The sequence below is a fragment of the Rhodococcus jostii RHA1 genome (assembly GCF_000014565.1).
Taxonomy (GTDB): domain Bacteria; phylum Actinomycetota; class Actinomycetes; order Mycobacteriales; family Mycobacteriaceae; genus Rhodococcus_F; species Rhodococcus_F jostii_A.
Genome location: NC_008268.1, coordinates 1,291,190 through 1,348,166 on the forward strand (window position 1 = coordinate 1,291,190; position 56,977 = coordinate 1,348,166).

At 68.8% G+C, this 56,977-nt stretch carries 56 protein-coding genes and 2 pseudogenes (2 of these 58 cut by a window edge); 17 read left to right on the top strand and 41 right to left on the bottom strand.

What is annotated here, in order from left to right; translation table 11 throughout:
- Positions 1-768: the 5' portion of a glycine--tRNA ligase gene (locus tag RHA1_RS05910; RefSeq protein WP_005571613.1), read on the bottom strand. It extends 624 nt beyond the left edge of the window; the window shows 768 of its 1,392 coding nt (coding positions 1-768); its start codon is at positions 766-768; its stop codon lies beyond the left edge, outside the window.
- A 221-nt stretch (positions 769-989) separates the two neighbouring features.
- On the opposite strand from RHA1_RS05910, the gene RHA1_RS44470 reads away from it, so the two are divergent.
- Together RHA1_RS44470 and RHA1_RS05920 are read left to right on the top strand one after the other, a co-directional pair.
- Positions 990-1,334 carry an ArsR/SmtB family transcription factor gene (locus RHA1_RS44470; protein WP_016879990.1) on the top strand — a complete coding sequence of 115 codons (345 nt, stop codon included), beginning with the start codon at positions 990-992 and terminating at the stop codon, positions 1,332-1,334.
- A gap of 5 nt (positions 1,335-1,339) precedes the next feature.
- Complete coding sequence (locus RHA1_RS05920) at positions 1,340-1,765, top strand: Fur family transcriptional regulator (RefSeq protein ID WP_011594307.1); 426 nt, start codon at positions 1,340-1,342, stop codon at positions 1,763-1,765.
- 3 nt (positions 1,766-1,768) lie between these two features.
- On the opposite strand, the gene RHA1_RS05925 is transcribed toward RHA1_RS05920, so the two are convergent.
- The 12 genes from RHA1_RS05925 to RHA1_RS05980 form a co-directional block, all read right to left on the bottom strand.
- Entirely contained in the window at positions 1,769-2,170 is a 402-nt protein-coding gene (locus tag RHA1_RS05925) for a hypothetical protein (protein WP_011594308.1), read from the bottom strand.
- Complete coding sequence (locus RHA1_RS05930; protein ID WP_041812323.1) at positions 2,167-2,976, bottom strand: isoprenyl transferase; 810 nt, start codon at positions 2,974-2,976, stop codon at positions 2,167-2,169. The genes RHA1_RS05925 and RHA1_RS05930 overlap by 4 nt, the downstream gene beginning before the upstream one ends.
- Complete coding sequence (gene recO, locus RHA1_RS05935) at positions 2,942-3,757, bottom strand: DNA repair protein RecO (protein ID WP_011594310.1); 816 nt, start codon at positions 3,755-3,757, stop codon at positions 2,942-2,944. The genes RHA1_RS05930 and recO overlap by 35 nt, the downstream gene beginning before the upstream one ends.
- A gap of 58 nt (positions 3,758-3,815) precedes the next feature.
- Complete coding sequence (locus RHA1_RS05940) at positions 3,816-4,778, bottom strand: alpha/beta fold hydrolase (protein WP_011594311.1); 963 nt, start codon at positions 4,776-4,778, stop codon at positions 3,816-3,818.
- Positions 4,779-4,867: 89 nt separating this feature from the next.
- Complete coding sequence (locus RHA1_RS05945; RefSeq protein ID WP_011594312.1) at positions 4,868-5,158, bottom strand: DUF1905 domain-containing protein; 291 nt, start codon at positions 5,156-5,158, stop codon at positions 4,868-4,870.
- A gap of 90 nt (positions 5,159-5,248) precedes the next feature.
- Entirely contained in the window at positions 5,249-5,929 is a 681-nt protein-coding gene (locus RHA1_RS05950) for a response regulator (protein ID WP_005247902.1), read from the bottom strand.
- On the bottom strand, positions 5,926-8,463 hold the full coding sequence (locus RHA1_RS05955; protein ID WP_011594313.1) for a DUF4118 domain-containing protein: 2,538 nt from the start codon (positions 8,461-8,463) through the stop codon (positions 5,926-5,928). The genes RHA1_RS05950 and RHA1_RS05955 overlap by 4 nt, the downstream gene beginning before the upstream one ends.
- Positions 8,464-8,470: 7 nt before the next feature.
- Entirely contained in the window at positions 8,471-9,121 is a 651-nt protein-coding gene (locus tag RHA1_RS05960; protein WP_011594314.1) for a potassium-transporting ATPase subunit C, read from the bottom strand.
- Between the two features lie 6 nt (positions 9,122-9,127).
- Positions 9,128-11,233 (bottom strand): potassium-transporting ATPase subunit KdpB, encoded by a 2,106-nt coding sequence (gene kdpB, locus RHA1_RS05965; RefSeq protein ID WP_011594315.1) that lies wholly within the window; start codon positions 11,231-11,233, stop codon positions 9,128-9,130.
- On the bottom strand, positions 11,230-12,945 hold the full coding sequence (gene kdpA, locus RHA1_RS05970; protein ID WP_011594316.1) for a potassium-transporting ATPase subunit KdpA: 1,716 nt from the start codon (positions 12,943-12,945) through the stop codon (positions 11,230-11,232). The genes kdpB and kdpA overlap by 4 nt, the downstream gene beginning before the upstream one ends.
- On the bottom strand, positions 12,945-13,043 hold the full coding sequence (locus RHA1_RS05975) for a potassium-transporting ATPase subunit F (RefSeq protein ID WP_041811152.1): 99 nt from the start codon (positions 13,041-13,043) through the stop codon (positions 12,945-12,947). The genes kdpA and RHA1_RS05975 overlap by 1 nt, the downstream gene beginning before the upstream one ends.
- Before the next feature lie 241 nt (positions 13,044-13,284).
- Positions 13,285-13,914 carry a pyridoxamine 5'-phosphate oxidase family protein gene (locus RHA1_RS05980; RefSeq protein WP_011594318.1) on the bottom strand — a complete coding sequence of 210 codons (630 nt, stop codon included), beginning with the start codon at positions 13,912-13,914 and terminating at the stop codon, positions 13,285-13,287.
- An 18-nt stretch (positions 13,915-13,932) separates the two neighbouring features.
- On the opposite strand from RHA1_RS05980, the gene pdxR reads away from it, so the two are divergent.
- Genes pdxR through RHA1_RS05995 form a run of 3 tightly spaced genes read left to right on the top strand, consistent with a single transcriptional unit; the run spans position 13,933 to position 17,493 of the window.
- Positions 13,933-15,441, top strand: coding sequence for a MocR-like pyridoxine biosynthesis transcription factor PdxR (gene pdxR / locus RHA1_RS05985; RefSeq protein WP_041811154.1), 1,509 nt, complete (start codon positions 13,933-13,935; stop codon positions 15,439-15,441).
- A 39-nt stretch (positions 15,442-15,480) separates the two neighbouring features.
- Complete coding sequence (locus RHA1_RS05990) at positions 15,481-16,926, top strand: amidase (protein ID WP_011594320.1); 1,446 nt, start codon at positions 15,481-15,483, stop codon at positions 16,924-16,926.
- Positions 16,927-16,929: 3 nt separating this feature from the next.
- The gene (locus RHA1_RS05995; RefSeq protein ID WP_011594321.1) at positions 16,930-17,493 is read left to right on the top strand and encodes a TetR/AcrR family transcriptional regulator; all 564 of its coding nucleotides are present in this window, start codon (positions 16,930-16,932) and stop codon (positions 17,491-17,493) included.
- 51 nt (positions 17,494-17,544) lie between these two features.
- Here the strand turns inward: RHA1_RS05995 and era are convergent, their stop codons facing one another.
- The 10 genes and pseudogenes from era to hrcA form a co-directional block, all read right to left on the bottom strand.
- On the bottom strand, positions 17,545-18,462 hold the full coding sequence (gene era / locus RHA1_RS06000; RefSeq protein ID WP_011594322.1) for a GTPase Era: 918 nt from the start codon (positions 18,460-18,462) through the stop codon (positions 17,545-17,547).
- Positions 18,455-18,787, bottom strand: coding sequence for a cytidine deaminase-like protein (locus RHA1_RS06005; protein ID WP_011594323.1), 333 nt, complete (start codon positions 18,785-18,787; stop codon positions 18,455-18,457). Before RHA1_RS06005 ends, era begins: the two co-directional genes overlap by 8 nt.
- A pseudogene (locus RHA1_RS06010) lies at positions 18,780-20,100 on the bottom strand (hemolysin family protein). The gene RHA1_RS06005 and the pseudogene RHA1_RS06010 overlap by 8 nt, the downstream one beginning before the upstream one ends.
- 21 nt (positions 20,101-20,121) lie before the next feature.
- Positions 20,122-20,664 (bottom strand): rRNA maturation RNase YbeY, encoded by a 543-nt coding sequence (ybeY, locus tag RHA1_RS06015; protein ID WP_009473949.1) that lies wholly within the window; start codon positions 20,662-20,664, stop codon positions 20,122-20,124.
- 36 nt (positions 20,665-20,700) lie between these two features.
- Positions 20,701-21,774 carry a PhoH family protein gene (locus tag RHA1_RS06020; protein ID WP_009473950.1) on the bottom strand — a complete coding sequence of 358 codons (1,074 nt, stop codon included), beginning with the start codon at positions 21,772-21,774 and terminating at the stop codon, positions 20,701-20,703.
- Positions 21,775-21,882: 108 nt separating this feature from the next.
- A complete protein-coding gene (locus RHA1_RS06025) occupies positions 21,883-22,206 on the bottom strand; it encodes a hypothetical protein (RefSeq protein ID WP_011594325.1) in 324 nt (107 codons plus the stop codon).
- A gap of 122 nt (positions 22,207-22,328) precedes the next feature.
- The gene (locus RHA1_RS06030) at positions 22,329-23,090 is read right to left on the bottom strand and encodes an alpha/beta hydrolase family protein (RefSeq protein WP_011594326.1); all 762 of its coding nucleotides are present in this window, start codon (positions 23,088-23,090) and stop codon (positions 22,329-22,331) included.
- A gap of 6 nt (positions 23,091-23,096) precedes the next feature.
- Positions 23,097-23,858, bottom strand: coding sequence for a 16S rRNA (uracil(1498)-N(3))-methyltransferase (locus RHA1_RS06035; RefSeq protein ID WP_009473954.1), 762 nt, complete (start codon positions 23,856-23,858; stop codon positions 23,097-23,099).
- Between the two features lie 2 nt (positions 23,859-23,860).
- Positions 23,861-25,009, bottom strand: a complete 1,149-nt coding sequence (gene dnaJ, locus RHA1_RS06040; RefSeq protein WP_011594327.1) for a molecular chaperone DnaJ — start codon at positions 25,007-25,009, stop codon at positions 23,861-23,863.
- Between the two features lie 87 nt (positions 25,010-25,096).
- On the bottom strand, positions 25,097-26,140 hold the full coding sequence (gene hrcA, locus RHA1_RS06045) for a heat-inducible transcriptional repressor HrcA (protein ID WP_011594328.1): 1,044 nt from the start codon (positions 26,138-26,140) through the stop codon (positions 25,097-25,099).
- 209 nt (positions 26,141-26,349) lie between these two features.
- Between hrcA and RHA1_RS06050 the strand changes: the two genes are divergently transcribed.
- Positions 26,350-26,667, top strand: coding sequence for a type II toxin-antitoxin system VapB family antitoxin (locus RHA1_RS06050; RefSeq protein ID WP_005261240.1), 318 nt, complete (start codon positions 26,350-26,352; stop codon positions 26,665-26,667).
- Positions 26,668-26,670: 3 nt separating this feature from the next.
- On the opposite strand, the gene hemW is transcribed toward RHA1_RS06050, so the two are convergent.
- On the bottom strand, positions 26,671-27,933 hold the full coding sequence (hemW, locus tag RHA1_RS06055; protein WP_011594330.1) for a radical SAM family heme chaperone HemW: 1,263 nt from the start codon (positions 27,931-27,933) through the stop codon (positions 26,671-26,673).
- A 146-nt stretch (positions 27,934-28,079) separates the two neighbouring features.
- Here hemW and RHA1_RS53515 point away from each other — a divergent pair, with 146 nt between their 5' ends.
- The 6 genes from RHA1_RS53515 (at position 28,080) to RHA1_RS06080 (ending at position 33,744) form a co-directional block, all read left to right on the top strand.
- Positions 28,080-28,172 carry an Ms4527A family Cys-rich leader peptide gene (locus RHA1_RS53515; protein ID WP_368681498.1) on the top strand — a complete coding sequence of 31 codons (93 nt, stop codon included), beginning with the start codon at positions 28,080-28,082 and terminating at the stop codon, positions 28,170-28,172.
- A gap of 117 nt (positions 28,173-28,289) precedes the next feature.
- Positions 28,290-30,011: a nitrite/sulfite reductase gene (locus RHA1_RS06060; RefSeq protein ID WP_011594332.1), complete on the top strand. Its 1,722-nt coding sequence runs from the start codon at positions 28,290-28,292 to the stop codon at positions 30,009-30,011.
- Positions 29,975-30,715 (top strand): phosphoadenylyl-sulfate reductase, encoded by a 741-nt coding sequence (locus RHA1_RS06065; RefSeq protein ID WP_050787250.1) that lies wholly within the window; start codon positions 29,975-29,977, stop codon positions 30,713-30,715. Before RHA1_RS06060 ends, RHA1_RS06065 begins: the two co-directional genes overlap by 37 nt.
- Positions 30,712-31,665, top strand: coding sequence for a sulfate adenylyltransferase subunit CysD (cysD, locus tag RHA1_RS06070; protein ID WP_009473959.1), 954 nt, complete (start codon positions 30,712-30,714; stop codon positions 31,663-31,665). The genes RHA1_RS06065 and cysD (RHA1_RS06070) overlap by 4 nt, the downstream gene beginning before the upstream one ends.
- A 2-nt stretch (positions 31,666-31,667) precedes the next feature.
- Positions 31,668-32,984: a sulfate adenylyltransferase subunit CysN gene (locus RHA1_RS06075; protein WP_011594333.1), complete on the top strand. Its 1,317-nt coding sequence runs from the start codon at positions 31,668-31,670 to the stop codon at positions 32,982-32,984.
- A 4-nt stretch (positions 32,985-32,988) separates the two neighbouring features.
- A complete protein-coding gene (locus RHA1_RS06080; protein ID WP_011594334.1) occupies positions 32,989-33,744 on the top strand; it encodes a sirohydrochlorin chelatase in 756 nt (251 codons plus the stop codon).
- Here the strand turns inward: RHA1_RS06080 and RHA1_RS06085 are convergent.
- From RHA1_RS06085 to RHA1_RS06115, 7 genes are all read right to left on the bottom strand, one after another.
- Positions 33,680-34,729, bottom strand: coding sequence for an aminotransferase class I/II-fold pyridoxal phosphate-dependent enzyme (locus RHA1_RS06085; RefSeq protein WP_011594335.1), 1,050 nt, complete (start codon positions 34,727-34,729; stop codon positions 33,680-33,682). The genes RHA1_RS06080 and RHA1_RS06085 overlap by 65 nt on opposite strands.
- 1 nt (position 34,730) lies before the next feature.
- Entirely contained in the window at positions 34,731-35,753 is a 1,023-nt protein-coding gene (locus RHA1_RS06090; RefSeq protein WP_009473962.1) for a 3-oxoacyl-ACP synthase III family protein, read from the bottom strand.
- Between the two features lie 3 nt (positions 35,754-35,756).
- Complete coding sequence (locus tag RHA1_RS06095; protein WP_009473963.1) at positions 35,757-36,416, bottom strand: hypothetical protein; 660 nt, start codon at positions 36,414-36,416, stop codon at positions 35,757-35,759.
- On the bottom strand, positions 36,413-38,125 hold the full coding sequence (locus RHA1_RS06100; RefSeq protein WP_011594336.1) for a thiamine pyrophosphate-binding protein: 1,713 nt from the start codon (positions 38,123-38,125) through the stop codon (positions 36,413-36,415). The genes RHA1_RS06095 and RHA1_RS06100 overlap by 4 nt, the downstream gene beginning before the upstream one ends.
- Before the next feature lie 187 nt (positions 38,126-38,312).
- On the bottom strand, positions 38,313-39,071 hold the full coding sequence (locus tag RHA1_RS06105) for an anti-sigma factor family protein (protein ID WP_011594337.1): 759 nt from the start codon (positions 39,069-39,071) through the stop codon (positions 38,313-38,315).
- A complete protein-coding gene (locus RHA1_RS06110) occupies positions 39,068-39,574 on the bottom strand; it encodes a sigma-70 family RNA polymerase sigma factor (protein WP_009473967.1) in 507 nt (168 codons plus the stop codon). Before RHA1_RS06110 ends, RHA1_RS06105 begins: the two co-directional genes overlap by 4 nt.
- A 121-nt stretch (positions 39,575-39,695) precedes the next feature.
- A complete protein-coding gene (locus RHA1_RS06115; protein ID WP_050787251.1) occupies positions 39,696-40,097 on the bottom strand; it encodes a DUF1801 domain-containing protein in 402 nt (133 codons plus the stop codon).
- A gap of 170 nt (positions 40,098-40,267) precedes the next feature.
- Here RHA1_RS06115 and RHA1_RS06120 point away from each other — a divergent pair, with 170 nt between their 5' ends.
- The 4 genes from RHA1_RS06120 to cysC all read left to right on the top strand — a co-directional run bounded on the left by RHA1_RS06120 (position 40,268) and on the right by cysC (position 44,991).
- A complete protein-coding gene (locus RHA1_RS06120) occupies positions 40,268-41,128 on the top strand; it encodes a universal stress protein (protein ID WP_009473969.1) in 861 nt (286 codons plus the stop codon).
- 247 nt (positions 41,129-41,375) lie between these two features.
- On the top strand, positions 41,376-42,179 hold the full coding sequence (gene stf0, locus RHA1_RS06125; RefSeq protein WP_011594340.1) for a trehalose 2-sulfotransferase: 804 nt from the start codon (positions 41,376-41,378) through the stop codon (positions 42,177-42,179).
- Positions 42,176-43,108, top strand: a complete 933-nt coding sequence (gene cysD, locus RHA1_RS06130) for a sulfate adenylyltransferase subunit CysD (protein WP_011594341.1) — start codon at positions 42,176-42,178, stop codon at positions 43,106-43,108. The genes stf0 and cysD (RHA1_RS06130) overlap by 4 nt, the downstream gene beginning before the upstream one ends.
- Positions 43,108-44,991 (top strand): sulfate adenylyltransferase subunit CysN, encoded by a 1,884-nt coding sequence (gene cysC / locus RHA1_RS06135; protein WP_011594342.1) that lies wholly within the window; start codon positions 43,108-43,110, stop codon positions 44,989-44,991. The genes cysD (RHA1_RS06130) and cysC overlap by 1 nt, the downstream gene beginning before the upstream one ends.
- Here the strand turns inward: cysC and RHA1_RS06140 are convergent.
- The 8 genes and pseudogenes from RHA1_RS06140 to RHA1_RS06170 form a co-directional block, all read right to left on the bottom strand.
- Positions 44,988-46,480: pseudogene (locus tag RHA1_RS06140) on the bottom strand (UDP-N-acetylmuramoyl-L-alanyl-D-glutamate--2,6-diaminopimelate ligase). The gene cysC and the pseudogene RHA1_RS06140 sit on opposite strands and share 4 nt — an antisense overlap.
- 114 nt (positions 46,481-46,594) lie before the next feature.
- Entirely contained in the window at positions 46,595-47,974 is a 1,380-nt protein-coding gene (locus RHA1_RS06145) for a sulfatase family protein (protein ID WP_011594344.1), read from the bottom strand.
- 25 nt (positions 47,975-47,999) lie between these two features.
- Positions 48,000-49,013 carry a sulfate/molybdate ABC transporter ATP-binding protein gene (locus tag RHA1_RS06150; RefSeq protein WP_009473975.1) on the bottom strand — a complete coding sequence of 338 codons (1,014 nt, stop codon included), beginning with the start codon at positions 49,011-49,013 and terminating at the stop codon, positions 48,000-48,002.
- Positions 49,010-49,816, bottom strand: coding sequence for a sulfate ABC transporter permease subunit CysW (gene cysW / locus RHA1_RS06155; protein WP_011594345.1), 807 nt, complete (start codon positions 49,814-49,816; stop codon positions 49,010-49,012). The genes RHA1_RS06150 and cysW overlap by 4 nt, the downstream gene beginning before the upstream one ends.
- A complete protein-coding gene (gene cysT / locus RHA1_RS06160) occupies positions 49,813-50,694 on the bottom strand; it encodes a sulfate ABC transporter permease subunit CysT (RefSeq protein ID WP_009473977.1) in 882 nt (293 codons plus the stop codon). The genes cysW and cysT overlap by 4 nt, the downstream gene beginning before the upstream one ends.
- Positions 50,695-50,701: 7 nt before the next feature.
- Entirely contained in the window at positions 50,702-51,733 is a 1,032-nt protein-coding gene (locus RHA1_RS06165; protein WP_009473978.1) for a sulfate ABC transporter substrate-binding protein, read from the bottom strand.
- Positions 51,734-51,914: 181 nt separating this feature from the next.
- Positions 51,915-52,043 (bottom strand): Ms4533A family Cys-rich leader peptide, encoded by a 129-nt coding sequence (locus RHA1_RS53520; protein ID WP_368681004.1) that lies wholly within the window; start codon positions 52,041-52,043, stop codon positions 51,915-51,917.
- An 87-nt stretch (positions 52,044-52,130) separates the two neighbouring features.
- Positions 52,131-52,313 carry a hypothetical protein gene (locus RHA1_RS06170; RefSeq protein ID WP_005247996.1) on the bottom strand — a complete coding sequence of 61 codons (183 nt, stop codon included), beginning with the start codon at positions 52,311-52,313 and terminating at the stop codon, positions 52,131-52,133.
- Positions 52,314-52,399: 86 nt separating this feature from the next.
- On the opposite strand from RHA1_RS06170, the gene RHA1_RS06175 reads away from it, so the two are divergent.
- A complete protein-coding gene (locus RHA1_RS06175) occupies positions 52,400-54,355 on the top strand; it encodes a glycoside hydrolase family 15 protein (RefSeq protein ID WP_011594347.1) in 1,956 nt (651 codons plus the stop codon).
- Between the two features lie 26 nt (positions 54,356-54,381).
- On the opposite strand, the gene RHA1_RS06180 is transcribed toward RHA1_RS06175, so the two are convergent.
- Positions 54,382-55,320 carry an NAD(P)H-dependent flavin oxidoreductase gene (locus tag RHA1_RS06180; RefSeq protein WP_011594348.1) on the bottom strand — a complete coding sequence of 313 codons (939 nt, stop codon included), beginning with the start codon at positions 55,318-55,320 and terminating at the stop codon, positions 54,382-54,384.
- A 58-nt stretch (positions 55,321-55,378) separates the two neighbouring features.
- Positions 55,379-56,977 carry the 3' portion of a translation elongation factor 4 gene (lepA, locus tag RHA1_RS06185; protein ID WP_011594349.1) on the bottom strand. The gene runs 294 nt beyond the window's last position, so 1,599 of the gene's 1,893 nt are visible here — the last part of the coding sequence; its start codon lies beyond the right edge, outside the window; it ends in the stop codon at positions 55,379-55,381.

Consider the following 56,977-nt stretch of genomic DNA (forward strand, 5'->3'; position numbering starts at 1 on the left):
GTGCTCGTACAGGCGCAGGTTGTCCTTGTTGATGCCGAGCCCGGTGTACCAGTCCATGCGGTAGTCGATCCAGTACTGGTGCCACTCTTCGTCCTCGCCGGGCTTGACGAAGAACTCCATCTCCATCTGCTCGAACTCGCGGGTGCGGAAGATGAAGTTTCCGGGCGTGATCTCGTTGCGGAAGCTCTTGCCGATCTGGCCGATGCCGAACGGGGGCTTCTTGCGCGACGTGGTGAGCACGTTCGCGAAGTTCACGAAGATGCCCTGCGCGGTCTCCGGGCGGAGGTAGTGCATGCCCTCTTCGCTCTCGACCGGGCCGAGGTACGTCTTCAGCATCATGTTGAAGTCGCGGGGCTCGGTCCACTGACCGACCGTGCCGCAGTCGGGGCAGGCCACGACGTCCATCGGGACGTCGTCCGGGTTGTCGAGGCCCTTCTTCTCCGCGTACGCCTCCTGCAGGTGGTCCTGACGGTGGCGCTTGTGACAGTTGAGGCACTCGACCAGCGGGTCGTTGAACACGCCGACGTGACCGGACGCCACCCACACCTCGCGGGGCAGGATGACCGAGGAGTCGAGGCCGACGACGTCCTCACGGCTGGTGACCATGTTGCGCCACCACTGCTTCTTGATGTTCTCCTTGAGCTCGACGCCCAAGGGGCCGTAGTCCCAGGCCGACTTCGTGCCTCCGTAGATCTCACCGCACGGGTAGACCAGGCCACGACGCTTGGCGAGATTGACGACGGTTTCGACTTTGGACTTCGGTGCCACTCGGGTGCTCTCCATCTGGGTAATAGATGCATGGTTCACGTGCGCTTTTCGGAGCCCAGCCTATCTGCCCGACCGCGGTCGGTTCACCCACCCGGTTGACATGCGTATTCGTGCATATCAAAATGGAATCGATTTGCAATAAGGTGAGGGTGATCCTCCCGGGCCGACGGCCTCGCGGCCACGGTCCCGTCCATTGTCCGGCACACCGAAGGAGATCACTGGTGAGCGTCATCGATCCCGGGGATCTGCATCCGTTCGAGGCGGCGGCGCCCGCTCCCGTGCCGTCGAAGGAGACCCTTGCGGCGGCCGGCGACATCCTGCGCGCCCTCGCCGCCCCCGTCCGGATCGCGATCGTCCTCCAGCTCCGCGAATCGGAACGGTGCGTGCACGAACTCGTCGGGGCACTCGGAGTCACCCAGCCACTGATCAGCCAGCATCTTCGCGTGCTCAAGGCCGCGGGCGTCGTCCGCGGCGAACGCACGGGACGTGAGGTCCTCTACCGCCTGGTGGACGACCACCTCGCCCACATCGTCGTGGACGCCGTCGCGCACGCCGAGGAAGGATAGAAGCCTTGACCCAGAACACCGGCCAGCGCAAGCCCGTCGTCGTGGGAGTACGCGCCACCAAGCAGCGCAGCGCCATCTCCGCGCTCCTCGACGACATCGAGGAGTTCCGGTCGGCGCAGGAACTGCACGACGAACTCCGCAAGCGCGGCGAGGGCATCGGGTTGACCACCGTCTACCGCACCCTGCAGACGCTCGCCGACGCCGGAACGGTCGACGTCCTGCGTACCGACACCGGTGAATCCGTGTACCGGCGCTGCTCGTCCGGACATCACCATCACCTCGTCTGCCGCACCTGCGGCTACACCGTCGAGGTCGAGGGGCCCACCGTCGAGCAGTGGTCGCAGTCGATCGCCGACGCCCACGGCTTCTCCGACGTCAGCCACACCATCGAGATCTTCGGCCTCTGCAAGGACTGCAGCGCGACGCAGTGAGCGTCAGGGGATCAGCCCCTGACGGGCGGTATCGGCCCCGCTCAACACGAGAAGCAGCATCGTGGTCAGCGCCTCGTCTTCGAGCCCGGCGGCCGGGAACGTGTAGCGCAGGATGACGTCCGCGAGCCGGCCGTGGCCGAACACCGCGATCGAACCGAACTGCAGTGCGCCGTTCCGCTCCGCGACCCTCTTGTGCAGCGACGCGCTGACCGGACGATCCCAGGCCAGCACGCACGTCATCGACAGCACATCGAGGCCCTCGGTGAGGGTCATCGCACTGATCGAGCACAGCGCTCCGGCGTACTCGAAACTCAGCGAGCCGTCCTCCGCCCGGGTGACGGTGGCGAAGTGTTCGAGCGCGTCCGCCGCCCGCTCGAGCAGTGCGGGCGCCCCGTCGACGGTCATTTCACCCCACCGAACCGACGGTCACGCGATGCGTACTCCACGCATGCCGCCCACAGGTCCCGGCGGTCGAAATCGGGAAACAACTTCTCCTGATACACCATCTCGGCGTAGGCCGACTGCCAGATCAGGAAGTTGGACGTGCGCTGCTCGCCGGACGGCCGGAGGAACAGGTCGACGTCCGGCATGTCCGGCTCGTCGAGATACCGGGCCACGGTCGCCTCGGTGATCTTCTCCGGGTCGAGTTGCCCCGCCGCGACCCGCCTGCCGATCTCCTTCGCCGCGTCGGCGATCTCCGCGCGCCCGCCGTAGTTGACGCACATGGTCAGGTTCATGACCGTGTTGTGCTTCGTCAGCTCCTCGGCGATCTCGAGTTCCTTGATGACGCTGCGCCACAGCTTGGGCCGGCGACCCGCCCACCGCACGCGCACCCCCATCTCGTGCATCTCGTCGCGGCGACGCCGGATCACGTCGCGGTTGAAGCCCATCAGGAAGCGGACTTCCTCGGGGCTGCGTTTCCAGTTCTCGGTGGAGAACGCGTAGGCCGACAACCATTCGACGCCCATCTCGATGCACCCGCAGACGGCGTCCATCAACACGGCCTCGCCGCGTTCGTGGCCCGCGGTCCGGGGCAGTCCCCGCTCCTGCGCCCAGCGGCCGTTGCCGTCCATCACCAGCGCGATGTGCCGGGGCACGAGTTCGGGTTGCAGGCCCGGCGGGCGGGCGCCCGAGGGGTGCTGGTCCGGCGGCCGGATCTGGCGCTCGGACCCGGAATTATGCGGGGCTCGAGGTTCGCGTCGTCGAATCACGGTCCCCATCCTGCCTGACCGAATCCTCCACCCTTACCGCCGCATGCGGTCGTGCGCGTTCGATCAGCGGGAGGGTGCGGAGTTGCCGTTCGAGGTGCCATTGCAGGTGCGCCGCGACGAGACCGCTGGCCTGCCCCCGCAACGACTCGGGCACGTCCTCCGTGCTCGCCCAGTCGCCGCGGATCAGCGCATCCATCAGGTCGAGGACACCCGGTGACGGCGTGGCGGCGCCCGGCGGCCGGCAATGGACGCACACCGCTCCCCCGGCGGCCACGTGGAATGCCCGGTGCGGTCCGGGGGCGCTGCACCGCGCGCAGTCGTCGAGGGCGGGAGCCCATCCCGCAAAACCCATGGCCCGCAACAGGAAGGCGTCGAGGATCAGCTCGCACGGGCGGTTGTGCTCGGCGACGGCCCGCAGCGCACCTACCGTCAGGCGATGCAGTTGCGGCGCCGGGGCCCGTTCCTCACCGGCGAGCCGCTCGGCGGTCTCGAGGATCGCGCACGCCGTGGTGTACCGGGAGTAGTCGTCGACGATGTCGGTCGCGAATGCGTCGACCGTCTGGACCTGGGTGACGATGTCGAGGTTGCGGCCGGGGTAGAGCTGCACGTCGATGTGCGCGAACGGCTCGAGCCGGGCGCCGAACTTGGACTTCGTGCGGCGCACCCCCTTGGCGACCGCGCGCACCAGACCGTGCTGCCGGGTGAGGAGTGTGACGATACGGTCGGCCTCGCCCAGCTTGTGCTGGCGCAGGACCACCGCATTGTCTCGATACAACCTCACCGGTCCAGTCTCCCACGTCGAGGCGACCACATTCCGCAGGCCGAGCCGCGTGCGACGGTCAGGGCTCGGTGCGCCCGTCGCGCACGGCGTCGACGACGTCGCGGACTCCGTCGACGACGAGTTGCGGCTGCTCGATGTTGATGTTGTGGCCGCTGTTCGTGTTCGTGACATGTTTGGCACCCGGGACGAGTTGTGCCAGATCCGCCTGCGCCTTCGGCTGCACGGCGTCGAGGGCCGGGCCGTAGCCGGGATCGATGTCGGCGGGGAGGCTTCCGTTCGCGACGCCCTCCGCGATCTGCGGCGCCACCGAGCGGTCGGCGGAGAGAACGACGAGCGGCTGGGGCCGGATCGGTTCGGCGGCGCGGATCTCGTCGAAGCTGCGGACGAAGTCGACGCGCTCGAGGTCCGGGTATTCGTCGAGACTGTCCTGCTGCGGGGTGTTGAGCCGCAGGAACTCCTGGAACTGCTCCGGGGGCAGGAGTGTCTGCAACTCCTCCGACTGCGCGTCGATCAGCACCATGCCCGCCACCTCGTCGGGATGGGTGCCGGCGAAGAGTCTCGCGATCTGACCGCCGTAGGAGTGGGCGGCCAGCACGTAGGGGCCGGGGCCGGCCTCGCCGGTGGCGCCCAGCAGCGACTGGAGGTCGGCGACCGCGTCCGTGGTGGTGATCGGCTGCGGAACCGGGTCGCTGCGGCTCAATGCGTCGTCGCCCAGCACGACTCCCGGCCGGTCGTACGAGCAGACTCGGGTGAACTCGGCGACACCGTCGAAGGCCGAAGTGGCGGCCGGATCGGCCGTCGTCGTCCACTGATCGGCGCCGAACCGGAGACCGGACGCAAACACGACGGTCGGTGCGCCTGTGCCCGCGCACTCCAGATAGATGTGGCGGTCCCCGCCGATGTCGACGGTGCCCGCGAAATCCTTGCTCGCGCCGTCGCCGTCATCGGCTCCACACGCGGCGACGAGCAACACGACGCCCACTGCCGGGAGCCACCTCGACAACCGTTGCCTGTTCGGCACGACACACCTCGGAACCGGTCCGGAAACGCACCGCGCTCCCGGTGGTTCCATACCCCGGTCAGCTGCGTTCAAACGGCGGCGCCCCCCGGTCAGCTCAGCCGCTGGTCGAGATGCACCGACACCTCGACGCCGGCCGCGTCCTTGCCGATCAGCCTGCACAGTGCGATCTTCAGGGGAAGCCAGTGCGGACCCTCGCCCGAGGGCATCAGGGTGGCATTGAACGGGTGGCCGTCGATGGTCCCGCCGACCTTCACCGGCCGCCTCGTTCCGAGGAGTTCGGCGGAGTCCGGCACGGTCACGTACGTCGCGAACGCCCCGTCCTTCTGGATCGGCGCCGTAAAGGTGTGCGCGAGCGATTGCGGGGTCTCCGGTGCGGGCATTCGTGGATCCTCCGGTCGAGTGTGATGCTGCGGTCGAAAGGTAGGACTCCCGGAGCCGGCCGGAATCATCGGTCGTGAGCGGGATTACCGTCACACCTGGAACCGGTAGCCCATCCCGGCCTCGGTGATGAGGTGACGCGGGTGGGACGGGTCGTCCTCGAGTTTGCGCCTCAGCTGCGCCAGATACACCCGCAGGTAGTGGGTCTCGGTGGCGTACGCCGGACCCCACACCTCCCGCAGCAGTTCCTTCTGCCCCACCAGCTTGCCCTTGTTGCGCACGAGCATCTCGAGCATCCCCCACTCGGTCGGCGTCAGGTGCACCTCGGCCCCCGCCCGGCGCACCGTCTTCGCCGCCAGATCGACCGTGAACGAATCCGTTTCCACCACAGGTTCACTCGTGTCGACGGCCGTCGTCGCCCGGCGGGCGGCCGCACGCACCCGCGCCAGGAACTCGTCCATCCCGAACGGCTTGGTGACGTAGTCGTCGGCGCCGGCGTCGAGGGCCTCCACCTTGTCCGCGGAGTCGGTCCGCGCAGACAACACGATCACCGGTGCGGGGCACCACCCGCGGAGGCCGGCGAGCACCTCGGTGCCGTCCATGTCGGGTAGCCCGAGGTCGAGCACGATCACGTCCGGTGGTCGCTCGGCCGCGGCGCGCAGGGCGGCGGCCCCGGACGCGGCCGTCACCACGTCGTATCCGCGCACGCTCAGATTGATCCGCAGCGCGCGGAGAATCTGAGGTTCGTCGTCGACGACGAGAACTCTCGTCATGGATGCGCCCCTCCCGCCCCGGCCAGTTCCACCACCATCGTCAGACCACCGCCGGGGGTGTCGGTGGCGCTGATGGTCCCGCCCATCGCGTCCACGAATCCGCGGACGACGGAGAGCCCGAGCCCGACTCCCGTGGTGGTGTCGCGGTCCCCCAGCCGCTGGAACGGGGCGAACATCTCGTCTGCCCGCCCACGCGGAATTCCCGGCCCCGTGTCGGCGACGGTGACGACGGCGCGGTCGCCGACCGCCGCGGCACCGACGCGGATCACGGAGTCCTCACCGTAGCGGAGTGCGTTGTCGATCAGATTCGCGAGCACCCGCTCGAGCAGGCCCGAATCCGCCATCGCCGCGACCGTTCCGACGTCGACCTCCACCCTTTCCCGGGCCCTGGTCCCGGTCCGGCCGCCGATTCCCAGACCCACCAGCGCCCGGTGCACCACCTCGTCGAGGTACACCGGCCGCAGCGTCGGGGTCACCACTCCCGCCGCGAGACGGGACGAGTCGAGCAGGTTGCCGACGAGGGAGGTCAGGACGTCGGCCGATTCCTCGATGGTCGCGAGCAGTTCGGCGGTGTCCTCGGGTGAGAAGTCGACGTCGTCGCTGCGCAGGCTGGACGCGGCGGCCTTGACCGCGGCCAGCGGGGTCCGGAGGTCGTGGCTGACGGCGGACAGCAGCGATCGCCGCAACCGGTCGGCCTCGGCCAGCGCCTGCGCCTGCCCCGCCTCCTGCGCGAGCTCGGTCTGACGGATCATGCCCACCGCCTGGTTGGCGACGGCGAGCAGCACGCGACGGTCCCGGGCGTGCAGTTCACTTCCGCGCAGGGCGAGCGCGTACTCCCCTTCCCCCACCTCGCAGACGGTGTCGGCGTCGTCGACGCTCACCGGTGGGTGCGGCCCGACGGACCCCACCGGACCGCGGTCGCGGTGCAGCACGCTGACCGAATCCTGGCCGTAGGTCTCGCGCACCTTCTCGAGCAGGGTGCCGAGGTCGGCGCCGCGCAGCACCGATCCGGCGAACAGTGCCAGCAGCTCGGCTTCCTGCGACGCCCGGCGGGCTTCCCGCGACCGCTTGGCGGCCGCGTCGACCAGGACCGCGACGGCGACGGCCACCACGAGCAGCACGACCGTGGTGATGAAGTTGTCCGGCTCGGCGATGGTGAAGCTCCGCACCGGCGGCGTGAAGAAGTAGTTGAGGAACAGACCCGAGATCAGCGCGGAGAACGCGGCGGGGGCGACACCCCCGAGCAGCGAGACGAGCAGCACCACGATGAAGAACAGGGCCCCCTCGCCGACCAATCCGAGCCACCGGTCGACGGCACTCATCACGAGCGTGGCCACCGACGGTACGAGGACGGCGGCGATCCAGGCGATCGCCGTGCGCGAACGGGAGCCCACCGGCGACAACCGCCGCGGGCGGTGGGATTCGCCGTGCGTCACCATGTGCACGTCGATCGACCCGGACTGGTGCAGCACGCTCGCGCCGATGCCCTCGTCGAAGATCCGTGCCCACCGTGAGCGTCTCGACGTGCCCAGCACCAGCTGCGTGGCGTTCGCGGTCCGGGCGAAGTCGAGCAGCGTGGTGGGAACGTCGTCGCCGACGACGCTGTGCAGGCTCGCCCCGATGCTCGCGGCGAGCGTGCGCACCTTGCCCATCTCCGGAGCCGAGACACCCGCGAGGCCGTCGCCGCGCACCACGTGCACGACGATCAGTTCGGCGCTGGATCTCGACGCGATCCGGCCGGCGCGCCGAACCAGCGTCTCCGATTCCAGCCCGCCCGTCACCGCGACCACCACCCGTTCCCGGGCCTCCCACGTGTCGGTGATCTTGTTCTCCGCACGGTATTTCGCGAGTGCGGCATCCACCTGGTCGGCCACCCACAGCAGGGCCAGTTCGCGGAGTGCGGTGAGGTTCCCTTTCCGGAAGTAGTTGCTCAGTGCCGCGTCGACCTTGTCCGCGGCATAGATGTTGCCGTGGGACAGCCTGCGGCGCAGAGCCTCCGGAGTGATGTCGACCAATTCGACCTGGGTGGCGGCGCGCACCACCTCGTCGGGAACCGTTTCCTGCTGCACCACTCCGGTGATCCGCTGGACCACGTCGTTGAGGCTTTCGAGGTGCTGGACGTTGAGCGTCGAGAGGACGTCGATCCCCGCGGCGAGGAGTATCTCCACGTCCTGCCAGCGTTTCTCGTGGACGCTGCCCGGTGTGTTCGTGTGCGCGAGCTCGTCGACGAGGACCAGCGCCGGCCTGCGGGCCAGCACCGCCTCGACGTCGAGTTCCCGGCCGAGCGTGCCCCGGTAGGCGATCAGCTTGGGCGGAACCAGTTCGAGGTCGCCGAGCTGCGCCGCCGTGCGGTCGCGGCCGTGGGTCTCCACCACGGCCGCGACCACGTCGCACCCCCGTTCCCGGCGGCGGTGCGCCTCACCGAGCATCGCGAACGTCTTGCCGACGCCCGGTGCGGCTCCGAGATAGATGCGCAGTTCGCCGCGTCGGTGTTCGGCGTCCCGGCGCTCGCCGTCGGTTCCGGTACCACTCACCTCGCCATCATCCACCAGCGGTCGGGGCCGTGCACTCAGGAGCGGTCAGGCCGAGGGCCAGGTTCAGTTCGAGGACGTTCACCCGTTCCTCACCGAGGAAGCCGAGTTGCCTTCCCTCGGTGTTCTCGTCGACGAGTTGCCGGACCCGGGTCTCGCTGAGACCGTTCTCCGCGGCCACCCTCGGCACCTGCAACGCCGCGTACGCGGGGCTGATGTGCGGGTCGATGCCCGAGCCGGATCCTGTGACCGCGTCGGGCGGTACCACGGCGGGGTCCACCCCTTCCCGGGTGGCGATCGCCGCCCGCCGGTCGGCGATGAACGTCGCCAGGATTTCACTGCTCGGCCCCTGGTTGGTGGGCAGGGCGGAGGCGGGGTCGCCCGTCGCGAACGGATCCTGTTCGGCCACCGACCCGGTGACCCGGTGGTGGAAGAACGGATCCGGCTCCCCCGCAGGCACCTGCGGGTCGACACCGACCCACCGGCTCCCGACGACGCACCCGGTGCTGTCGCGCACCGGAGACCCCTCGGCCGCTCCGGCGCCGATCCTGCTCACCCCCCACACTGCGGCGGGATAAAGCACACCGAGGACTGCCGTGAGTGCGAGCAGGACGAGTAGTCCGGCCCAGGTCTGCCGGAGCAGCCCGATGAGAAATCGCATGCGGGATCACCCAATTCCGGGAACGAGACGGACGACGAGGTCGATGAGCCAGATACCGGCGAACGGTGTGATCACACCGCCGAGGCCGTAGATCAGCAGGTTGCGGCCCAGCAGCGTCGACGCCGACGACGGACGGTAGCGAACGCCTTTCAGCGACAACGGGATCAGCGCGACGATCACCACGGCGTTGAAGATCACCGCCGACAGGATGGCGGATTCCGGGGTGGCCAGCCGCATGATGTTCAGCGTGTTCAGCTGCGGATAGATGCCGCTGAACAGGGCGGGAAGAATCGCGAAGTACTTGGCCAGGTCGTTGGCGAGCGAGAACGTGGTGAGCGCACCGCGGGTGATGAGAAGCTGCTTGCCGATCTCCACCACCTCGATGAGCTTGGTGGGATCCGAATCGAGATCCACCATGTTCCCGGCTTCCTTCGCCGCGGACGTGCCGGTGTTCATCGCCACCCCGACATCCGCCTGGGCCAGCGCCGGGGCGTCGTTGGTGCCGTCCCCGGTCATCGCGACGAGCCGGCCGCGCTCCTGTTCTCTGCGGATCAGCGCGAGCTTGTCCTCGGGTGTCGCCTCGGCCATGAAGTCGTCGACTCCGGCCTCGGCCGCGATGGCCTTCGCCGTCAACGGGTTGTCGCCGGTGATCATCACCGTGCGAATCCCCATGGCCCGCAGTTCCGCGAACCGCTCGGCGATACCCGGTTTCACCACGTCCGACAGCGCGATCACGCCGAGGACGGTCGCTGCGTCTCCGCGGACGGTGGCGACCACCAACGGGGTTCCCCCGGCCTGCGCGATCCGGTTCACGCTGTCGGTGACCGCGGACGCCGCGCGTCCGCCGAGCGCCCGCACCCAGGTCAGCACCGCGTCGCTCGCGCCCTTGCGGATCCGGGCGCCGTCGATGTCGAGTCCGCTCATCCGGGTCTGCGCCGTGAACGGCACGAACTCCGCCGCTCTCTCCGCCTCGGACGGTGCGGGGTCCAACCCGAAGTCGCGGGCGCACAGGTCCACGATGCTGCGACCCTCGGGCGTGCCGTCCGCGAGACTGGACAACCGTGCGGCCGTGGCCAACTCGATCGCGGAAACCCCCGGTGCGGGATGCAGGGCCGTGGCCTGCCGGTTGCCGAACGTGATGGTGCCGGTCTTGTCCATCAGCAGGGTGTCGATGTCGCCGGCAGCCTCCACCGCCCGCCCCGACATCGCCAGGACGTTCCGCTGCACCAGTCGGTCCATCCCGGCGATGCCGATGGCCGACAGCAGGGCCCCGATCGTGGTGGGGATCAGGCAGACCAGCAACGCGATCAGCTTGATCGGATCCTGCTCCTGGCCCGCGTACAGGCCCATCGGGCCGATCGCGACGACGGCCAGCAGGAAGATGATCGTCAGCGACGCCAGCAGGATGTTCAGCGCGATCTCGTTCGGCGTCTTCTGCCGCGCCGCCCCCTCCACTAGGGCGATCATCCGGTCCACGAACGACTGTCCGGGGGCCGCGGTGATGCGCACGACGATCCGGTCGGACAGCACGGTCGTGCCACCGGTGACGGCACACCGGTCGCCACCGGATTCGCGGACGACGGGCGCCGATTCGCCGGTGATGGCCGACTCGTCCACGGTCGCAATGCCGTCGACGACGTCACCGTCGCCGGGTATCACCTCTCCCGCCTCGACGACCACCCGGTCGCCGACGGTGAGTTCGGTACCCGCCACCGACTCCACCCGGCCGCTCGCCGCGATCCGGTGGGCGACCGTGTCCTGCTTCACCTTCCGCAGGCTCGCCGCCTGCGCCTTGCCCCGGCCTTCCGCGACCGACTCGGCCAGATTCGCGAACAGCACCGTGAACCACAGCCAGGCGGCGACGGCCCAGGAGAACACGGACGGGTCGGCGACGGCCATGACGGTGGTGACGACGGAGCCGACGAACACCACGAACATCACCGGGTTGCGGGCGAGGTGCCGGGGGTCGAGTTTGCGCAGGGCGCCCGGTAGCGCCGTCACCAGCTGGGCGGGGCTGAAGATTCCCGCCTTCACGGGCGCCGGGTCGTGGCCGGCATCGGTCGTCGTGGTCGCCGCCTCGTTCTCCAGACGACTGGTCACGTTCACACTCACTGCAGAGCCTCCGCGATCGGTCCCAGCGCGAGGGCCGGGAAGAATGTCAACGCCGCGACGAGCACGACGGTGCCGGTGAGGAGCCCGGTGAACATCGGGCCCGCCGTCGGCAGGGTTCCGGCGCCTGCGGCCGTCTTCTTCTGCGACGCCAGGGATCCGGCGAGCGCGAGGACGAAGATGATCGGCAGGAACCGGCCGAACAGCATGCACAGGCCGAGAGCGGTCTGGAACCAGTCGCTCGTCACCGTCAGCCCGCCGAACGCACTGCCGTTGTTGTTCGAGGCCGACGCGAACGCGTACAGCACTTCCGAGAACCCGTGGATGGATCCGGGACTTCCGGGGTCGCCGCTGTTGCCCTGGTAACCGGTGGTCGAGGACAGGATCACGGTGATCCCGGTCCCGATCAGGACGAGCGCCGGCATCACCAGCACGGACAGGGCGGCGAGGGTGATCTCCCGCTGCCGCAGCTTCTTGCCGAGGTATTCGGGTGTGCGGCCGACGAGGAGTCCGCCGACGAAGACGGCGATCAGGGCGAGGACGAGAATTCCGTAGAGCCCCGTGCCGACACCGCCCGGCGCGATCTCGCCGAGCAGCATGTTGAGCAGAACGGCTCCGCCGCCGAGCGGCGACAGGCTGTCGTGCGCCGAATTCACTGCGCCCGTGGATGTTCCGGTGGTGCTCACGGCGAACAGTGCCGTTCCCGGGATTCCGAAACGCACCTCCTTGCCCTCCATCATCGCGCCCGCGGCGGTGGCGGCGACGCCGCGCCGACCCGACTCCGCGGCCAGCGTGACCGCGAGGAGCGATCCCCACAGGATGCCCATCACGGCGAGCAGGGTCAGCCCCTGGCGGTGCCCGGACACCTCGCTCGCTCGGTCGTGAGGATCGCCGACCATGGTGCCGAACGTGCGGGTGAGGGAGACCGGGATCAGCAGGATCGCGAGGATCTCGACGATGTTGCTGACCGGCGTCGGGTTCTCGAACGGGTGCGCTGAATTGGCGGCGAGAATCCCGCCGCCGTTGGTGCCGAGTTCCTTGATCGCTTCCTGCGAGGCGACGGGCGCGAGTGCGTTGGTGACGGAGTTGCCGTCCAGACCGGTGGACGCGAAGCCCGGGTGGAAGGACTGGATCACGCCCTGGCTCAGCAGGATCAGCGCGATCACGAAGGAGAACGGCAGCAGAATACGCAGGCTGCCCCGGGTGAGGTCCACCCAGAAGTTGCCGATCTCACCGCCGCGCGACACCCGGACGAATCCGCGGATCAGCGCCACCGCGACGGCCATGCCCACCGCTGCGGACACGAAGTTCTGCACAGCGAGCCCGACCGGCTGGGTCAGGTTGCTCATCGTCGTCTCGGGCGCATACGACTGCCAGTTGGTGTTCGTCACGAACGACACGGCCGTGTTGAACGCCACCGCGGGACTGACCCCGGAGAGGTCCCCGGACAGCGGCAGCACGCCCTGGATGCGCTGCAGCGCGTAGAGGAACAGCACACTCGCCGTAGAGAATCCCAGCACGCTGCCCGCGTAGCCGTACCAGGTCTGCTCGGTGTGGGGGTTGATGCGGCACAGGCGGTACAGGACGGATTCGAACCGCAGGTGACGGCGTGATTCGTACACGCGCGCCATGTAGTCGCCCACCGGCACGTAGGCGACCGCGAGGACGGCGAGGACGAAGGCGACCTGCAGTCCGGCCGCCAGGGCAGGCGTCATCAGAACCGCTCCGGGTCGATGAGCGCGATCAGGAGGTACACGACGAGCGCTGCGGCGATCGTGACCAGCGCGACCGCGAGTATTCCGGCGCCCGTCATTTCACGCGTCCGGTCTGCAGGGCACGGAGAACGAGCGCGCAACAGGCGAATCCGCCGACGACGAGCGCGACGTAGGCCACATCGGCCATGTGAGGATCCCTCTTCGTACTGATCCTGCGGTTCAGCGCAGGCATGACACCCCACGGTTGTGGGGTGTCATGCCAGCATCACGCCGGATCTCGGCGAAAGAGGCGGCGCTGACGAAGCGCTTACGGGACTCCTCCGGCTCTTGACGCTTTCCTTACGCGGTCCGGGTCAGCCGCGACACGGACGCGGGCACGGGTGTGCCGCTCGCCACCCACGGTGCCGGGACGGGCGCACCGGCGACCGACCGAACCGGGACCACGCCGGCCCACGCGCTGCTGGTTTCCGTGGGTTCGCCCGGCGGTGCGTCCCGCACCTTGACGGTCCACTGGCCCGGCGTGATCGGGAGGGCGAGGGCCAGTGTCGCGGCGAGTTCCTTGCGCCGGTGCCCCCGGACCTCCGTGCTGCGGCCGGGGATCAGCACGTCCGACAGCGCGTTCAGTGCGTCGGCGGATTCGTCTTCGCCGAGGGTGACGAGGTTGCCCCGCACCACCGCCGAACGGTAGTTGGCGGACGAGTCGAACAGGGTGTCCGCGACGACGATTCCGTCGAGCATCGCGACGCACAGCACCGCAGGCGCGCCCGCCGCCACCTGCCGCAGCGCACCGGCCCCGGTGGAGCCGTGCAGCAGGATCCTGTCGCCGTCGCGGGCGTACAGCATCGGCACGGCCCATGGCAGCCCGTCGACGACGGTGGCGAGGGTGCCCATCGGCGCGGCGTCGAGGACGGCGTCGAGTTGCGCGCGTTCGGTGCGGGCACGGTCGGGGTATCTCATGATCTTGTCCACGAGACCATCCTCACCCTAATGTGGATCATCCTCCAGATCCACAATCATCATTATCGACAGACCAGTATTGTCGGGACCATGCCCCGGATCAGCCCCGAACTGCACCTGACGTTGCGGCTCCCCGACACCGACGCGCCGCTGCGGCATCGCATCGCGGAGTCGATCCTCGACGAGATCCGCGTGGGTCGCCTGCGACCCGGCGACCCACTGCCCTCCTCGCGGGCGCTGGCCGAACACCTGACAGTCGCGCGGGCGTCGGTGGTCGACGCCTACGACGAACTCTGCTCGTCCGGATACGCGAACGCCCGCGCCGGGTCCGGCACCCGGATCGCACCCGGCGCCGACGTCGCGGCCCGCGCACACGTCGCCTCGCACACGATCACCCGAACGTCGGATCAGGCCTCCTCCGCCGCCCCGGGAACACCGGCGGCGCTGTGGGATCTCACTCCGGGCCACCCCGATCCCGCCCTGATCTCCACCGTCGACTGGCGCCGGGCGTGGCGGTCGGCCGCCGCCGCGGCCGTGACCTCGGACGTCCCGGGCCCGGACGCACACCCGGAGTTGCGACGGTCCCTCGTGGAACATCTACGCCGCACCCGCGGGATCGCGGCGGGCCCCGACGAACTGGTGATCGTTCCCGGAGTCGCCGCTGCGCTCCGCACCCTCGTGACCGCAGCAGGACTCCGCGGCCGGGACGTGGTGTTCGAGGAGCCCGGCTACAGCCGGGCCCGCACCGTCCTCGACGGTTCGGGGGTTCGGACGCGCAGCGTGTCCGTGGACGGCGACGGCCTCGACCCCGCCCTGCTGCGCGCCACCGACGCCGCGGCCTACTGCACGCCTGCCCATCAGTATCCGATGGGAGCCCGGATACCGGTGAGCCGCAGGGCCCGGCTCGTGGCCGACGCCGCGGCCTCCGGAACGGTGATCATCGAGGACGACTACGACGGCGAGTTCCGCTACGACGTGTCGGCACTGCCAGCCCTGCGCAGCATCGACCGCGGGTCGGAATGCGTGGCGTACGTGGGCACAGCGTCGAAGATCCTCACTCCCTCGATCCGCGTGGCGTGGGTGATCGCGCCTCCGGCGCTCCGGCCGGGACTCGTCCGGGCCCTCGACGCGAGCGGTGAGGCATGCTGCGCGACCACGGCCCTCGCGCTGGCGCATTTCATCGACTCGGGCGCGCTGTCGCGGCACCTCGCCCGCGCCTCCCGCACCTACTCGGCCCGCCGGGCGGCCTTCGTCGCCGCACTGCAGCAGCAATTGTCCGCGGTCGACACGGACGGTGTCGGGCTGGCCGGCATCGAGGCCGGTCTCCACGTCGTCCTCACGCTGCCCGGTTCCGTCGACGACGTCGCCGTGTCGGCTGAGCTGCAGGACCACGGTGTGACGGTCCCGAGCCTCGCCGATTACCGCACCACACCGGGCGGACCGCGGGGGCTGGTCTGCGGGTACGCCCGGCTCCCCGAATCGCAGGCTCGCGGGGCGGCCGAGGCGATCGGGAGGGTGGTCCGGCGACACCTCGGCTGATACTGTTCGTTCGAACGAACAGTCACGGGGAGGGGCGACATGAGCGCGGGACAACTGGACGATCGACGGCAACGCGACAACGACGGGGATCGGCCCCCGGGACTCGTCGAGCAGGCGCAGGCGCTGGCCTCCGGCGCCGCCACGTCGGTGGCGGCCACCCGCACCGCCCTCGACCGCATCGACGCGAGCCAGCCGACGCTCAACGCGTTCAAGGTGATCCGCCGGACCAAGGCACTGGCCGAAGCCGCCGAGGCCGACCGCCGGATCGCCGCCGGTGAGCGCCTGCCGCTCCTCGGGGTCCCGATCGCCGTGAAAGACGACGTCGACGTGGCCGGCGAGCCGACCGCGTTCGGGTGCCCGGGCGACTTCCCGCCCGCGGCGCGCGACTCCGAGCTGGTGCGACGGCTGCGCGCCGCCGGCGCCGTCGTCGTCGGCAAGACCAACAGTCCGGAGCTCGGACAGTGGCCGCTCACCGGCGGTCCCGCCTTCGGGTACACCCGCAACCCCTGGAACGGTGACCACACCCCCGGAGGGTCGTCCGGCGGCGCCGCGGCGGCCGTGTCCGCCGGTGTGGTGGCCGCGGCGATCGGCTCGGACGGCGCCGGGTCCATCCGCATCCCGGCCGCCTGGACCAACCTCGTCGGGATCAAGCCTCAGCGCGGCCGAATCTCCACCTGGCCTGCAGCCGAGGCGTTCTACGGCCTCACCGTCAACGGCCCGCTGGCCCGGACGGTCGCCGATGCGGCGCTGCTCCTCGACGTCGCATCCGGACCGCACGAGGGCGACCTGCATACGCCCGCGCCGGTCACCGTCAGCGACGCCGTCGGCCGCGACCCCGGACCGCTGCGGATCGCGCTGTCGCTGCGGATCCCGTTCACCGCGACCCCCACCACGCTGCATCCCGAGGTCCGCCAGGGCGTCGCACGGATCGCCGAGGCGCTGCGCAAGCTCGGGCATCGCGTCGTGGTGGACGACCCCGACTACGGGATCATGTTCGGGCTCGGCTTCCTCCCGCGGTCGATGGTCGGCATCGACGACTGGGTGCGGAAGGTCCCGGACCCGTCACTCGTCGACCCCCGCACGAAGGGCAACGCCCGGACCGGGCGACTGTTGCGTGGGGCACCGCTACGCGCCGCGCGCGCCGCCGAGCCGAGGATGCAGCGACGGGTCGGCGCGATCTTCGACAAGTACGACCTCGTCCTCGCCCCGACCACCGCGACTCCCCCACCGAGGGTCGAGGGGATCGACGGCATCAGCTCGTGGGCCACGGACAAGGTGATCACCGCGGTCTGCCCGTACGCGTGGCCGTGGAACGTACTGGGCTGGCCCAGCGTGAACGTGCCGGCCGGGTTCACGTCCGGCAACCTGCCGACCGGAGCCCAGCTGATGGGTCACGACGGTGCCGAGCCGCTGCTGGTGTCGGTTGCGGCCCAGTTGGAGTCGGTGCTGCGGTGGGACCTCGAACGCCCCGAGAAGTGGTGGTGACCGGTGGCTTCGACGGACGTTCGTGACCGCATCCTCGCGGCGGCACTGCACATCGTCGGCACGGAAGGCATTCCCGGCGTGACCAATCGGCGGATCGCCGCGCAGGCCGGCGTGTCGCTCGGCTCCATCACGTACCACTTCCCCACGCAGACGGACCTGTTGCGCGCCGCGCTGTCCGGGTTCGTGACGGAGGAGACGCAGCGGCTGTCGGAGCTGGCGGAGGGGTACCGGGACAAGGGGCTGAGCCTCGAGGACGCCGCCGCGCTCACCGGTAAGGTCGCGAAGGACCTGGCGTTCTCCGCCGAGCGGATCGCCCCGTTCGAGCTGTACATCCAGGCGGGACGCGACCACGAGCTGCGTCAGGCCGCCGCCGAATGCTTCGCCGCATACGACGATTTGACGGCGACGATCCTCACCGCCCTCGGCGTCCCGGACGCGGCGTCCGTGGCCCCGACCATCGTCGCGACCATCGCCGGCCTGCAGCTCAGGAGACTCGCGACCGGAAGCGACGGCGATCACGACTTCGCGACGTCGGTGCTCCTTCTGCTCAGGGCCGCCGCCCCGTGAGTGGTTGACGAGCCTCAGGACTCGTTCACCACGCACGGGTGGCGCAGCCGCCTAGAATCCGAGGCGGCCCAGCTGTTTCGGGTCGCGCTGCCAGTCCTTGGCCACCTTGACGTGCAGTTCGAGGAAGATCTTGGTGCCGAGCAGCTTCTCGATCTGCAGCCGGGCCTTGGTCCCCACCTCACGGAGGCGCGCGCCGCCCTTGCCGATCACGATGCCCTTCTGGGACGGGCGTTCGACGTAGAGCAGGGCGTGGACGTCGAGCAGTTCGCCCTGCTTCTCGGTGCGTCCCTCGCGGGGGATGATCTCCTCGATGACCACGGCCAGGGAGTGCGGCAGTTCGTCGCCGAGCCCCTCGAGTGCGGCCTCGCGAATGAGTTCGGCCATCAGCGTCTCTTCGGGTTCGTCGGTGAGCTCGCCGTCCGGGTAGAACGCCGGGCCCTCCTCCATCTTCGACGCGAGGACGTCGACGAGCACCTCCACCTGCTCACCGGAGGCGGCGGAGACGGGCACGACATCCGCCTCGGGACCGAGGAGCTTGGACACGGCCAGCAACTGCTGCCCGACCATGTCCTTGCTGACCTTGTCGATCTTCGTGACGATGCCGATGAGCGTGGTCTTCGGCGCGATCTGACGGACCTGCTGCACGATCCACCGGTCGCCGGGGCCGATCTTCTCGTCCGCCGGGATGCACAGGCAGATCACGTCGACCTCGGAGTAGGTGTCGCGCACGAGGTCGTTGAGGCGCTGGCCGAGGAGCGTCCGGGGGCGGTGCAGACCCGGGGTGTCGACGAGGATCAGCTGCGCGTGGTCGCGGTGCACGATGCCGCGGATGGTGTGGCGGGTGGTCTGCGGACGCGAGGACGTGATCGCGATCTTGCTGCCCACCAGCGCGTTGGTCAGCGTGGATTTGCCCGTGTTGGGCCGTCCGACGAAACAGACGAATCCGGAACGGAATTCGGTTTTACTCATGTTCCTCCTCGATCACGGATCCATCGGTTCGCGCGAAGACGACGGCCGCCTGCGCACTGACTTCGTGTAGTGCGGCGATGCCCGGGTCTTCCGGGGCGCCGCCGATCACGACTGCGGCCTCGAAACCTTCGGCGCCACTCGACACCGCCGCCGCGACGGCCGCCTGCAGCGCGGTCAGCGACAGCGCCGCCAGCGCGACCGCGCCCGCCGAGTAGGTGCGGCCGTCGAGATCGCGGACAGCGGCGCCCTGACCACTTCCGGTGCGGCCGAACGCTCCTCGCGCCAGCACGACCAATTTGGTGTCTTCGTCGCCCAGTTCAGTCATCGCCGTCCTCCCGGTCGCCGTCGCCACTGTCGTCGCCCTCGTCGATCGGCGCGCGTTGCACGAAGACCGTGCTGATGCGCACCCGCCCGCGCACGTCGGGTGAGCCCTCGCCGCGCAGGACGAGACCGTGCGAGACGACCTCCGACCCCGGTAGCGGCACCCTGCCGAGTTCGTAACCGATGAGCCCGCCGACCGTTTCGACCTCGTCGTTCTCCACCTCGATGCCGAACAGTTCGCCGAGATCCTCGATCGGCAGTCGCGCGGAGACCCGGTACATGCCGTCGCCGAGATCCTCGACGGGCGGTGTCTCGTCCTGGTCGTACTCGTCGGCGATCTCACCGACGATCTCCTCGATGACGTCCTCGATGGTGACGAGCCCGGCGATTCCGCCGTATTCGTCCACCAGCAAGGCCATGTGGTTGCGGTCGCGCTGCATCTCGGCGAGCAGGCTGTCGAGGGGCTTGGAGTCGGGCACGAACACGGCGGGCCGCATCACGTCGCCGACGCGGACACTGCGTCCGCCGTCGCGCGAGTGGTACGTCTCCTGCACGAGATCCTTGAGGTACACCACCCCGAGCACGTCGTCGACGTTCTCCCCGATCACGGGGATCCGCGAATGTCCGCTGCGGACAGCCAGCGACGTCGCCTGTCCGGCGCTCTTGTCGCTCTCGATCCACACCATCTCGGTGCGCGGCACCATCACCTCGCGGGCGGACGTGTCGCCGAGTTCGAACACCGACTGGATCATTCGGCGTTCCTCGTCGGCCACCACGCCGCGTTCCTGCGCCATGTCGACGAGTTCGCGCAGTTCGATCTCGGAGGCGAAGGGGCCGTTGCGAAATCCCTTACCGGGGGTGATCGCGTTACCGATCAGGATCAGGAGGCGGCTGATCGGGCCGAGCAGAGTTCCGATGACCTGCAGCGGAAACGACGTGATCAACGCGATCGAGTAGGCGTGCTGGCGACCGAGCGTCCGGGGGCCGACCCCGATCACCACGTAGTCGACGAGCACCATGATGATCGCGGTGAACGTGAGCGCCCACACGGGCTCGAGGAGATCGGACAGGCCACCGACGAGCACCACCGTGGCCGTGATCTCGCACAGGATGCGCAGCAGCACCATGAGATTCACGTAACGCGGGCGATCCGACAGGATGCGGAGCACGCGGGGTGGCTCCGGGGCGATCCTCCTTCGCCATCTCCTCGACGCGCGCGGACGAGATCGTGTTGAGTGCGGAATCGACGGCGGCGAAGACACCACCGAGCGGGACGAGGACGATCGCGAGGACGATCAGCGCGATGGCGCTACTCACAGAAGACCCTTCACGTGGCGGTTACTGGTCCGGTGAGTCGAAGAAGCCGGCCTTGCCGAGCAGCTTCTGATCCCGGGCAGCGAGTGCGGCGTCGCGTTCGGCCCTGCGCAGATCCTCGTACCAGTCTTCGAGCAACTGGTTCTGCAGGCCGAACATCTCCTTCTCCTCCTCCGGTTCGGCGTGGTCGTAGCCGAGGAGGTGGAGCACACCGTGCACGGTGAGCAGAGCGAGTTCGTGAGCGAGCGGGTGACCGGCCTTGTCGGCCTGGTCCGAGGCGAAGGACGGGCACAGCACGATGTCACCGAGCATCGACGGTCCGGGCTCGGGCGAGTCCGGGCGACCGCCGGGCTCGAGCTCGTCCATGGGGAACGACATCACGTCGGTGGGACCGGGCAGGTCCATCCACCGCATGTGGAGGTCGGCCATGGTGGCGGAGTCCACGAGGACCATCGACAACTCGGCCGCGGGGTGCACGTCCATCCTCGCGATCACGAAGCGGGCAACGCTGATCAGCTCCTCTTCGGAGACGTCCATGCCCGATTCGTTCGAGACTTCGATGCTCATGTGTGTCGCTTCCTCCTGGTTCCGGCGACACTCACCCTACCGTCGTGGAGAACGCGAGTGCGCCGCTCTACGCTGTGCGCGGTTCCCGAGCTCGACCTTGCCGTCCCGGTCCGCTTCGAAACGCTCGTACGCGTCGACGATGTCGGACACCAGCCGGTGCCGGACCACGTCGCTGCTGTTGAGTTCGGCGAAGTAGATGTCGTCGATGTCACCGAGGATCTCGGTGGCCGCGCGGAGCCCGGACCGGGCACCGCCCGGCAGGTCCACCTGCGTGACGTCGCCGGTGACGACGACCTTGGAGCCAAAGCCCAGTCGGGTGAGGAACATCTTCATCTGCTCGGCGGTGGTGTTCTGCGCCTCGTCGAGGATGATGAACGCGTCGTTGAGTGTGCGACCACGCATGTATGCCAGCGGCGCCACCTCGATGACACCCGACTGCATCAGCTTCGGGATGGCCTCGGGGTCCATCATGTCGTGGAGTGCGTCGTGCAGCGGGCGCAGGTACGGATCGATCTTCTCGTGCAGCGTGCCGGGCAGGAACCCGAGCCGCTCCCCCGCCTCGACCGCGGGGCGGGTGAGAATGATCCGCGACACCTGCTTGGTCTGCAGGGCCTGCACCGCCTTCGCCATGGCGAGGTAGGTCTTGCCGGTGCCGGCGGGCCCGATGCCGAACACGATGGTGTTCGCGTCGATCGCGTCGACGTAACGCTTCTGGTTCAGCGTCTTCGGCCGGATCGTCTTGCCGCGCCGCGACAGGATGTCGAGGGTCAGGACTTCGGCGGGCGATTCGCTCACCCCCTGGGTGAGCATGCCGACCGTGCGACGCACAGCGTCGGGGGTCAGCGGCTGCCCGCGACCGACGATGGAGCCCAGTTCCGCGATGACGCGTTCGGCGAGCGCGACGTCGCCGGGCCGTCCCGTCAGTGTGACGGCGTTGCCGCGTACATGGATGTCTGCGTCCAGGACCCGTTCGAGAGCGCGCAGATTCTCGTCGGAAGAACCGAGGAGAGGCGGGACCGTTTCGGGTGGGAGATCGATACTCGAACGCACGGTGCGTTCCGCCGGACGCGTGGCGCCGAACGTCTCGCCGTTCTGGTCTTGTTCGCTCACGTGAGGAATATGGCCTTCTTCCCGGTTCCTGGTCGGTCACGACGGTCGTCGCGATGAGGGAAGTCTATCGCTCGCAGGTCACAGCGCCCACCCGATTACGTGACGCCGTCACGACTTCGGGACGTCCGGATGCTCGCGCAACCAGTGCCGCGCCTCGTCCACGACGCGGGCACCGTCGGCCGGCGTCAGCCCGAGCACCGCGAGATACGCGACCGCGAACGACTCCCCCGAATCCTGCACTTCGCCGGAATTCGCCTGGTCCAGCAGGGTCATCGTCATCGATTCCGCGAGAGGTACGACGAGAATACCCAGGAACGCTGCCACGCTCGACGACCCGCACCTCCCGGTCGCGCACCACCCCGAGGAGATCTGGATGCGCTGGTCGTCGAGTTCGCGGCCGGCGAACGACACACAGCATGCGGAACCGGTCACCGATCGGTCACCCGCGCCGAGCGCCTCCCGGCACTCCTGGACGCCGCGGGTACGGCCAGGGCATCGGGGCCGCGATCGTCCTGCCCGGACGCCCGGTGACGCCGGAATCCGGCGACCTCAGTTCAGAACTCGCCGGTGTCGGACAGTAGGGCGTCCCGTGAGATCTTCCAACAGTCGGTCTCGGGGTTCAGGAAAGCGTAGTGGTCTTCGCCCTCGACGACGTGCAGCGCGACCGGGTCCCCGGCCGCCCGCGCGGCCTCGCTGTACCGCACACTGACCTTCGCCGGAACCTGCGCGTCCTCGGTGCCGTGGACGCACACCACCGGCACCCCGGCCGGGATGCGGTGCAGTGGGGACGCGGCGCGGTACCGGTCGGGATCTTCGTCGAAGGGGACGCCGAGCAGATCCTCGATGTAGCCGATCCGCCTGCCACGCTCGCCCGCGGATGCGAGGTCGAGGGCGCCTGCCTGGGAGACGACCCGCTCCGGCCGGACCGCCGTCCGCTTCTCCCCGGCGAGCCACACCGCGAGCTGTCCGCCGGCCGAGTGGCCGACGACCCGGACCTTCGACAGGTCGAACGGGACGGGCGACTGCTCGGCAACCGGACCGGCGATCGCGTCGAGCGCGGCGACGACGTCGGCGGACATCTCGTCCCACCCGCCGCCCGCACCGAGCCTGCGGTATTCGATGTTCCAGACGGCGACGCCGTGGCGGGCGAGGTCGACCGCGAAGCTCGTGCCCAGGTTCAGGTGGTACTTCCCGCTCCAGAAGCCGCCGTGGACGACCATCACCACCGGGACCGCGGTGGCCACGGGCACCTCGGGCGGGTAGAAGTGCCCGAACTGCTGCGGTTCGGTTCCGTACGCGATGCGAATGCGGTCCACGGACAGTCAGGCTAGCGGGGCCGCGCCCCAGCGGTCCGTGAGGACTCCGATGGCGCCCAGCGCGACGGCCGCGGCGGTCGAGGTCCGCAGAACGTGCGGGCCGAGCAACACCGGGACGGCGCCGGCGTCCGTCAGCGCAGTGATCTCCTCCTCGGAGATACCGCCCTCGGGGCCGACGACGAGCACGATCTCGGCCGCCGAGCGCAGCGGAAGCTCGGCGAGGCCCTGGGTGGCCGCCTCGTGCAGCACGGCGACGACACCGCCCCGGCCGACCACCTCACGGACGACGGCGAGCATTTCTGCGGTGCGGTGCAGTTCCGACACCTCGGGGACGATCGCCCGCCGGGACTGCTTGGCGGCGGCGAGAGCCGCGCTGCGCCAGCGAGCGACACCCTTTTCGACCTTGGGGCCCTCCCACCGCGCCACACACCGTGAGGACTGCCACGGCACGATCGCGTCGACGCCGGCCTCGGTGGCCAGCTCGACCGCCAACTCGGATCGCTCCGCCTTCGGAAGCGCTTGCACCACAGTCACACTCGGCGACGGTGCCGGCACCTGACGACGCTTGTGAACGGTGAGTTCGAGCCGGTCCTTGGCGGCCGCCGTCACCTCGGTGTCGGCAAGACCACCCCGGCCGTCGGCCAGCACGATCCGCTCCCCGACACCGATCCGGCGCACCGTCGCGGCATGCCTGCCCTCCGGGCCGTCCAGGACCGCGGTGCTCCCCACCTCGGGCAGCGGGTCGAGGAAGAAGACCGTCGCCGCCACGGTCAGCGACCGCTGAACGCTTCACGCAGGCGTGAGAACAATCCGCCGCTGTGCTGCGACTGGGTGGAGACGACCTCGGCGACGTCGCGGTCGCGCAGATCCTTGAGTTCGCGGAGAAGCTTCGTCTCCTTGTGGTCCAGGCGCGACGGAACCACGACCTCGAGGTGGGCGTGCACGTCGCCGCGGATACCGGAACGCAGCTTCGGCATGCCGTGCCCGCGCAGGACCGTCACCGATCCCGGCTGGGTCCCCGGTTCGATGGTGATCTCCTTGGGCCCGTCGATGATCGTGTCGATCGTCACGGTCGTGCCGAGGGCGGCGTCGATCATCGGAACCCGGATCGTGCAGTGCAGGTCTTCGCCGTCGCGCACGAACACCTCGTGCGCCTGCTCGACCACCTCGACGTACAGGTCGCCTGCGGGTCCGCCACCGGGGCCGACCTCACCCTGCGCGGCGAGCCGGATCCGCATTCCGCCCGCGACGCCTGCGGGCACCTTCACCGTGATGTCGCGGCGGGCGCGCACCCGGCCGTCGCCGCCACACTTGTGGCAGGGGTCGGGGATCGTCTCGCCGGCGCCGCGGCAGGTGGGGCACGGCCGCGACGTCATGACCTGGCCGAGGAACGAACGCTGCACCGACTGGACCTCGCCGGCGCCGCCACAGGTCTCACAGCGCACCGGCTTGGAATCGCCGTTGGTGCCCGCACCGGTGCAGCTGTCGCACAGGATCGCCGTCTCGACGGTGACCTGCTTGCTCACGCCGGTCGCGCACTCCGCCAGCGTCAGCCTGGTGCGCAGGAGTGAATCGGCGCCCGGCTGGACGCGGCCGCGTGGCCCGCGACCCGCGCCGCCTCCGCCGCCGAAGAACGCTTCGAACACGTCGCCGAGGCCGCCACCGAAACCGCCGCCGAAGCCGGCACCGCCGCCACCACCCGAGGAGAGAGGGTCGCCGCCGAGGTCGACGATGCGACGCTTCTCCGGATCGGACAGCACCTCGTAGGCCGTCGAGATGTCCCGGAACCGGGCCTGCGCCGCCTCGTCGGGGTTCACGTCGGGATGCAGTTCCCTCGCAAGCTTGCGGTACGCGCGCTTGAGCTCCTGATCGGTCGCCTTCTGATCGACGCCGAGCGTTGCGTAGTAATCCCGTGCCACGTTGAGTCTCTCGTCCTTGTCTACTTCGTTATCTCGCTACCGGTACGTGTGCTCCCCCACGGCGGCGCTGTCGCCGAGGGCCGGCCGTCACCGCTCGGCGAGCACCTGGCCGATATATCTCGCAACGGCTGCCACCGACGCGATTGTTCCCGGATAGTCCATTCGGGTGGGTCCGAGCACGCCCATTCCTCCGAGCACGGTGCCTGCCGCACCGTAACCGGTCGAGATGACGGAGGTGCCACGCATCTGCTCCACCTGGGTTTCCTCACCGATCCGCACCGTCACGGTGCCCGCATCCTGCGTGGCGGCCAGCAGCTTGAGCACCACCACCTGCTCCTCCAGCGCCTCGAGGACCGCCCGCAGCGAACCGGGGAATCCGCTGATTCCCGAGAAGTCGGCGGCGTTGCGGGTCAGATTCGCGGTGCCGCCGAGGACCAGCCGCTCCTCGGGATGCTCGACGAGCGTCTCCACCAGCACGGTCGCCGAACGGACCACGGCGTCGCGCAGATCCTCCGGGGCCTCGTCGGCCAGCTCCGAGACTGCGATGGACGCCGCCGCCAGCCGCTTGCCGTCGAGGGCGCCGCCGAGCAACCCGCGCAGCCGCGCCAGATCCTCGTCGTCGAGCACGTCGCCGAGTTCGACGATGCGCTGATCCACTCGGCCCGAATCGGTGATGAGCACGAGCAGCAGGCGGGCAGGCGTCAGCGCGACCACCTCGAGGTGCCGGACCGATGACGCCGAGAGTGTGGGATATTGCACAACCGCGACCTGGCGTGTGAGTTGCGCGAGCAGGCGCACACCCCGCCGGAGAACGTCGTCCAGGTCGACCCCGGACTCGAGGAATTCGAGAATCGCGCGCCGCTCCGCCGTCGACAGCGGCTTGACGTCGGCGATGCGGTCGACGAACTGCCGGTAGCCCTTGTCCGTGGGAACACGGCCGGAACTCGTGTGCGGCTGGGCGATGTAGCCCTCGCTCTCGAGAAACGCCATGTCGTTGCGGACCGTCGCACTGGAAACACCCAGGTTGTGCCGCTCGACCAGCGCCTTCGATCCCACCGGCTCCTGGGTCGAGACGTAGTCGGCGACGATGGCGCGGAGTACCTCGAACCGTCTGTCGTCCGTACTCGACATCGCCGTCCACCTCCAGTTCTCGATCATCACGAGCAGCGGCGTCACCGAACCTTCGTTCGGATCGGCCGCCACATCCCCTGAGCTACGTGCAGATGCACGTGCATCTCGGCTCGGTCCAGTCTAATCGCCGCTCCGCCGACACCGGTTCAGGCCTTACTGTGGTGACCGGAGACGAGCAAAGGCAACGACCACGGGCGGATGACGAGGCGATGATTTTCAAAGGTGTCATGGACGGCAAGCCGTACCCGGACCACGGGTTGTCGCTGCGCGACTGGTCCAAGATCCCACCCCGGCAGGTGCGGCTCGACGAGATCGTCACCACGACCAAGGTTCTCGAGCTCGACCGGTTGCTGTCGGAGGACTCGACGTTCTACGGCGACCTGTTCCCGCACGCGGTCCAGTGGCACGGGGTGCTCTACCTGGAGGACGGGCTGCACCGGGCCGTGCGTTCGGCACTGCGGAACCGCGTGGTGCTGCATGCCCGCGTCTTCGACTACGACGAGATGCCCGGCATCGTCACTGCCTGAGCTCTAGCGCAGCACCGTGCGGACCACGGCGTCGGCGAGGAGCCGCCCACGGTCGGTCAGCACCAGGTGCTGGCCCTGGCGCACGAGCAGTCCGTCGGCCACCACCGTCTCGGCCGCGTGCTGCTCCGCGGCATCCAGCTCCGCCACCGGTAGTCCGGTCCGCAGCCGCGCCGTCAGCATCACCCGCTCGACGTGGACGTCCTCCGCGGTCAGCTGTTCGCTCCCGCCGACGGGCAGACTTCCCGCCGCCAGCTGGTCCGCGTAGCGCGCCGGGTGCTTGACGTTCCACCAGCGCACTCCGCCGACGTGGCTGTGCGCGCCCGGCCCGGCGCCCCACCAGTCCCCGTCGTCCCAGTACCCCAGGTTGTGCCGGCAGCGTGATTCGCCCGTCGCGGCGTCAGCCGATGCCCAGTTCGACACCTCGTACCAGGTCAGGCCCGCGTCGGCGAGCCGCGCGTCGATCCTCTCGTACCGCGACGCCAGGACGTCGTCGTCGGGCGCGGGCAGTTCCCCGCGGCGCACCTTCCTCGCCAGCGCGGTCCCGTCCTCGACGATCAGCGCGTAGGCGGACACGTGGTCCACCCCGGCAGAGAGCACCGCGTCCAGCGAGAGGTCGAGGTCCTCGTCGCGCTCTCCCGGGGTTCCGTAGATGAGGTCGAGATTGACGTGCTCGAATCCGGCGGCCCGCGCCTCCTGCGCCGCCGCCACGGCACGTCCCGGTGTGTGGGTGCGGTCGAGCACCCTCAGGACGTGCTGCGCTGCCGACTGCATGCCCAGCGAGATCCGCGTGAATCCGCCGGCCCGCAACCGCTCGAAGAATTCCGGCGACGTGGACTCCGGGTTCGACTCGGTGGTCACTTCGGCGCCCTTCGCAATCCCGAAACTCGAGCGGACCGCACCGAGGACGTCCGACAGTCCGTCACCGCCGAGGAGTGACGGCGTGCCGCCGCCGACGAACACCGTGTCGACGGCCGGGGCGCCCGTCATCTCCGCGGCGAGGTCGAGTTCGCGGCGCAGCCCTTCCATCCACGACTGCGGCGACGCCGACGTCCCCAGCTCGCCTGCCGTGTACGTGTTGAAATCGCAGTATCCGCAGCGTGTGGCACAGAAAGGCACGTGCACATAGATCCCGAACGGGCGGCTCCCCACACCCTTCAGCGCACTCCCGGGCAGCGCGAACGCCGCCGCCTCGTCGCGACCGACCGTGGTAGTGCTCGTTCCGTTCACGGTTCCAGTGTCCATGGTCGGCTCGCCGACGTCGTCCATGGTCGGCTCGCCGACGTCTCCCGGGCTTCTCGACCCGCGGTCCCCACCCGACTGTCCGCGGGCCCTCCCCGTGATATTTCCCGCAAAAATGGTGGAAATCGGTGCCCGGCTCTGCGTGGGCGATCTGACGTGGCACAATGGTCGGCATGACCGGACCCGGAGTGCGACTCGTGGCGCGTCGTCACGTCGATCTCAAGCGTGTCTGCAGCTGTTGTTGTCTGCCCTGTATCGCGCAGTAATTCAGCCTGTCAGCCCGTTCATCATTCTTCTCGACTTCCGGCCGGATTCGAATGCCCCGAGCGAGGATCAGCCCTCCTCGGCCTCAGCCGGTGCATCTTGAGATTCAGGAGTGCTCCATGACGTCGACCACCGACGCCTCCCCCGCTGCCGTCGACGCAGCACCCGCGCGTACGCGCACGGCGAAGCCGGCTCGGCGCCGCGCCGAAGGCCAGTGGGCCCTCGGCTACCGCGAGCCCCTCAATGCCAACGAGCAGGCCAAGAAGGACGACAACCCGCTCAACGTCCGGGCCCGCATCGAGAACATCTACTCGAAGCAGGGCTTCGACAGCATCGACAAGGGTGACCTGCGTGGCCGTATGCGCTGGTGGGGTCTCTACACCCAGCGCGAGCAGGGGTACGACGGCACCTTCACCGGTGACGAGAACATCGACCTGCTCGAGGCCAAGTACTTCATGATGCGGGTCCGCTGCGACGCCGGCGCCCTGAACGTCGAGCAGCTGCGCACCATCGCCGGTATCTCCACCGAGTTCGCGCGCGACACCGCCGACCTTTCGGACCGCGAGAACGTCCAGTACCACTGGGTCGAGGTCGAGAACGTCCCGGAGATCTGGAAGCGCCTCGAAGGCGTCGGCCTCAAGACCACCGAGGCGTGCGGTGACTGCCCCCGCGTCGTCCTGGGTTCTCCCCTGGCCGGTGAGTCGCTGACCGAGGTCCTCGACCCCACTCCCGCGATCGACGAGATCGTCCGCCGCTACATCGGCAAGCCCGAGTACTCCAACCTGCCGCGCAAGTTCAAGACCGCGATCTCCGGTCAGCAGGACGTGGTGCACGAGATCAACGACGTCGCGTTCGTCGGGGTCAACCACCCCGAGCACGGTCCCGGTCTCGACCTGTGGGTCGGCGGCGGGCTGTCCACCAACCCGATGCTGGCGCAGCGGGTCGGCGTCTGGGTGCCGCTCGACGAGGTTCCCGACGTGTGGGAGGCCGTCGTGTCGATCTTCCGCGACTACGGTTACCGCCGGCTGCGGAACAAGGCCCGCCTGAAGTTCCTGGTCAAGGACTGGGGCATCGAGAGGTTCCGCGAGGTCCTCGAAACCGAGTACCTGAAGCGCAAGCTCATCGACGGCCCCGCGCCGGAGAAGCCCACCCGGCCGATCGACCACGTCGGGGTGCAGAAGACCCGCAACGGTCTCAATGCCGTCGGCGTCGCCCCCATCGCGGGTCGCGTGTCGGGCACGATCCTGGCCAAGGTCGCGGACGCCGCGGAGCGGGCAGGCAGCGACAAGATCCGCTTCACGCCCTACCAGAAGCTGATCATTCTCGACGTCGCCGACGACAAGCTCGAGCAGTTGATCGCCGACCTGGACGAGGTGGGCCTGCCCGCGCGTCCGTCGCACTGGCGCAAGAACCTGATGGCGTGCTCGGGCATCGAGTTCTGCAAGCTGTCGTTCGCGGAGACGCGGAAGCGCTCGCAGGTGCTCGTCCCCGAACTCGAGCAGCGGCTCGCCGACATCAACGCGCAGCTCGACGTGCCGATCACGATCAACATCAACGGCTGCCCGAACTCCTGCGCCCGCTCGCAGGTCGCCGACATCGGATTCAAGGGGATGCTCGTCGACGACGGCGAGGGCAACCAGGTGGAGGGCTTCCAGGTTCACCTCGGCGGCAGCCTCGGATTCGATTCGGCCTTCGGCCGGAAGCTTCGCCAGCACAAGGTCACCAGCACCGAACTCGGTGACTACATCGATCGCGTCGTCCGCCACTTCGTGAAGCACCGCAACGAGGGTGAACGCTTCGCGGAATGGGTCGTGCGCGCAGACGAAGGAGACTTGCGTTGAATCTCGCCACAGCCACCCAGGACGACCTTCGGCTCCTTGCCGTGCAGGGGGCGGCAAGTCTCGAGGGTGCCTCCGCGCAGGAACTGCTGCAGTGGACCGAGGACACGTTCGGAAGCGACTACATCGTCGCCTCCAACATGCAGGACGGCGTTCTGGTCCACCTCGCCGCCCAGGTCCATCCCGGTGTGGACGTGCTGTTCCTCGACACCGGTTACCACTTCGCGGAGACCATCGGCACCCGTGACGCCGTCGAGCAGGTGTACGGCGTCAACGTGATCAACGCGCGGGCCGAGGCGAGTGTCGCCGAGCAGGATGCGGCGGAGGGCAAGGATCTGTTCGCCCGCGAACCCAACCGGTGCTGCGCACTGCGGAAGGTCGCCCCGCTGAAGAACACCCTCTCCGGATACAAGGCGTGGGTCACCGGCATCCGGCGTGTCGAGGCGCCCACCCGCGCCAACGCCCCCCTGATCTCGTTCGACGACGCGTTCGGTCTGGTGAAGATCAATCCGATCGCCGCGTGGTCCGACGAAGACATGCAGTCCTACATCGACGAGCACTCGATTCTGGTGAATCCGCTCGTCGACGAGGGATATCCGTCCATCGGGTGCGCTCCGTGCACCAGCAAGCCAGCCCCCGGCAGCGATCCGCGCAGCGGCCGCTGGGCCGGTCAGGCCAAGACAGAATGCGGGTTGCACGCCTCATGACCATCGACATCTCCCATTCCCTCGCCGAATCCGCCGTCCGGCCGCAGTTGGACGGGTCGCAGTTCGACACGCTCGACGCCCTCGAGTCGGAAGCCATCCACATCTTCCGTGAGGTCGCGGGCGAGTTCGAACGCCCGGTGATCCTGTTCTCCGGCGGCAAGGACTCGACGGTGCTGCTGCACCTGGCGATCAAGGCGTTCTGGCCTGCGCCGCTGCCGTTCGCGCTGCTGCACGTCGACACCGGACACAACCTGCAGGAGGTCCTCGACTTCCGCGATCACGTCGTGTCCAAGTACAACCTGCGTCTGCACGTGGCGAAGGTCGAGGACTACCTGGCCGACGGCCGGCTCACCGAACGCCCCGACGGGATCCGCAACCCCCTCCAGACCGTTCCTCTGCTCGACGCCATCGCCGAGAACCGTTTCGACGCGGTCTTCGGTGGCGCTCGACGCGACGAGGAGCGCGCCCGGGCCAAGGAGCGCATCTTCTCGCTGCGCAACAGTTTCGGCCAGTGGGACCCGAAGAAGCAGCGCCCCGAACTGTGGAACCTGTACAACGGCAAGCACTCCCCCGGTGAGCAGGTCCGCGTCTTCCCCCTCAGCAACTTCACCGAACTCGACATCTGGCGGTACATCGCCCGTGACGACGTCGAACTGGCCAGCATCTACTACGCGCACCAGCGCGAGGTGTACCAGCGCGACGGCATGTGGATGACGCCCGGTGTGTGGGGCGGACCGTCCGAGGGTGAGGACCTGCAGACGCTGTCGGTGCGGTACCGCACCGTCGGCGACGGATCCACCACGGGCGCAGTTCTTTCCGAGGCCGGCGACAACGAGGCGATCCTCGCCGAGGTCGCAGCGTCCCGGCTGACCGAGCGCGGCGCAACCCGTGGCGACGACCGAGTTTCCGAAGCGGCTATGGAAGACCGCAAGCGAGAGGGCTATTTCTGATCATGAGCGACCTCCACGTGCGTAGCCCGCGAAGCACGCAGTTGCTTCGGCTTGCCACCGCCGGAAGTGTGGACGACGGCAAGTCGACCCTCGTCGGCCGTCTGCTGTACGACACGAAATCGGTTCTCGCCGACCAGATCGACGCCGTCACCCGGGCGTCGGTCGACAAGGGGCTGTCCACCCCCGACCTGTCCCTGCTGGTCGACGGCCTACGCGCGGAGCGTGAACAGGGCATCACGATCGACGTGGCGTACCGGTACTTCGCGACCCCCCGCCGCTCGTTCGTCCTCGCCGACACTCCCGGGCATGTGCAGTACACCCGGAACACGGTGTCGGGTGCGTCCACCGCGCAGATGGTCATTCTGCTGGTCGATGCCCGCAAGGGTGTCATCTCCCAGACGCGCAAGCACGCCGCCGTTCTCGCGCTGCTCGGCGTCCCCAAGCTGGTGCTGGCCGTCAACAAGATCGACCTCGTCGAGGATCCGGCCACCGTGTTCGCGAACATTTCGGCGGAGTTCAACTCGCTGACCAGTTCGCTCGGCTGGGCGTCCGAGGACGTCGTCGAGATCCCGGTGTCGGCCCTGCACGGCGACAACGTCGCGGTGCGTTCGGAGAACACCCCGTACTACGACGGCCCCACGCTCATCGAGCATCTCGAGTCGGTGCCCGTCGACGCCGAACCCCACCGGGTCGGTCTCCGTTTCCCCGTCCAGTACGTGATCCGTCCGCGCACGCCGGAGTTCCCCGATTACCGCGGGTACGCCGGGCAGGTCGCCGCCGGTGAGGTGACTCCGGGCGACGAGGTCGTGATCCTGCCGTCCGGTGTCCGCACCACGGTCACCCGCATCGACACCGCGGACGGCGAACTCGACAGCGCCCACGCCGGCCGCAGCGTCACTCTCGTGCTGGCCGACGACGTCGACGTCTCCCGCGGGGACGTCATCGCCTCCCCCGCCGACGCCCCGGAGCCGCTCGGCGAGTTCGACGCGACGGTCTGCTGGCTGGCCGAGAAGCCACTGCGTCCCGGTGCCCGCCTGCTGCTCAAGCACGGCACCCGCACCACGCAGGCCATCGTCGGCACACTCGTCGAGCGTTTCAACGAGCAGGAGCTCACCTCGGAGCCCAGCCCGGAGTCGTTGGAACTCAACGAGATCGGCAAGATCTCGGTGCGTGTCGCCGAGCCGATCGTGGCGGACGACTACACCGTGAACCGCCACACCGGCAGCTTCCTGCTGATCGATCCGGCCGGCGGCAACACGCTGGCGGCCGGCCTCGTCGGAGACGCCATCGCAGCGGTGGAGCTCGGCGAGCGCGTCTAATGCGATGACCCCGCTGATCGCTGTCGCCCACGGCAGTCGCGACCCCCGCAGTGCGCGGGTGGTGGCGGCTGCCGTGTCGGCGCTCCGGGCCAAGCGACCGGACCTCGACGTCCGGCTGTGCTTCCTCGACCTCAACGCACCGTCCGTGGACCAGGTGATCGACACGGTCGCCGCCGAGGGGCATTCCTCCGCCGTGGTCGTGCCGATGCTGCTGGGCAGCGCGTTCCACGCACGCGTCGATCTTCCGGCGCTCCTGGACGCCGCCCGCCTCCGTCACCCGCACCTGCATGTCCGGCAGGCCGACGTTCTCGGGCACGACGCGCGGCTGGTCGAGGCCGTCCGTGACCGCATCGGCGAGGCCGGCGGTTCCGCCCGCGAGTCCGGTCTCGGTATCGTCCTCGCCGCGGTCGGTTCGTCCGACCCGGCCGCGAACGACCGAACCCGCGAGCTGGCCGGATCGGTCGTCGCGGGCACCCGATGGTCGGGAGCGGTGACGTGTTTCGCGACGTCGGCGGAACCGACGGTGCAGCAGGCGATCTCGACGCTGCGACAGGCCGGCGCCGAGCGCGTCGTGATCGCACCCTGGTTCCTGGCGCCGGGACTGCTCACGGACCGGTTGAGCCGTGCGGCGGAATCCTGCGGACCCGGCATCACCTACGCGGCCACCATCGGACCGCACCCCCGGCTGCTCGACGTCATGCTCGACCGGTACTCGCAGACCCACACGGAGCTGCAGCGGTACCGGGCGCTGTCGGCCTGAGCGCGTCGATCACCGCACGCCCGGCATCCGGGTTCCCCACCGCTATCCGCGCGTCACCATTGGGGTAGGTGCGCGCGTGGATGCCGGCGCGGGCCAGTGCGTCACCGACGTCCTCTCCGGGGAGGTACAGAAAGTTGGCGTGACTGCGCGGGACCGGAATTCCCGCCGCCCTCACCGTGCGCCACAGTTCCTCGCGTTCGGCGACGATGGCAGCCACCCGGGCACGGAGCTCGTACTCGGCGGCGTACGACGCCGTGACCGCGGGAACGGCGGCGCTACCAATCCCGAACGGCAGTTGCAGCGTTCGAATCGTCCGCGCCAGTGCCGCGTTCGCGAAGCCGAATCCGATACGCAACCCGGCCAGTCCGTACGCCTTGGAGAACGTTCGCAGGAACACGACGTTCGGGTGTTCGGCGATGATGCGATGCACGTCCAGGACCTGTCGGCGGTCGACGAACTCCACATAGGCCTCGTCGAGGACGACGACCACCCGGTCCGGCACATGACGGAGGAAATCCGCCAGTTCGGCGGTGTCGACGAGCGTCCCGGTGGGGTTGTGCGGGCGGCAGACGACGACGAGCCGGGTGCGGTCGTCGATCGCGGCCGCCATCGCGGCCAGATCCTGTCCGCCGTCCGCGAGAATCGGCACCGGCACCGCGTCGAGTGCCGCGATCCGCGCCATGATCGGGTACCCGTCGAACGTCGGGGCGGTGAACACGATCCGCTCCCCCGGCCCGGCGACGGAGCGCATGATCTGCAGGGCGACGCCGGTGGCGCCGGCGCCCACCACCACCTGTTCGGCGTCGAGCCCTTCGTGATCCGCGATGACCTGGATCAGCCGGTCCGGCAGGAACTCCGGATACCGATGCGCCCGGCGCATCACACCGTCGAGCGCGGCGAGGACGGAGGGCAGTGGGGCGAACGGGTTCTCGCTCAGCGCGAGATCGAATCTCGCACCGGGTCCCGCGATGGTCGGCGTGGTCATCTCACACCCCCGCCGGGGCGGCGCCCCACCGAATGGCCCCGGCCCCGGCGAAGTCGCCGGCGTGCGCGAACGCGGACATCATCACCAGCGAGCCGTTGGGGATCCGGCCTGCCCGGTTCTCGATGTCGAGGGTGACGGGGATCGCGGCGCCGAACAGGTTCCCGCATTCGTCGAACGTGTCGGGGTGCCGTTCCGCCGGGAGCTCGAGTGCGTCCCGCCAGTTGCGGAGGAACAGCCGGTTGGGCTGGTTGGTGACCAGGGTGTCGATCTCGTCCGGGGTGATGTCGATCTGCTTGCACACCGCGAGCGCAACCTCGGGGACGAGCCTGTTCCCTCGGGCGAAGACCTTCGCGATCCTCGATTCGGTGAACCCGATGTGCAGTTGGCCGGTGCCCGCCTCCCAGTACTTGCGGGGCGGATCGACGGCGGCCGTCATGTCTCCGGCGAACTCGGGGTAGGTCCGGCACTCCAGCCCCAGCACCGGTGCGGCCTCCGACTTCACCAGCAGGCATGCACCCGCGCCGTCACCCGGCACCGCCGACTGTGCCAGCGCGCGCACGTCCGGTTGCGTGAAGATCTGGCCTGCGCTGTTCTGCACCGACACGATCAGGGCGGTCGACGCGTCCCCGGTCTGCATGATCTGACGTGCCAGCTTGATCATGTACACGAACGACGCGCAGCCGCCGTTGTGCAGGTCCACCACCCAGTCCGGGGTGATCCCCATCCGGCGCGCGAGTTCTCCGCCGGTACCCAGGATCGGGACGTCGGGCAGCTGGGTGTGGGTGATGAGAATGTCCACGTTGGAGACGAGTTCGGAGCCGTTCCGTTCGACCAGCGGGGCGATCGCACGTTCCGCCATGTCGACGGCGTTCTCGTCGCTCGCGATGTGGTGGCGGAATTTCGGCGCCCGGAACATGATGTTCTCGGCGAGCCGGTCGGAGGCGGCGAACTGGGCGAAATAGTCCGCACCCACCCGGTTCTCGGGTAGGTAACCGGCAATGTCGATCAGGCTGACGGTGTCCATGTCTCACTCACTCATCCAGGTCGGGGTCACGGGCAGGTCGTTCGCCCACCGGTATTCGCAGATCGCCTTGAGATTGCTCATCTCCAGTTGGTGTCCGGCGGCGAACATGTCCCAGAAGTCGCCCACCCACGGAACCCGGTCCGCGGGAGCGGTCTCGGGGTAGGGATTGTCGTCGTAGAACGGATGGTGGCAGTTGGTCCACAGCACGACGGATCCGTCAACGTCCAGGACCGTGCGCGCGTCCACCACCCGCATCAGATACACCATCCACAGGTGTGTGCCCTGGTCCCAGGCACAGTGATAGTCGACGGTCATCGCGGCCGGGTGTGCCACGGTGCGCGTGTAGATCTCGGTGGTGTCGCCCAGGCGGTCGTACGCAAGCCACAGCCCGGGTTCTCCGGCCGGGGTGAATCCGCGGAGGCTGTACGTCCATTCCTCGAGGCTGCGGGTGTCGGAGAGGTAGCGGAACACCTCGTCCGGCGGGCAGTCGATGTATTCGTTGACAGTGCAGTACTTTCCGAACACCTGGTCGTGCGGATACACCGACCTCAGCATGTCCATGATGATCGGTGTCGTCGCCTGACGGTCGGAGGTCTCGATGCGGACGAGGCCGGGCAGGTCGGCGGGAAGGTCGGGCAGCGGGGCGATCTCTCGAGCGGTCATCGGCGTGCTCCTTCTCGGGATTCGGATCTCTCGGTCGGGCGTCGGACGGGCAGGAACGGCAGGAACGGCGGCAACTCGTCGGCGTCGCACGCGACTTCGATGACAGCGGGCCCCGCCGAGTCGGCCGTGGCGCGGAGCGAGTCGGCCAGGCCGGCGTGCGTGTCGACCGCGCGGGACGGCAAGCCCGGAAACAGTGCGCCGACTCCCGCCGCGATGTGTGCGGGACGAAAACGGCTGTAGGTGTATGCGCCCTCGAAGTACACCTGCTCGCGGGTCAGGCACATCGCGTGGGCGTTGTTGTTGAACACGACGAACGTGACCGGCACGTCGTACTCGACCGCGGTGTGGATCTCGAGCCCGTGCGCGTAGAACGCACCGTCGCCTGCGATCACGAACGTGCGGCGGCCGCGCGAGAAGGCGGAACCGATCGCGGCGCCGAACGTGTAACCCATCCCGCCCATTCCCAGCGCCACCACGAACCGGCCTCCGGTCGGAACCGGAAGATGGTGCACCACAGCGGCACCCGTATTTCCCGCATCGGCGAACACGTCGGCGCCCACGGGCATCATCGCGGCGAGCGCCTTCACCGCGTCCGTGTAGCGCAGGCCCGACGTGCCGGACGACGGCACGTCGATCGGGGTCGGCTCGCTCTGCGCGACGGCCGCCCGCGAGGCTGCAGGCCCGATCTCGGTGACGAGCCCGCGCAGCGTCGCCCGCAGATCCCGCGTCGGCAGGTGATGGGCCTGCAGAAACGGCTTCGCCGAGCCCACGCTGTACACCAGCGTCTTCTCGAGCACCCCGTCCAAACCTCCGCGTGCCATCACCGGCAGTCGCGTGCCGACGAGCAGGCAGACGTCGGAATCCTGCAGTGCGTCGACGACATCCGGATTCCCCATCGCGCCGGTGACCCCGAGCCGCCCCGGCGCCGCGGGATCGAGCACGTCCCTCGCGTCGGGCGTGACGGCCACCCGGGCGCCGAGCACGTGCGCGAGTTCCGCGAGTTCCCCTCGCGCGCCGGCTCGCGCCACCTCGTCTCCGGCGATGACGGTGACGCGGCCGTAGTCGTCGCGGAGGGCCTCGGCGAGCCGTGTGATGTCCGTCGGGGTGGTGCGCGGTGCGGTCGGGACCGCTCGACGTGGTTCCGGGAACTCACCGCGCGACCGCTGAATGTCCTTCGGCAGCAGGAGAACCGCGGGCCCACCGCGTCGCGCGGCGGCCAGCGCCTCGGCGAGCTGGCGTTCGAGGTCGAGCGGCGACTCGACCCGCGCGCAGTACACGGACACCTCACCGAACAACCGGGTCGCATCGATCGACCCCGCCAGTCCACTCGTGTCCTGGAATGCGCCCATCCCTTCGAGCGTCGTCGGCGGTTGCCCGACCAACGCCAGAAGCGGCACACGCGACGCGAATGCTTCACCGAGACCGGCGATCACATTGAGCGCACCCCCGCCCGAAGTCGCCGCGACCACCCCGATCCGGTTCGACGTGCGGGCATACCCGTCGGCCATCGTCGTCGCCGCGAACTCGTGTTTGGCGACGACACCTTCGACGTCGAGGGAGCGGTGCAGCGCGTCGTACAGGTCCTCGATGTTCGCGCCTCCCACACCGAAGACGTGCTCGACCCCCTCTGCGGCCAGCGCGGCGACGATGTAGTCGACGACGCGCATGTTCCGACCGGTTTTCCGTGGCTCGTGATCCGTGAGATTCATCGGCAGACCCCCGTGTCGTGGATCGGGTGGGGCGACCAGCGGTCACCCACTGGATATACACACGAACCACGTACCGGTCGGGTTCACCGGTGGCAGAACATTTTTCCGGAAACGTTCGTGACGAACGAGACACGACGGTGGAGCGTGCAGGAGGTATGAAAACCGACCCGACTCCCTGGCGGCCCGCTCACAACGCCGCGGTCAGCAGTACCTCGTGGTCGTCGTCGGATCGCACGTCGATGCTCACGATCGCGTCGACGGGCAGGCTGGTGGTGGCCGTGGGCCGCACCGTCGTGCCGGCCTCACCGGTCCAGGTGGCCAGTGTGGTGACGACTCCGGAGCGGTCGGTGACGGTCAGCGCGTACCCCTCGGTGTCGGCGCCGTAACGACCGTCGCCGGGCCAGGTGTCCTCGTAGGAGCACTCGACGAAGATGACGGTGCCCCAGGACACCGACGCGACGGATGCGCTCGCGGTGATCGTCGTCGGAACCACGGGGGTGAACACCGCCTCGGTGGTGTTCGCGCGGTCCGGGACGGGCATGGCCGTGACCGGGGCGGGCGGGGTCCGGTCCTGCGTCACCAGCACCCCCACCGGGACGGCGACGGCGATCACGGCGGCCGCCGCCGCGAGGGCCGTCGCCGCTCGCCGGTGCCGTCGGCGCCGCTCTACCGTCCCCACCAGGTGGGTCAGCACACGTGGTGCGGGGGTCTCCGAATCAGCGGGTGCAGCGTTCCCGGGCAGCGTGCCGAACGCCTCTTCCGGTGTGATCAGGGCCAGCAACCCGGGCATGCCCGCCAATTCGGACACGGCCTGCGAGCACTGTGCGCAGTGGGCGAGGTGGGCCTCGTATTCGCGCCGATCGCTCGGGGACATCGCACCGAGTACATATGCGGCGTCCCAGCGGGCGTAGGGATCCTCGTGCGACTCGAAGTCGTCGAACGTCATCGGGTCACCCCCATTTCCTGCAGAGCCAATCGAAGGGCCCGCAATCCGTAGTGCATGCGGGATTTCACCGTTCCCTCCGGTATTCCGAGTTCGTCGGCCATCTGGTGGGTCGACATTCCCCGGTAGTAGCCGAGCACGAGGACCGCACGATGGTCGGGGCTGAGCCGGGCCAGCGCATCACCCATCATCCAGGCGTCGAGTGCGCCGTCCGAGCTGTCCGGGGCGGCGCGTTCGGGCGTGGAGCTCATCCCGATCTCACGCTGGGAGCGGGCGCTGCGGTGCTCGTCGAACACGAGGTTCCTGGCGACCGTGAACAACCACGCCCGGGCCGACGACTCCGACTGGTCCAGCACGTTCGGATGCTTCCAGGCTCGCAGCAGGACCTCTTGCACGATGTCCTCGGCGCGGGCGCGGTCGCCGGTCAGCCGCAGGGCATACCGCCACACCGCGGGGGCATGCTCCTCGTACAGGGCGTGCATCAGCTCGGTCTGGGCATCCGGCATCGGTCACCACCTCTCAGCAGTACACACGGTTCACCCGTGCCTCCGGTTCACCGCGCCACTGAAACACAGGGAAACCCCAGGTGAAACGGGTCGCAGCGGCCGAAAACCCTTGGCCCGTACGCTAGGAGGTGTTCAGTGCCACGGCGGCGTGGACGAGCGCCTGGAACGCCTCGGCGTCGAGCGTGTCGCCCTCGTGGAAATCGATGGCGCGCCGGGTGTTGCCTTCGAGGCTGGAGTTGAAGAGGCCTGACGGGTCGTCCAGCGAGGCGCCCCGGGCGAACGTCACCTTCACCGCATTCTTGTACGTCTCACCGGTGCAGATCATTCCGGCGTGCGACCATACCGGCACCCCTCGCCACTTCCACTCCTCGACGACGTCGGGGTCGGCCTGCGTGACGAGGGCACGGATCCGGGCGAGCGTCTCGCCCCGCCAATCACCCAGCTCCTCGATTCGCGCATCTATCAACTGCGAGGGAGAGTCACCTCCGCCTCCCTCTTCCGAGCCGCTCGTCCGCTTCTTCATGGTGGACTGTCGCTCTCCTTCTGGCTGTCGTCGCTCGCCGGTCACTCGAGTATCCTCGCGGACCGCGCCGATCGCATCGAGATCGCGCCGTGATCGGCTGCCGACCGATTTACCTCTGGCGCGTCGTCGCCGTCCTGGACCAAACTGGAATGGAGGTGAGGAGCACCCCCATGAGCACAGCACGGATTCGACGCGGCATCGTGGCAGGCATCGACGGATCGGACGGCGCGCTGGAGGCGGCGGCGTGGGCTGCATCGGCCGCGAGGCGCTTCGAGGAGCCGCTGCGCCTCGTCCACGTATTACCCAAGCATCCGAATTCCGCGGACGGTCACCCCGAGGGCGATGAGTTCCTCGACGCCGCCGAACGCATCGTCCTGGACGGGCAGCGGGACCTGGAGGTCGAGCGCAGTACCCACCCCGGTCCGCCCGCCCACGCGCTGGTGGAACTGTCCAAGACGGCCCGGATGCTGGTTCTCGGACCCGCGGCCACGAGTGAGATGAAATCGGTGGTCGCCGGTTCCGATGTCGTGCGGGTGTCGAACCGAGCCGAATGTCCGGTGGTCGTCTGGCGCGGCATCCAGGGCCACGAGGTCAGCGAAACCCGCCCCGTCGTGGTGGGTGTGGACGGCAGCGAACTGAGCCACATGGCGGTGGCCCACGCGTTCGAGTTCGCGGCATTCTTCGGCGCGCCCCTCGTCGCGGTGCACACCTGGGCCGAGCACTCCACCCTCGGTGCGTGGTACTCGGAGGAACGTCGCTTCACCGACTGGTCCGATCTAATCCAGCACGAGGAAGCCTGGCTTGCCGAGAGCCTCGCCGGGTGGCGCGAGAAGTACCCGGATGTCGAGGTCACGCGCTGCCTCGAGCGTGGTGGGCCGATGAAGGTGCTCCTCGAATACTCGTTCGGTGCGCAGTTGATCGCCGTCGGCAGCCACGGGCGAAATCCGTTCACCGCGTCGATCGTGGGCTCGACGAGCCAGAGTCTCATCCACCACGCCCGGTGCCCGGTGCTCATCTGCCGAAAAGGCTGAATACCGTCAGCGTCCGTTTCACTCTTTCGATCAGCCTGATTCATATTCACCGTTCGCGGGCCCATTCCCCGGGCACGGCGCGCACCGAATTGCTACGTCAGAAAACTGCTCTGACCTGCCCCAATCCCCAACGCCACGGCGCTGATATCGCAGATTCACACACAGCAGAAAATGCCAAGTGTTTCAATCACGCTAATTCGATTTACTCCAGATTTCGGCAGCGGATTTCGCGTTTATAGTTTCCGGCATGTCGGAGCCACGCTCATATCTCGTCTGCGCGTCACAGCGCAGCGGCAGCACTCTGCTCGTCGAATCTCTTCGCGCCACGACGGTGGCCGGCAACCCCGAGGAGTTCTTCCAATACCTGCCGTCCACCAGTCGATCACCGCAGCCGCGGCAGTGGTTCGAGGGTGTCACCGACGAGGCGGTGCTCTCGCTGCTCGCCCCGCTCGAACCGGGGACCGCCGACACCCGCACCGCGGAGCAGTGGCGCGATCAACTGCTCAGCCTCGGTCGCACCCCCAACGGGGTGTGGGGCGGAAAGCTGATGTGGAACCAGGTGCCGCTCGTCCTCGACCGTGCCGCCGGACTTCCGGACCGGTCCGGTGACGACCTGCGGTCCGCCCTGGACGACATCCTGGGCGGCGACCTCGCCTTCATCCATGTCTACCGGCGTGACGTCGTCGCGCAGGCGGTGTCGATGTGGCGGGCGGTGCAGACTCAGGTGTGGCGCGACGACGCCACCCCACCCGCCCCGCACGACGGCGCCGAGTACCACGCGGGCGGCATCGCCCATCTCGTCCGCATTCTGCGCGATCAAGATGAGCAGTGGCGCAACTGGTTCGAGGTCGAGGGACTCGACCACATCGACATCGGTTTCGACGATCTCGTCGCGGCGCCGCAGGCGACGGCGGCGAAGGTGCTCGTCGAACTCGGCCTCGACGCCGATCTCGCGCCCCCGCCGCCGCTGAAGCGGCAGAGCGACGGCCGCTCCAAGGAGTGGGCCGAGCGGTATCTGTCCGACGCCACCGCGAACGGACTTCCGCTGTGACCGCCGTCGGGGCGCCGCGTGACAGCGCCGCACGGGTGGACGAACTCCGTGCGCTGGAGGCGGAGGCCGTGCACATCATCCGCGAGGTGGTCGCCGAACTCGAGCGACCGGTTCTGCTGTTCTCGGCCGGCAAGGACTCGATCGTGTTGCTGCGGCTGGCGGAGAAGGCGTTCCGGCCGTCCCCGTTGCCGTTTCCCGTCCTGCACGTCGACACCGGGCACAACTTCCCCGAGGTGATCGAGTTCCGCGATCGCCGGCTCGCGCAGGACGGTCACCGGCTGATCGTCGCGTCGGTGCAGGAGTCGATCGACAGGGGCCGCGTCACCGAATCGGGCGGGCCGGGCACGTCCCGGAACCGGCTGCAGACCCGCACCCTGCTCGACGCACTGGAGGAGCACCGTTTCGACGCCGCGTTCGGCGGCGCGCGCCGCGACGAGGAACGGGCCCGCGCGAAGGAGCGGGTGCTCAGCTTCCGCGACGAGTTCGGGCAGTGGGATCCGCGATCGCAGCGGCCCGAGCCGTGGTCGCTGTACAACGGGCGGATCCGCCGCGGTGAGCAGGTCCGCGTGTTCCCGCTGAGCAATTGGACCGAACTCGACATCTGGCGCTACATCGAACTGGAGAACCTCGCGCTGCCGTCGATCTACTTCGCCCACGAGCGGCAGGTGTTCGCGCGCGACGGCATCCTGCTGGGGTTGTCCGAGTACACGCTGCCCACCGAAGACGAACTGGTGCAACGGCTCCGGGTGCGGTATCGCACGGTCGGGGACCTGACGATCACCGGTGCCGTGCGTTCCGACGCCGGCGATGTCGCCGGCGTGATCGAGGAGATCGCCGCGGCCACGGTCTCCGAACGCGGCGAGACCCGGGCCGACGACAGAACTTCCGTTGCCGCGATGGAAGACCGCAAGCGCGAGGGGTACTTCTGATGACCACCACCAGCCGGCCCCGTCAGTTGCTGCGGCTCGCCACCGCGGGCAGCGTCGACGACGGCAAGAGCACTCTGATCGGACGGCTCCTCCACGACACCGGCAGCCTGCCCACCGACCACCTCGAGGCGGTGACGAACGCCGACGGCGAGGCCGACCTCGCCGCCCTGTCCGATGGGCTGCGCGCCGAACGCGAACAGGGCATCACCATCGACGTGGCGTACCGGTTCTTCTCCACACCGACCCGCAGCTTCGTGCTCGCGGACACGCCGGGGCACGAACGGTACACCCGCAACATGTTCACCGGTGCGTCGAACGCCCACGTCGCCGTGCTGCTCGTGGACGCCCGCGCCGGGGTGCTCCGGCAGACCCGACGCCACGCCCGGATCGCCGACCTGCTCGGCGTGCCGCACCTGGTCGCAGTGGTCAACAAGATCGACCTCGTCGACTTCGACGAGACCCGGTTCAAGGAAGTCGAATCCGAACTCGGCCTGCTCGCACAGCGCCTCGGCGGCCGCGACCTCACGGTGATCCCGGTATCCGCCACCCGCGGCGACAACGTCGTCACACGGTCGGATTCGACACCCTGGTACGACGGGCCCACGATCCTCGAGTATCTCGAAGAGGTGGAACTCGCCGCACCGTCCGCCGTCCCGTCCGAACTGCGACTGCCGATCCAGTGGGTGGCGCGGCCCACGGACGACCGGCGCCGCCGCTACACCGGCCGGCTGTCCGCAGGCACCCTGTCCGTCGGCGACGAGGTGGTGGTCCTGCCTGCGGGTTCCCGCAGCACGGTCACCGCCCTCGACACCCTCGATCCCCACCGGTCGGTCGCGGTCGCGCCGCTGTCGGTGTCGTTCGAACTCGCGGACGACCTCGACGTGGCCCGCGGCGACCTCGTCATCAGCGCCGCCGCCGACGCGACCGCACCCGCCCCGGCCCGCGAGATCGACGCGACCGTGTGCTGGCTGAGCGAGACACCGCTGCGGGCGGGCGACCGGGTGGCACTCAAGCACACCTCCCGCACCGTGCGCGCCACGGTTCAGGAATTGCACACCCGGCTCGACCCGGAAACCCTCGAAGAACACGACTCCCCCAGCGAGCTCGCCCTCAACGACATCGGCCGGATCACGCTCCGGACGAGCACGGTCGTGCTCCCCGACCCCTATGCCACCAATCGTGACGCCGGCGCGTTCATCCTCATCGACGAACAGAGCAACGACACCGTCGGCGCCGGAACCGTCGGCGAAGCCCGGGAAGTCGTGCCCGGCGAGCAGACCCGGCACGACATCAAGTGGCACCCGTCGTCGCTGGAACGGGATCGGCGCTGGTCCGCGACCGGGCAGCGGGGCGCCACCATCTGGCTCACCGGGCTGCCGGCGTCCGGGAAGTCGACGGTGGCAGTCGCGCTCGAACGGACCCTCGTCGACGCAGGACGAACCGCGTACCTGCTGGACGGCGACAACGTACGGCACGGCATCTCGGACGACCTCGGGTTCTCCCCCGGCGACCGGGCCGAGAACATCCGCCGCGTCGGTCACCTCACCCGGTTGTTCGCGGACGCCGGGGTGGTCGCCATCGCGTCGATGGTGTCGCCGCTGAGCTCGGACCGTGCGATCGCGCGGGCGCTCAACGAGGCCGCGGGACTGCCGTTTCTCGAGATCCACGTGAGCACCCCGGTCGACGAATGCGAACGGCGTGACCCCAAGGGGCTCTACGCCCGGGCGCGGGCAGGTGAACTCCGCGGCCTCACCGGGATCGATGCGCCGTACGAGGCCCCCGAGAATCCGGATCTCGCGTTCGACACCACCGGCGCCGATCTCGACGATCTCGTCGCGCGGATTCTCGCCGAACTCGCCCGGCACGAGACGCCACCGGCCTAGCGCGCGACGAGCCGCAGGAGTGCCTCGTGGAGTGCGATCCGGTCGTCGAACACACGTCGGCGCGGCCCGTACGCCTGAACCCGGTCGTGCCCACGGCCTGCGACCACCACGACGTCGCCCGGCGCGGCGAGGGTGACAGCGGCGACGATCGCCTCGGCGCGGTCGGGCACGACGAGCACTTCGGCGTCGCCACCACTGCGTGCACCTCGCGCCACGTCCTCGCGCAGACGCTGCGCGTCGTCGGAGCACGGACTCTCGTCGGTGACGATGACCGTGTCGGCGAAACGGGCCGCGGTCGCACCGAGCGGCACCCGCTTGCCGGGGTCGCGCTCACCGGTCGCCCCGACGACGGCGATGACCCGGCCTCGCGTCAGCGAGCGGAGGTACGGAAACAGACGTCGCTGACCGGCCGGGTTGTGCATGTAGTCGACGAACGCGAGGAACGGCTGGCCCGCGTCCACCGCCTCCAGGCGTCCGGGCACCGTATCGGGGCTCTCGATCCCGGCGACCGCCGAGTCGAGGTCCACCCCGCGAACCGCGATGGCGGCGATCGCCGCGAGTGCGTTGTCCACCTGGTGCACTCCGAGTAGCCGGAGCCGCACCGGTTTCCGCGCCCCGGCGCCGTGGAGCGTGAACGACGTGCCGCCCTCGTCCGCGTGCACGGCGGACGCATGGAAGTCGGCCGCCGTCGTCCTCGACGAGAACGTCACGCGGGGCACGGTGACGGTGGCGGCGAGGCGGCGCCCGAATTCGTCGTCGACGCCGACGGCTGCCGCGGCGCAGCGCCCCGGTTCGAACAATCGGGCCTTCGCCGCGAAATACGCGTCCATGTCGGGGTGAAAGTCCAGATGGTCGCGGGCGAGGTTGGTGAACACCCCCACCCGGAACGACGTTCCGTCGATACGGTGCAGAGCGAGACCGTGGCTCGACACCTCCATCGCGACCGCGCCGATCCGATGCTCGGCGAACGCGGCAAGGGTCTGCTGGAGCTCGACGCCTCCGGAGTTGTCCGGGTCGCGGTGCGTGACCCGTTCGGTCCCCGGACGGCGATCCCCGTCATCATGCCGGTGCCGACACCCGCCGCACGCAATCCCGCGTCCAGGAGATACGCGGTGCTGGTCTTCCCGTTCGTCCCCGTCACACCGTAGACGTCGAGTGCCTCGGACGGATTGCCGTACACCCACGCTGCCAACGGACCGAGAGCACGACGCGGATCGTCCACCACGATCGTCGGCAGCACGTCCGACCCGCGGTCGCTGAGCATCGCGACAGCACCGCGCGCCGCGGCCTCGCCCGCGAACTCGATCCCGTGCCGGTGCCGCCCCGGCAGCGCCGCGTACACGTCGCCGGCCCGGACGAGACGAGAGTCCTGGCTGATACCCGTCACCGCTGCCTCGCCGGACCCGGAGAGTGCCGCCGAGCAGTCGAGGCGGCGCACCATCTCGCGCAGCAGCTTCGGCGGAGTGCACCGCGGGCAGTCGACGCTCACGCTTCCAGTGCACCACTGCCGTGCAGGTCGCGAGGACGGAACCGCATCATCCGCCCCTACGTCGCTACACCGCTCCGCGGCACCCCTACCTCGCTACGCCGCTCCGCGGCACCCCTACCTCGCTACGCCGCTCCGCGGCTCGTCGAGAATTCCGCGATCCGAACTGTAGGCCGAACGCACGTCCGGCACACGGTCGAGAGTGGCGAGGTATTCCTCCATCGCCTTCCGGGCGTAGGCCGTCCCCTCTTCCTCGCTCGGGATCGAGTCGCCCGTCGCCCGTCGCCACGTCGCGAGTTCCAGCGCCAACTCGGCCTGCGTCCCGGCGAAGTCCTCGGTGTCGGCCAGGTTGTCGCGCTCGCCGGGGTCGGCGACCAGGTCGTAGAGTTCCCGGCTCGGACGCGGCCGGAGATGCTCGGTGCCCAGCGCCGCACCGGACAGGCTCTTCTCGATGTCGAGGGGCAGATCGAGCCTGGGCCGAGGCGCGTAGTTCTCGATATAGCTGAACCGCTTGGTGCGCACCGCGCGAATGGGATCGAAGCTGTCGTGGAACGTCTTCTCCGTGAACAGGACGTCGCGTGCCGTCGACTTCGACCGGCCCAGCAACTGCCCGGCGTGGGAGACACCCTCCACGGCCGCGGGGATCGGGACGCCGAGCAGTTCGAGAAGGGTGGGAACGAGATCCACCCCGCTGAACAGGTCGTCGTAGACGCGAGGCGACGCCCGCAGCCTCCGCGGTGGGCGGATGATCGTCGCAATTCCGGTGCCCGGCGCATACAGTGTCGACTTCGCACCGGGGAAGGCCTCGCCGTGGTCGGTGAGGAACACGACCCACGTACTCTCGTCGAGCCCCTCGTCGTCCAGCGTCTGCAGCAACCTGCCGACGGCCGCGTCGGCCACCTCGATCGACCCGTGGAATCCGGCCAGATCCTCACGGACCTCCGGCCGGTCGGGCAGGTACGACGGAACGGCGAAACCCTCGGGATCAGCGGGTACATACCTGTCGACCGGGTACGGGCGGTGCGTCTCGAAGAAGCCGGCGGTCAGCAGGAACGGTTGCGGAGGGAACCGCGACAGCCACCGCGACGCCCGATCGGTGACGTATTCGCAGTACGAATTCGTCACGTCGTACTCGTGGAAGCCGAGCCGCTTGGGGTACGCGGTCTCGTGCTGCATCCCGAACAGGGCCGTGTACCAGCCCGCCTCCGCCAGCAGGGACGGCAGCGTGCGGACGTCGTCGTGGTACTGCCAGCCGTGGTGTGCGAGGCCGATCAGCCCGTTGCTGTGCGGGTACCGGCCCGAGAACAGAGCCCCACGCGACGGCGAGCACAGCGGCGCCGCCGCATGCGCGTCCGTCAGCAGCACACCCTCCGCGGCGAGCCGGTCGAGGTTCGGACTACGCACCCCGGACGCGCCGTAACACCCGAGGTGACGGCCCAGATCGTGCCAGTGCACGATCAGAACGTTGTCACGGGCGGGATTCACCGAGGTCGCCACAGTCGCCTCCTACATCGGCGGTGAGTTACAGGGAGACCGGAACTTCGGCCTCCGGGAGTTCGGGAGCCCGCGTGGCCCGCGCGTACACGGTCTCGCCTTCCTGCAGGCCGAGCGCCGCGCTGTCGCCGCGAGTCACCTGCGCGGAGAAGGGCTCACCGGTGGCCTCGTTACGCAGATCCACCCGCACCTCGAACCCCAGGTGCACCACTCGCTCGACGGTCGCCCGGGTGACGCCGAGCGATTCGGCCGTGCCGGCCTCCTGCGCGAGGGCGAGGTCGGGATCGCGGCCGAGGCGGATGTCGTGCGGTCGAACCAGCTGACCGTTGAGCTTGGCCACCGACCCGAGGAACGACATCACGAAATCGTTGTGGGGGCGGTCGTAGAGGTCCTCCGGTTCACCGATCTGCTCGATCCGGCCCTTGTTGAGGACCGCGATCCGGTCGGCGACGTCGAGCGCCTCCTCCTGGTCGTGGGTGACCAGCACGGTGGTCACGTGCACCTCGTCGTGCAACCGGCGCAGCCAGGTGCGCAGGTCCGTGCGGACCTTCGCGTCGAGCGCGCCGAACGGCTCGTCGAGGAGAAGCACCTTAGGGTCCACGGCCAGGGCCCGCGCGAGCGCCATCCGCTGACGCTGACCGCCCGACAGTTGCGCCGGATAACGGTGCTGAAAGCCGTCGAGGCCGACGATCTCGAGAAGCTCGTTGACCTTCTTGTCGATCTCCGGCTTGGGCCGCTTGCGGATCTTCAGGCCGAACGCGACGTTGTCGCGCACCGTCATGTGCTTGAACGCCGCGTAGTGCTGGAACACGAAGCCGATGTCCCGCTTCTGCGGGGAGATGTCGGTGACGTCGTTCCCGCCGATCACGACGGTGCCGGAGTCGAGGGACTCCAGTCCGGCGATGGATCGGAGCAGCGTCGACTTGCCCGAACCACTGGGCCCGAGGAGCGCGGTCAGCGAACCCGAGGGGATGTCGATCGTGACGTCGTCGAGAGCAGCAAAGGACCCGTAGTTCTTCCGGGCGCCGGTCACGGTAATCATGTGGTGCTCCTCTTGCGGTCGAGCAGAGTCATCAGAAGCAGGGTGATCAGCGCAATGCCCATCAGCAGGGTGGCTGCGGAGTACGCACCGAACGTGTTGTGGTCGTCGATGTAGCGCGAGTGCACGAGCAGGGTCAGGGTCTGCGACACACCGGGGAAGCCCGAGGACACCATGATCACCGCACCGAACTCGCCCAGCGAGCGGGCGACGGTCAGGACCACACCGTAGGTGAGGCCCCAGCGGATGGCGGGCAGTGTGATCAGCCAGAACGTCTGCCAGCGGCTCGCACCGAGCGTCGCGGCGGCCTGTTCCTGCTCCTCGCCGATCTCGTGCAGGACGGGCTCCACCTCCCGCACGACGAACGGCAACGTCACGAAGAGGGTGGCGATGACCATGCCGGGAAGCCCGAAGATCACCTTGAACCCCAGCGATTCGAGCCCGCCGAACCAGCCGTTGGCACCCCACAGCAGGATCAGCGACACGCCGACCACGATGGGCGAGACGGCGAACGGTAGGTCGACCACCGCCTGCACCAGGCCGCGGCCGGGGAAGCGGCCCCGGACCAGCGCGAGGGCGGTGACGATCCCGAACACCACGTTGACCGGGACGACGATGGCCACGATCAGCAGGGACAGGTTGAGTGCGGAGATCGCGGCGGGGGTGCTGATCGACTCGATGAAGGCGCCGATCCCTTTCTCGAACGTGCGGAACAGGATGATGACGATAGGCACCACCAGCAAGCCGAACAGATAGAGCAGCGCGACTGCGCGCAGGGTGATCCGGGTGGACCCAGAGAGCTTCATTCCGCCTGCTCCTCACGACGCTGCCCCCGGCTGGCGAAGACCCGGAGGGCGAACAACGTCACGAACGCGATGGCCAGGAGAGCCACCGACACGGCCGCCGCGGCGGCCGGCCGATCGATTTCGATCTGCTGTTGAATGTACTGGGAAGCGACCTGGGTCTCTCGGGGAATGTTTCCGCCGATCAGGACGACCGACCCGTACTCGCCGATCGCGCGGGCGAATGCGAGCCCCGCGCCGCTGACGATGGCCGGGGTCAGGGTGGGCAGCACGACGCTCCGGAAGATCGTCCAGTTGTCCGCGCCGAGCGAGGCCGCGGCCTCCTCGACTTCCCTGTCCACCTCGATCAGCACCGGCTGCACCGAGCGGACCACGAACGGCAGCGTCACGAATGCCAATGCAACGATCAGACCGGGCTGCGTCGCGTTGAGGTGGACCCCGATCGGGCTCTCCGGGCCGTACAGCGACAGCAGCACGATGCTGGCCACGATGGTCGGCAACGCGAACGGCAGGTCGATAAGTGCGTTGACGGCCCGCTTGCCGGGGAATTCGTCGCGCACCAACACCCACGCGATGAGCGTGCCCATGATCACGTTGATCACGGCCACCACCACCGACACCACGACGGTGACGCGCAGGGACGCCACCGCCACGGGCGAGGTGATCGCGTCCACGAAGCCGCCGATTCCGTCGCCGAACGAGGCGACGGTGAGCGCGGCGAGTGGCAGGACCACGATGATGCTCAGCCAGAGCGTCGCGATGCCGATGCCGAGCGGTCCCACCGCACCGGTGACCCGGGCGACCTTCTTGCGCGTAGGCGGAACGGGCGGAGGCGGCACCGTGATGCCGCGTCCGCCCGTCGCCGTCGTCGTGTCGCTCACGTCGGTCTTACTTGGTTGCGTTGTCGTAGATCACTGCGATGGACCCGGTGTCCTTGGCGAACACCTCGGAGTCGACCTTGGACCAGCCGCCGAGATCGGCGATCGTCCACAGCTTGGCCGGTTCGGGGAACTTGTCGGCGAACTCCGTGGCCACCGCGGGATCGACCGGGCGGAATCCGGCCTCGCCCCACAGCTTCTGGCCCTCGGTGGTGTAGAGGAAGTCCTTGAACGCGTTGGCCTTCTCCAGGTTCTTGCTGTTCGAGAGCACCGCGACCGGGTTCTCGATCTTGAACGTGGTCGGCGGGGTCACGTGCTCGACGGGGTCACCGTTGCCCTCGATGAACAGCGCCTCGTTCTCGTAGCTGAGCAGCACGTCACCGGTGCCCTGCAGGAACGCCTCCGACGCCTCGCGGCCCGACTTCGGCTGAATCTTCACGTGGTCGTTCACCAGCGAGGTGATGTAGGCCAGACCGGCGTCCGGGTCCTGACCGCCGTTGCTCTTCGCCGCGTACGGTGCGAGCAGGTTCCACTTTGCGGATCCGGAGCTGAACGGGTTGGGGGTCACGACCTCGACGCCGGGACGCAACAGGTCGTCCCAGTCGCGGATGTTCTTCGGGTTGCCCTCGCGCACGACGATGGTGACGACCGAACCGAACGGAATCCCGTTGTAGGCGTCCTGGTTCCAGCTCTTGTCCACCAGGCCGGCGTCGACGAGGCGGGTGATGTCGGGTTCGACCGAGAAGTTGACGAAGTCGGCCTCGGCGCCGTCCTTGACCTTGCGGGACTGGTCACCGGAGGCACCGTAGGACGGCTGGAAGGCCACGCCCTTGCCCTCGTCGGTGGCGTTGAACGCGGGGATCAGCTTGTCGAATCCCGGCTTCGGCACGGCGTACGCGTACAGGTTGATGGTGCCCGCGCTGCCGTCGGCACCGGCCGAGTCGCCGCCGGCGGTGTCGCTGGCGCCTCCGCTGCACGCGGTCAGCGCCACAGCTCCGAGCGTCACGAGGGCCGTGAGAAGACTACGAGAACGGCGTTTCATGGGAGAAACCTTCCTGGGGATCTGTCGCAGAGGGGTGGTGCGAAAAACGTGGGAGGTGGTGCGGGAGGAAGAACGCAGGGATCGCCCGAGCGGAATCAGGAATGCGAACGAAAATCAGCAGCGCGAGACCGGTCGAGCGTGCACGGTGTCACCCGCGCGCATTTCTGTGTGCGAGGAGAAATCAACAACAGTCGATGTCGGCGACTGCGAGCATGCCGACAGCGATCAACGCCAATTCATGGCGGACCTGGTGTACAGCGGCTTCAGACACGCCGTGGACTGTAGCAGAGGCTGAACCAACCGCCCACATCGAACGGGATTTACCGGGTGAGCAGCCAGGCGACGATGACGAGGACGAGCAGCGCGAGCAGCGCGAGTGTGACGCGTGAGCGCGGCATCAGGGTTCCTCCACCTTCGAGACATCCCGCCTGAGCAGGACGAAGACTGCGGCCAGGCCACGATCGAGCAGCCACGCCAGTCCCCGGCACACCGGCACCATCACCAGCAGCACGAGGGCGACCTGCGGAACGAACGGGAGCCCGGCGATCCACAGCTCGAAGCCGTCCCACCAACTCGCCATCCGGTCCACCGTGCCACCCTATCGTTCGCCGGCACGTGGTCGGCGCACAGGTGGACGCCGCGACGACGACGGCCGATGATGAACAGATGGTGTCTCTCGATGCGCACTCGGACGACCAGCCCCGCTCTGCCGCGCATCGCCACCGTCGCGCGTTTCCGCCGATCGACGATTACGCATTCCTGTCGGACTGCGAGACCACGTGCCTGATCGCCCGGAACGGGGCGGTCGAGTGGATGTGCATCCCCCGGCCCGACTCCCCCAGCGTCTTCGGCGCCATCCTCGACCGCAGCGCCGGCCACTTCCGGATCGCACCGTACGGGCAGAACGTGCCCGCCGCCCGCCGCTACCTGCCGGGCGGACTGATCGTCGAAACGACGTGGCAGACCGAAACGGGGTGGCTCATCGTCCGCGACGCACTCGTGCTCGGCCCGTGGCACAACGTGGAGCAGCGGTCCCGCTCCCATCGCCGCACCCCCACGGACTGGGATGCCGAACACGTCCTGCTGCGGACCGTCAAATGCGTGAACGGCACCGTGGATCTCGAGATGAGCTGCGAGCCCGCGTTCGACTACCACCGCGGCGACGCGGTGTGGGAGTACACGGGCAAGGTCTACGAGGAAGCCACCGCCACCTGCAAGTCGAGTGGTGCGGGCGACCACCCCACACTCCGGCTGACCAGCAACATGAAGCTCGGGCTGGAAGGGCGCGAGGCCCGGGCCCGGACCCGGATGGTCGCGGACGACAACGTGTTCGTCGCACTGTCCTGGTCGCACATGCCTGCACCGCAGACCTATGACGAGGCTGCCGAGAAGATGTGGCAGACGGCGAAGTTCTGGCGGGAATGGATCACGACCGGCCGCTTCCCCGACCACAAGTGGCGTGGCTACCTGCAGCGCAGCGCCCTGGCGCTGAAGGGGTTGGCGTACGCCCCCACCGGCGCGCTGCTCGCCGCGTCGACCACGTCGCTTCCGGAAACCCCCGGGGGTGAACGAAATTGGGACTACCGCTACGCATGGGTGCGCGATTCGACATTCGCACTGTGGGGGCTGTACAGCCTCGGACTCGACCGGGAGGCCGACGACTTCTTCGCGTTCCTCTACGACGTGTCCAGTGCCGACGACGGCAAGTACCGGCCGCTGCAGGTGATGTACGGCGTCGGCGGCGAGCGGACCCTCGTCGAGGAGGAGCTGCCGCACCTGTCCGGCTATGACGGCGCGCGTCCGGTGCGGATCGGAAACGGTGCGTACGACCAGGACCAGCACGACATCTGGGGAACGATCCTCGATTCCGTGTACCTGCACGTGCGATCGCGCGAGCGGGTGCCGGAGACGCTGTGGCCGATGCTCAAACGTCAGGTCGAGGAGGCGATCGAGCACTGGCAGCTCCCCGACCGCGGCATCTGGGAGGTGCGCGGCGAGCCGCAGCACTTCACGTCGTCGAAGATCATGTGCTGGGTGGCGCTCGACCGGGGCGCGAAACTCGCCGAGCAGCAGGGGGAGACGAGTTACGCGGACCGGTGGGCCGACCTCGCCGACGAGATCAAGGCCGACATTCTCGAGCACGGCGTCGACGCACGCGGAGTCCTCACCCAGCGATACGGCAGCGACGAGCTCGACGCCTCACTCCTCCTCGCTCCGCTCTTGCGGTTCCTGCCCTCGGACGACCCGCGCATCCGCGCCACCGTGCTCGCCATTGCGGACGAGCTGACCGAGGGCGGGCTGGTGCTGCGTTACCGGGTGGAGACCACGGACGACGGGCTCACGGGCAAGGAGGGCACGTTCACGATCTGTTCGTTCTGGCTCGTGTCGGCGCTCGTGGAGATCGGCGAACTCGACCGCGCGAAGCGCCTGTGCGAGCGGCTCCTCGGGTTCGCCAGCCCCCTCGAGTTGTACGCGGAGGAGATCGATCCCGAGTCGGGTCGGCACCTGGGTAACTTCCCGCAGGCGTTCACCCATCTGGCGTTGATCAACGCGGTCGTCCACGTCATCCGCGCCGAGGAGGCCGCGGCGAGCGGCTTCCACCCTGCCCACTACACGGTGTGATCCGGCCGAGGAACTGCGACTCCGGACTACTCCGCGAAACGGTGCAGCAACCGCTCCGCGTCGGCGGCGATCTGCCGCACCACGACACCCGCCGGCCGCTCCGATGTGACGAGACCCGCCGCCTCCCCGGCGTACACGACACCGAGGTCGGGATTCGCGGGGTCGTAGGCGGTGGCGAGTTCGGTGTCGGAGGCGTGCACACCGTGCCAGCGGGACGTGAACGCGTTGCTCAGGGCCCGGCCGCCCCACCGGGCCGGCCACGGCTGGCTGCGCGCCTGGTCGAACACCGACGTGTACACGGTGTCCGCGCTGCCCGCCGCGATCAGCCTGCCGCGGGCGTACTCCGGTCCGATGGTCTCGGGGCTGGCCAGCAGCGCGGTCCCGATCATGGCGCCCTCCGCGCCGGCGGCGAGAACGGCGGCGAGACCGCGGCCGGTCGCGATGCCGCCCGCGGCCAGCACGGGCAGCGCGGTGGCGTCCAGGATCTCCTGCAGCAGGGGCAGCGTCCCGATCCGGCCGGTGTGGCCGCCCGCCTCGCCGCCCTGGGCGATGACGAAGTCGACGCCCGCCGCCTCCACGACCCGCAGATCGTCGATCGTGTTCACCTGCGACACCACGAGCGCCCCGGTAGCGTGCACCCGCTCCACATAGGGCGCGGGATCGCCGAACGACAGCGACACGATCGGTGGGTTCTCGGCCAGCGCGGCGTCGAGCAGAGCGTCGTCGTCGTCGAGCGCCCAGGTCATCAACCCGATGCCGAAGGCGTCGCCGCCGATGCTCCGCGCGACCGCCGTCTCCTTCGCCACCCACTCCGGGGTGGCGTAGCGCGCCGCGCCGAGCAGGCCGAGCCCGCCCGCCTTCGACACCTCGCCGACGAGGGCCCCGCCGGCCCGTCCGCCCATCGGGGCGCCGAAGATCGGCACCTCGATTCCCAGTGTCCGGGTGAGCCAGGTTTCGAGGGCCACGTGCCGCACCTACTTTCGATCAGTCGTCGACGGAGCAGAACAACCGAGCGGTCGCGCGCTACTTCTTCGGCTTGTCCCCGACCGATTCGGACGACAACGCGGCCACGAAGGCTTCCTGCGGAACCTCGACCCGGCCGATCGTCTTCATCCGCTTCTTGCCTTCCTTCTGCTTCTCGAGCAGCTTGCGCTTACGGCTGATGTCGCCGCCGTAGCACTTGGCGAGCACGTCCTTGCGGATCGCGCGGATGTTCTCACGCGAGATGATCTTCGAGCCGATCGCCGCCTGGATCGGCACCTCGAACTGCTGCCGGGGAATCAGCTCACGCAGCTTCGACGTCATCCGCCCGCCGTACGCGCCGGCCGCAGATCGGTGCACGATCGAGGAGAACGCGTCGACGGCCTCACCCTGCAGCAGGATGTCCACCTTCACCAGATCGGCCTGCTGCTCGCCTGACTCCTCGTAGTCGAGGCTGGCGTATCCCTTGGTCCGCGACTTCAGGGCGTCGAAGAAGTCGAACATGATCTCGCCCATGGGCATCTCGTAGCGCAGCTCGACCCGGGTTTCGGACAGGTAGTCCATGCCGCCGAGTTCGCCGCGCCGGTTCTGGCAGAGCTCCATGATCGCGCCGATGAACTCGCTCGGCGCGATGATGGTGCACTTCACCATCGGCTCGTAGACCTCGCGGATCTTGCCCTCCGGCCAGTACGACGGGTTGGTGACGACGTGCTCGGAGCCGTCCTCCATCACCACCCGGTACACCACGTTCGGCGACGTCGAGATCAGTTCGAGCCCGAATTCGCGCTCGAGGCGGTCGCGGGTGATCTCCATGTGCAGCAGTCCGAGGAATCCGCAGCGGAACCCGAATCCGAGCGCTACCGACGTCTCCGGCTCGTAGGCCAGGGCGGCGTCGTTGAGACGCAACTTGTCCAGGGCGTCGCGCAGCACCGGGTAGTCCGAACCGTCGAGCGGGTAGAGGCCGGAGTAGACCATCGGCTTGGGGTCGCGGTATCCCACGAGGGGTTCGGTCGCACCGCCGCGCGCCGCGGTGACCGTGTCGCCGACTCGCGACTGCCGGACGTCCTTCACACCGGTGATGAGGTACCCCACCTCGCCGACGCCGAGGCCGATACTGGCCTTCGGTTCGGGCGAGATGATGCCGACCTCGATCAGATCGTGGGTGGTGCCCGTCGACATCATGGTGATCTTCTCGCGCGGCGAGATCCGGCCGTCCACGACGCGCACGTAGGTGACGACGCCGCGGTAGGCGTCGTACACCGAGTCGAAGATCATGGCGCGCGCCGGACCGTCCGGGTCGCCGACGGGGGCGGGGACCTGCCGCACGACCTCGTCGAGCAGTTCCTTCACCCCGATGCCGGTCTTGCCGGACACGCGCAGCACGTCACCCGGCTCGCACCCCGTGATGTGTGCGATCTCCTCGGCGTATCGGTCCGGGTCGGCGGCGGGCAGGTCGATCTTGTTGAGCACCGGGATGATGGTGAGGTCCTTCTCCATCGCCAGGTACAGGTTGGCGAGCGTCTGGGCCTCGATGCCCTGCGCGGCATCCACCAGCAGGACCGCACCCTCGCAGGCCTCGAGTGCGCGGGAGACCTCGTACGTGAAGTCGACGTGCCCGGGGGTGTCGATGAGGTGGATGAC

Bases quoted from the DNA above. Each gene is read 5' to 3' on its own strand.
- RHA1_RS05945 (WP_011594312.1), bottom strand. From the start codon at position 5,158: ATGCCCGCACCGGAGACCCCGCAATCGCTCGCGCACACCTTTACGGCG.
- kdpA (WP_011594316.1), bottom strand. From the start codon at position 12,945: ATGACGCCTGCCCTGGCGGCCGGACTGCAGGTCGCCTTCGTCCTCGCC.
- RHA1_RS05990 (WP_011594320.1), top strand. From the start codon at position 15,481: ATGAGCGCGGGACAACTGGACGATCGACGGCAACGCGACAACGACGGG.
- RHA1_RS06120 (WP_009473969.1), top strand. From the start codon at position 40,268: ATGAGCACAGCACGGATTCGACGCGGCATCGTGGCAGGCATCGACGGA.
- RHA1_RS06165 (WP_009473978.1), bottom strand. From the start codon at position 51,733: ATGAAACGCCGTTCTCGTAGTCTTCTCACGGCCCTCGTGACGCTCGGA.
- RHA1_RS06050 (WP_005261240.1), top strand. From the start codon at position 26,350: ATGATTTTCAAAGGTGTCATGGACGGCAAGCCGTACCCGGACCACGGG.
- cysD (WP_009473959.1), top strand. From the start codon at position 30,712: ATGACCATCGACATCTCCCATTCCCTCGCCGAATCCGCCGTCCGGCCG.
- RHA1_RS06150 (WP_009473975.1), bottom strand. From the start codon at position 49,013: ATGATTACCGTGACCGGCGCCCGGAAGAACTACGGGTCCTTTGCTGCT.
- hrcA (WP_011594328.1), bottom strand. From the start codon at position 26,140: ATGTCGAGTACGGACGACAGACGGTTCGAGGTACTCCGCGCCATCGTC.
- RHA1_RS05960 (WP_011594314.1), bottom strand. From the start codon at position 9,121: ATGCGATTTCTCATCGGGCTGCTCCGGCAGACCTGGGCCGGACTACTC.
- RHA1_RS05975 (WP_041811152.1), bottom strand. From the start codon at position 13,043: ATGACGGGCGCCGGAATACTCGCGGTCGCGCTGGTCACGATCGCCGCA.
- pdxR (WP_041811154.1), top strand. From the start codon at position 13,933: ATGTGGATCATCCTCCAGATCCACAATCATCATTATCGACAGACCAGT.
- RHA1_RS06095 (WP_009473963.1), bottom strand. From the start codon at position 36,416: ATGACCGCTCGAGAGATCGCCCCGCTGCCCGACCTTCCCGCCGACCTG.
- RHA1_RS05925 (WP_011594308.1), bottom strand. From the start codon at position 2,170: ATGACCGTCGACGGGGCGCCCGCACTGCTCGAGCGGGCGGCGGACGCG.
- RHA1_RS06100 (WP_011594336.1), bottom strand. From the start codon at position 38,125: ATGAATCTCACGGATCACGAGCCACGGAAAACCGGTCGGAACATGCGC.
- RHA1_RS53515 (WP_368681498.1), top strand. From the start codon at position 28,080: ATGACCGGACCCGGAGTGCGACTCGTGGCGCGTCGTCACGTCGATCTC.
- RHA1_RS06065 (WP_050787250.1), top strand. From the start codon at position 29,975: ATGGGTCGTGCGCGCAGACGAAGGAGACTTGCGTTGAATCTCGCCACA.
- cysW (WP_011594345.1), bottom strand. From the start codon at position 49,816: ATGAAGCTCTCTGGGTCCACCCGGATCACCCTGCGCGCAGTCGCGCTG.
- RHA1_RS06105 (WP_011594337.1), bottom strand. From the start codon at position 39,071: ATGACGTTCGACGACTTCGAGTCGCACGAGGATCCCTACGCCCGCTGG.
- RHA1_RS06090 (WP_009473962.1), bottom strand. From the start codon at position 35,753: ATGGACACCGTCAGCCTGATCGACATTGCCGGTTACCTACCCGAGAAC.
- ybeY (WP_009473949.1), bottom strand. From the start codon at position 20,664: ATGAGCATCGAAGTCTCGAACGAATCGGGCATGGACGTCTCCGAAGAG.
- RHA1_RS06005 (WP_011594323.1), bottom strand. From the start codon at position 18,787: ATGACTGAACTGGGCGACGAAGACACCAAATTGGTCGTGCTGGCGCGA.
- RHA1_RS06085 (WP_011594335.1), bottom strand. From the start codon at position 34,729: ATGACCACGCCGACCATCGCGGGACCCGGTGCGAGATTCGATCTCGCG.
- RHA1_RS06170 (WP_005247996.1), bottom strand. From the start codon at position 52,313: ATGGCGAGTTGGTGGGACGGCTTCGAGCTGTGGATCGCCGGGCTCCCG.
- stf0 (WP_011594340.1), top strand. From the start codon at position 41,376: ATGTCGGAGCCACGCTCATATCTCGTCTGCGCGTCACAGCGCAGCGGC.
- cysC (WP_011594342.1), top strand. From the start codon at position 43,108: ATGACCACCACCAGCCGGCCCCGTCAGTTGCTGCGGCTCGCCACCGCG.
- RHA1_RS06075 (WP_011594333.1), top strand. From the start codon at position 31,668: ATGAGCGACCTCCACGTGCGTAGCCCGCGAAGCACGCAGTTGCTTCGG.
- RHA1_RS06110 (WP_009473967.1), bottom strand. From the start codon at position 39,574: ATGCCGGATGCCCAGACCGAGCTGATGCACGCCCTGTACGAGGAGCAT.
- RHA1_RS06115 (WP_050787251.1), bottom strand. From the start codon at position 40,097: ATGAAGAAGCGGACGAGCGGCTCGGAAGAGGGAGGCGGAGGTGACTCT.
- RHA1_RS06060 (WP_011594332.1), top strand. From the start codon at position 28,290: ATGACGTCGACCACCGACGCCTCCCCCGCTGCCGTCGACGCAGCACCC.
- hemW (WP_011594330.1), bottom strand. From the start codon at position 27,933: ATGGACGACGTCGGCGAGCCGACCATGGACACTGGAACCGTGAACGGA.
- RHA1_RS06080 (WP_011594334.1), top strand. From the start codon at position 32,989: ATGACCCCGCTGATCGCTGTCGCCCACGGCAGTCGCGACCCCCGCAGT.
- RHA1_RS53520 (WP_368681004.1), bottom strand. From the start codon at position 52,043: ATGTGGGCGGTTGGTTCAGCCTCTGCTACAGTCCACGGCGTGTCTGAA.
- RHA1_RS06175 (WP_011594347.1), top strand. From the start codon at position 52,400: ATGGTGTCTCTCGATGCGCACTCGGACGACCAGCCCCGCTCTGCCGCG.
- era (WP_011594322.1), bottom strand. From the start codon at position 18,462: ATGAGTAAAACCGAATTCCGTTCCGGATTCGTCTGTTTCGTCGGACGG.
- RHA1_RS05950 (WP_005247902.1), bottom strand. From the start codon at position 5,929: ATGACGAGAGTTCTCGTCGTCGACGACGAACCTCAGATTCTCCGCGCG.